This is a genomic window from Nonomuraea roseoviolacea subsp. carminata, from assembly GCF_024172185.1.
Taxonomy (GTDB): domain Bacteria; phylum Actinomycetota; class Actinomycetes; order Streptosporangiales; family Streptosporangiaceae; genus Nonomuraea; species Nonomuraea roseoviolacea.
Window position 1 is genome coordinate 5,668,596 of sequence record NZ_JAMZEC010000001.1, and the last position, 57,671, is coordinate 5,726,266.

The window sequence follows — 57,671 nt, forward strand, 5'->3', positions numbered from 1 at the left end:
CGGCGTTCCCGGCGCTCCCCGAAACCGCCAAGCCTTGGCAAGAACATCGCCGCGGGCGGGCTTTCCGGCATCGGGGAGGCCGGGACGTCGCCAGGCTTTCCGGCATGGCCGAAGCTCCACCGTTCCCGCGTACCGCACCCCTCGCCGCCGAGCCCCTAACGGAGGGCTCCGCCGCCCCGCCCCCGCTGCGGCCCGCCGGCTGGTTGCCGGCGCTGGCCGTGACCGGATGCGTCGGGGCGGTCCTCGGTTATCACGGCGTCGCCTTCGCCGACCTGGCCGTCTTCACCGTCTACGCCGGTCTCGGCCTCACCCTGCCCGGCGTGCTCTGGGTGCGCGTCCTCTACCGCCGCCCGCACACCCTGCCCGAGGAGCTGGCCCTGGGCCTGGCCCTCGGCTACGCGGCGGAGATCCTCTGCTACCTGCCCGCGCGCGCGACGGGGATGCCGCTGCTCGTGGCCGCCTGGCCGATGGGCACGTACGCGATCTTCGCCGCCGTGCCGCGGCTGCGCGCCCACTGCCGGCGGACGCGCCGGGCCCGCGCCCCGCTGTGGTGGTCATGGTGCCTCGCGCTTGGCGTGATCTGCCTGACCCTGTGGATCGGGACCGGCTACTTCGCCGACCACCCGGTCGCCCTGCCGCCGGCCGCCGCCCTGCCCCACCTCGACATGGTGGCCCGGCTCATGAGCCACGGGCCGGACGGCGGGCCCTTCGGCCACGACTGGTTCGTCCACGCCCACCTGGCCGCCGCGAGCTGGATCACCGGCGTCGCGCCGTCCGTGCTGCTCCTCCGGCTGGCCGCGCCGCCCATGCTGGCCGCCCTGGTCGTGCTGCTCGCCATGGCGGGCCGCCGCTTCACCGGCTCCCGCCGCCAGGCGCTGGCCGCGCTGGCCGCCGCGGTGTTCGTGGCGGCGCCCGTCCTGTACACGGGGGACGCCGCGGGCGTCCTCGCCTGGACCCCGCCGCAGGAGTGGGCCACGCCCGCGCAGACCTTCGGCGCGCTGCTGTTCGCGCCGCTCGTGGTGCTGCTGCTCGACCTGTTCGGCGACCGGCCGCCGGGGCGCGGCGCGTGGCTGGTCTTCGCCGTGCTGCTCGCCGCGCTGGCCGGCGCCAAGGCCGTGTACGTGCCGCTGCTGGCCGCCGGGCTGCTGGCCGTCGTGGTGGTCGAGACGGTCAAGTGGCTGGCGCCGCCCCGCCGCGCCGTCGCCGCGCTCGGGCTGACGGCGTGCGCGCTCGCGGCGCAGGCGGCGCTCCTCGGCGACGCCTGGCAGGGGACGGCCGTCCGGCCGCTGGAGTTCGCGCGGGCGTCCTGGGCCGGGCTGACCGGCGCCGCGGACACGGCCGAGGCGCCGACGGCGTCGCTGGCCGGCGTCGCCGCGCTGGGCCTGCTGTGCGGGGCGATCACCTGGAGCGGCGTGCTCGGGCTGGTCCGGCGGCCCCGGCTGCTGGGGCGCCCGCCGGTCGTGCTGGCGCTCGGCATGGGCGCGGCCGGGCTCGGCGCGGTGCTGCTGCTCGGCGACCCGCACCTCGCCCAGGGCGACTACCTCCAGGCCGCCTGCCCGTACCTCGCGATGGCCGCCGTCCACGGGCTCGGCTGCGTGGCGCGCAGGGCGCACGTCACGTTCCCGGCCGGGCTGTGCGCGGTGCTGGCCGGGGTGGCGGCGGCCTGCGCCGTCCGCTGGGTCTTCGCCGTGCACGTGCCGCTGCGGCCGGGGGCCGGGGAGCTCGCCCTGTACCTGCCGTACCTCACGCTGGCCGGCGTGGTGCTCGCGGCGGGGGCGCTGCTGGCGGCGACCGGCCAGCCACGGGCCCGCGTCCTCGCGCTGACGCTCCTCCTCGTGACGGCGGCGGGCACGCCGGCCGCCTGGCTCGGCCGGGCGCTGCCGGTCGCGTCCCCCGCCGTGACCGCCCCGGCGCAGCCGGCCGGTCCCGGGGAGGTGAGCGGTCCCGCCGCGGGGACGTGAGACCCCGGACATGGCGAAGGCCCTCCGGCCACCGGCCGGAGGGCCTTCGCGCGCGTCAGGTCACAGCACCTCGACGTTGGGGCCGCGGCAGCGGTTGCGGGTGTCGAAGACGTACGGGCTGACCTCCTGCACCAGCTCGAAGTCGAACTGGTCGTGGTCGGTGAGCACCAGGACCGCGTCGGCCTCGGCCAGCTCCCGGCGCGTCGCCTCGACGATCTCGATGCCCGCGGGCAACCGGCAGTCGGTCACGTGCGGGTCGGCGGCCCGCACGCGGGCGCCCAGCTTGTGCAGCGACTTGACCACGTCGATGGCCGGGGACTCGCGGCAGTCGCCGGCGTTCTTCTTGTACGCGAGCCCGAGCACGACCACCCGGCTGCCGTTGAGCGCCTTGCCGCGCTGGTTGAGCGCCAGCATGAGCCGGTGGACGACCCGGTCCGGCATGTGGTCGTTGATGTCGTTGGCCAGCTCCACGAACCGGAAGTTGTGCCCGAGGCTGCGCTTGACCTTCCACGACAGGTACGACGGGTCGATCGGCAGGCAGTGGCCGCCGACGCCCGGGCCCGGCGTGAAGCGCATGAAGCCGAACGGCTTGGTCGAGGCGGCGTCGATGGCCTCCCAGACGTCGATGCCGAGCTGCTCGGCGAAGATCGCCAGCTCGTTGACCAGTGCGATGTTGACGTGCCGGAACGTGTTCTCCAGCAGCTTGCACAGCTCGGCGACCTGGAGCGAGGACACCGGCACGACCCGGTCCACGACCCGCTGGTAGAAGCCCTGGATCCGCTTCAGCGAGGCCGCGTCGATGCCCGAGACGACCTTCGGCGTGTTCTCCAGCCGCCACACGGCGTTGCCCGGGTCGATCCGCTCGGGGCTGTAGCCCAGCAGGAAGTCCTCCGGGGCGCGCAGGCCGGAGCCCTCCTCCAGGATCGGCAGGAGGTACTCCTCCGTGGTGCCGGGATAGGTGGTCGACTCCAGGACCACCGTGGCGCCCGGCCGTACCAGCGGGGCGATGGAGCGGCCGGCCGACGCGATGTGGCAGAGGTCGGGGGCGCCCTCCGACAGCGGGGTCGGGACCGTGATCACGCACACGTCGAAGCCCTCGGCGGCGGCGTAGTCCGTGCCGGCCAGGTAGCGGCCGCAGCGCAGCGCGGCCGCCACCTGCTCGTCGCTGATGTCCTCGACGAACGACTCGCCGGCGTTGAGCCGCTTGACGCGCCACTCGTCGACGTCGATCCCCACGACGTCGAAGCCGGCCTCGACCGCCCGCATCGCCAGCGGCAGGCCGACGTATCCCTGGCCGACGACTACGAGTTTCTCTCCCATGTCTGGACCCCCGTCACTTCGAGATGAGATATCACCTGACTGTAGGAGTCAGGTGATCTCGCACCGCCGATTCGGCGCGAGGCCCGGCGTGTCGCCGGCGCGCCGGCCAGGGGGCGGACGGCGAAGGTCGCACCACAGGCAAGGACTGGCAAGGACATGGCCCAGGCGGGATGTACGCGCCGGTCGTCGATGATCTCCTCGCCACACTTGCGGGCATGGCCAATCTTTCGCCGCGTTCATGGCTGTCCGTCGGGTTGACCGGCGTGCTGGCCATGGGCCTGCTCACCGCCTCCACCTGGAGCGCGGATGCCCGCCAGGAGCCGATCGACCTCGGCGAGGGGCTGGGCGTCGCGGTGATGGCGGGCCTCGCCGTCAACAACGAGGAGCTGACGCGCATCACCGGTGACGTCGCGGTCAGCCCCGGCGGCGTCGTGACCGGCTTCCCGCCGGGTGTGGTGCTGGGCCGGATCTACCGCGGCAACGGGCAGGCGGCCCGGATCCGCGGCGACGTGGAATCCGCCTACCACGAGGCGCAGGGGCGGGCCGCCAACGGCGTCATCCCGGCGCAGCTCGGCGGCCGGACCCTCGGGCCCGGCGTGTACGAGAGCAGGAGCGGCGCCTTCGTGCTCGACGGGACCCTCAAGCTGGACGCCAAGGGCGACCCCGACGCGGTCTTCATCTTCAAGGCCGACACGACGCTGAACACCGCCGAGGTCAGCAACATCGACGTCCTCAACGGCGCCCAGGAGGAGAACATCTTCTGGGCAGTCGCCAACACCGCCAGCCTGGGCACGCTGTCCACATTCCGCGGCAACATCCTCGCCCGGAACGGGGTCGTCGTGGACGAGGGCGTCCAGATGGTCGGGCGGGCGGTGTCGCTCGACACGTCCGTCAGCATCGCGGGCACCGGGGCCACTCCCAGGACGCTCATCTCGGTGCCGGACCGCCCGCCGACGTCCACCACCCTCACCTCCGCCCCGAACCCCTCCCGCCTGCGCGAGCCGGTCACCTTCACGGCCGTGGTCGACGGGGAGGTCAACGGCGTCCACGCCGGCGGCGAGGTGATCTTCAAGGACGGGGGCACGGTGATCGGCTCGGCCCTGCTGGACGACCACGGCGTCGCCCGGTTCACCACCGACGAGCTGACCAGGGGCGTGCACCAGATGAGCGCCGTCTACCTGGACGAGGGCAGCGCCGTCAACGAGGCCTGGGTCTACTTCCAGCCCAGCCAATCCCCCGCCATCGAGCACCAGGTGCTCAACCGCCGATAGGACCTGACCGACACAGGGGGACCGTGCAGTGTTTCGCAGGATGAGAACGCCGGCGCTGATGAGAACGCCGGCGCTGGTGCTGACGATGGCCTGCGCCGCCTGGGGACTGGCCGGCGTCGGCCCGGCCCCGGCGGGCGCGCAGGCCGCCACCGGCCCGTCCGCGGCTGGGACGAACGCCGCGAGGAGGGCGGGGGCCCTGGCCGGCGCGGCGGTCACGCTCACCGGATCGGCGTTCAGGGCGGGCCGCTCCGCCGCGCACGGGCGCTGCCGCAGGCACCACTGCGGGTGCCGGCGCGGGTGGTGCGGGCGCGCGTGGCCGGGCCCGCCCGGACCGCCGGGACCGCGCGGGCACCGCGGCGCCCGCGGCCCGCAGGGCGTGGCGGGGCACGAGGGCGCGCCCGGCGAGGACGGCGCGACCGGGCCGCAGGGGCCGCGCGGTCCCCAGGGGCCCACGGGCCCGCGAGGCCCGGTGGGGCCCGCGGGCGGCGACGGCCCGGGCATCGACACGACGCTCGTCTCGCTCACGTTCCCGCCGTTCGACACCAACTTCGCGGGGTACGCCCGGGGCGGCGACACCTGGATCCGCGACCCTCGCAGCGCCGCGCCGTGGCACAGCCTGAGCCAGGTGGACAACTATCCGGACGGCGTGGTCGGCGTCTCGGTGACCGAGGCGGTGCCGCTCGACGCCCTGCTGGTCACCGTGGTCACCGCGGACGGCCGGGTGGCCGAGACGACCTGCCGGTTCACCGAGGGCACGCCGCCACCCGCCGGTCCGGCCTGGGGCACCACCTTCTGCGACGACTTCCGAGCGATCACCCCGCCCGCCTGACCCGAGCGTTCGCCCGACCGTGCCGTGGTCCGAACCGCGGCCGGTCGGGCGCGGGTAAGGCTTGCGCAACGGGTGCGTCACGCGCGGTGGCGCGCCGCCTGCCCGGGGACGGCGCCGGGTTTCACTGCGGCTGTGAGCACCACCGCGGTGAGAACCGTTCCCTTCAACCGGCCGTACGTCAGCGAGCGCGAGCTCGACTACGTCGCGCAGGCCGTCCGCAACGGGCGGACCTGCGGCGACGGGCCGTTCACCCGCCGGGCGAGCGCGCTGCTGCGCGAGCTGACCGGCGCCCGCCACGCGCTGCTGACCACCTCCTGCACCCACGCCCTGGAGATGTCGGCGCTGCTGCTCGACCTGCGGCCCGGGGACGAGGTGATCGTGCCGTCGTTCACCTTCATGTCCACGGCCAACGCCTACGCGCTGCGCGGCGCCGTCCCGGTCTTCGCCGACTGCCGGCCCGACACGCTGAACCTCGAGGAACGCCTCGTCGAGGAGGCCGTCACCGAGCGGACCCGGGCCATCGCCGTCGTCCACTACGCGGGCGTCGCCTGCGCGATGGAGGAGCTCGGCAAGATCGCCGACCGCTACGGCCTCGCGCTCGTCGAGGACAACGCGCACGGCCTGGGCGGCTCCTACCAGGGCCGGCCGCTCGGGTCGTTCGGCGACATGGCCGCGCAGAGCTTCCACGAGACCAAGAACGTCCAGTGCGGCGAGGGCGGGGCGCTGCTCGTCAACGACGACGAGCTGGCCGCGCGGGCCGAGATCGTCCGCGAGAAGGGCACCGACCGGGGCCGGTTCTTCCGCGGCCAGGTCGACAAGTACCGCTGGGTCGACATCGGCTCCAGCTACCTGCCGTCCGACGTGCTCGCCGCCCAGCTCACCGGGCAGTTCGAGGCGTTCGGCGACATCCAGCGCCGGCGCCTGGAGGTGTGGCGGGCCTACCACGAGGGCCTGGCCGGCTGGGCGGCGGCCAACGGGGTCGGCCGGCCGACCGTGCCGGACGGCTGCGAGCACCCGGCCCACCTGTACTACCTGATGCTCCCCGGCCTGGACAGCCGCCAGGCGTTCATCGCCCACCTCGCCGCGCGGGGCGTGCAGGCGCCGTTCCACTACCAGCCGCTGCACGACGCGCCCGCCGGCATCCGGTACGGGCGGCCGGCGCCGGGCGGCTGCCCCGTCACCGAGCAGGTCGCCGACCGGCTCGTGCGGCTGCCGCTCCACGCCGGCCTCGGCGAGGAGGACGTGGCGTACGTCATCGACGCCGTCCGGGAGTTCACCGTCCGGGAAGACGCCGTCCGGAAAGGCGAGGCGCGCTGATGGCCTGGCAGGACGTGATCGAGGCGCGGGCCGTCCGGGCGGTGCCCTCACCGCTGGAGTCGGCCCGCTTCGGCCGCCCGGTGGAGCGCCTGACCGTCGGCGCCGGGTCAGCAGCCGGGTCAGGGGCGGCGCCGGCCCAGGGGGAGGCGCCGGACCCGGACGACACTCTCGACGCGGTCCGCGAGGCCGTTCTGGAGTCGGCGGCCGACGTGATCGTGCTGCGCTACCCGGCCGAGCGCGTCGGCTGGTTCGCCGCGCTGACCGGTCTCGGCCGGACCGCGATCTACGCCGACTGCCTGATGTACTGGCGCCTGAGCGCCGGCCGGGGCCGCCCGCCGGAGCCGTCGCCCGGCCTGCGGACCGGCCCGCTGCACGACCCGGACGCCGTCGGCGCGCTGGTCGCCGACATCTTCGCCGCGTACGGCAACCACTACCTGGCCGACCCGCTCCTCGACCCGGCCGCCGCGCTGGCGGGCTACCAGGAGTGGGCGGCGTGCTCCGCCGCCGAGGGGAGCTGCGTGGCGCTCGACGACGGCGCGCGGGTGCTGGGGATCGCCACGCTGGAGGACGGCGGGCCCCGCACCGAGATCCTGCTCGCCGGGGTGGTCTCCGCCGCCCAGGGGCGCGGCCTGTACGGCCACCTGCTCAAGGCCGTCGAGGACCACGCCCTGGCCCGCGGCGGCGGCGAGGTCGTCATCTCCACCCAGAGTCACAACACGCGGGTGCAGCGGGCCTGGGCGCGGTACGGGTTCGTCCCGGTGCAGGCGCACGTCACCGTCCACCTGGTGCGGACGGCACTCCTGCCGTCAGCGGGCGGGACGGCACCGCCGCGCTCAGCGGGCGCGGCATCATTCCCGCGCCCAGCGGGCGGGGCGGCATCCCCGCGCTCAGCGGGCGGGACGACGCTGCCGCGCCCGGTGGACGCGTGAACGCCCTGACCCGGCCGCCGGCCGTCCGCCCGGCCGCCCGGCCGGGGATGGCGCACCGGCTCGCCTACCTGGCCGGGGGCGGCGTGACCGCCGTCATCTACTACGGCATCCTCGCCGCGGCCCTGGCCGCCACGGGGGGACGGGTGCCGTACCTGCTGCTGGTGGTGGCCAGCCACCTCGTCACCGTGGTGATCGTGTACCCGTGGTACCGGCTGGTCGTCTTCCCCGGCGCGGGACACGGCTGGCTGGCCGGCTACCTGCGCTTCTACGCTGCCGGGCTGAGCATCCTGTCGGCCTCCCTCGTGGGGCTGCCGATCCTGGTCGAGCTGGCCGGGCTGCCGGTGCTGGCCGCCCAGGCGCTGATCATCACCCTGACGTTCTCGTGCAGCTACGCGCTGCACCGCGCCTGGACGTTCCGCCGGCGCGGATCCTCGCGGCGGGGCCGGGAAAGGTCCGGCAACCCGGCGCACAACCTTCGGCCAAAGCGCAGCGCGGCGAGGACCCGGTGATCCCGGCCGTTCGTAGCTTCGGGACCGACATGGTCGATCACCACGGGCCACGCGCTCGTCGCGAAAGGACTCCACGGCGATGAAGGCGCTCGTGCTGGCAGGGGGCAAGGGGACGCGGCTGCGCCCGCTCACCCACACGTCGGCGAAGCAGTTGGTGCCGGTCGCCAACAAACCGGTCCTGTTCTACGGCCTGGAGGCCATCCGGGCGGCCGGGATCACCGAGGTCGGCATCGTCGTCGGCGACACGGGGGCGGAGGTGCGCGAGGCCGTCGGCGACGGCTCCCGGTTCGGGCTGGAGGTGACCTACATCCCCCAGGACGCGCCGCTCGGGCTGGCCCACTGCGTGCTCATCGCCCGCGACTTCCTCGGCGACGAGCCGTTCGTGATGTACCTGGGCGACAACTTCCTCATCGGCGGCATCGCCGACCTGGTGGACGCCTTCGGCGCGGCCGGCCACGACGCCCAGATCCTGCTCACCAAGGTCGCCGAGCCGCAGTTCTACGGCGTCGCCGAGCTCGGCCCCGACGGGCAGATCCTGCGGCTGGAGGAGAAGCCCGCGTACCCGCGCAGCGACCTCGCGATCGTCGGCGTCTACACCTTCTCCCCGGCCATCCACGAGGCGGTCCGCTCGATCGAGCCGTCCGCGCGGGGCGAGCTGGAGATCACCGACGCCATCAAGTGGCTCATCGACCACGGCTACAGCGTCCACTCGCACTTCGTCAGCGGCTACTGGAAGGACACCGGGCGGCTGCAGGACATGCTGGAGTGCAACCGGATCGTCCTGGAGGCGATCGGCCCCGACATCCGGGGGAGCGTGGACGGCGCCTCGGAGATCAGCGGGAACGTCGTCGTCGAGCCCGGCGCGTCGGTGGAGGGCTCGGTGATCCGCGGGCCCGCCGTCATCGGCGCCAACACGGTGATCCGCGACTCCTACGTCGGGCCGTACACCTCGATCGGCGAGAGCTGCCTGATCCGCGACAGCGAGGTGGAGTACGCGATCGTGCTGCGGGACTCCTCCATCACGGGGATCTCCCGGCTCACGTACTCGCTCATCGGGCGCAACGTCGAGGTGACCAGGGCACAGGGCATGCCCAACGCCTGCCAGCTCATGGTGGGCGACCACAGCAAGGTCCAGGTGCGGGCCTGACGGCACGGCCACCGTACCGCGTGGCCCGATCGAGGAGAGGTCATGGAGGCTACGGAGATCCGCCGCACGGTCGAGCTGGAGGACCACCATTGGTGGTACCGCGAGCGGCGCGCCATCCTCGCCCGCGAGCTGCGCAGGCTGCGCCGGTACGGGCCGCCCGGCCGGGCGCTGGACATCGGCGCGGCCGGCGGCGGCAACACGCGGGTGCTCGTGCGGCACGGCTGGGACGCGCTGGTCGCGGACTACTCCGAGCTCGCCGTGGAGCTGGCCCGCGAGCGCGGCCTGAAGGCCATCCACGCCGACGCGCGGGAGCTGCCGCTGCCCGACGACGCCTTCGACCTGGTGTGCGCCTTCGACGTGCTGGAGCACATCGAGGAGGACGGCCGCGCCGCCGCCGAGATCGTCCGGGTGCTCCGTCCGGGCGGCACGGCGCTGATCACCGTGCCGTGCGACATGGCGCTGTGGTCGGCGCACGACGTCGCCTCCGGCCACGTCCGCAGGTACACCCGGCCGACCCTGCGCGCGCTGCTCGCCGGCCAGGGGCTCGTCCTGGACCGGATGTGGAGCTGGAACGTGCTGCTGCGGCCCGTGGTCGCCCGCCATCGCAAGAGCAGCTCGGGCTCGGACGTCATGGAGCTGCCGTACCTGGTGAACCTGGGGCTCCGAGGCGTGATCACGGCCGAGCGCTACCTGCCGGTGCGCTCGCTCCCCGGGGTGTCGCTGATCGTGCGGGCGCACCGCCCGGCCCACGGTTAGCATGACGTTCCATAGCCGCTCAGTTACTCAGAGCAGTATTTGCAGTACAACAGGGGTGTGATTCACCCGGAGGGGCGCACCCCCGCGACACCCGCCCCGTCGCACCGCACTCCAGGGCCGATCGGCTCGCCGTCACCGGCGCCGCTCGCCCGTCCCCGCTCCCGCCGCGCGCCGTCGGCGCGCCGGCCGGGCACCCGCCGCACCGCGCTGGCGGCGATCCTCTCGACCATCCTCGCGACGGGTCTCCTCGCGGTGATGCCTGACAGGGCCGTCGCCGCGCCGCTGATCCCGCTCGGGAGCTCGGCGGGCTTCGCGGTCCTGGCGGGCGGCGCGGTGGCCAACACCGACAACACCACCGTCACAGGCGACCTGGGCACCAGCCCGGGCACCGTGGTGTCGGGGTTCCCGCCCGGCCAGGTGATCGGCACGATCCACGCCGGCGACGCCACCGCCGCCTCGGCCAAGACCGACGCGGTCGCCGCCTACAACAACGCGGCGGGGCGCGGGGTGACCGACAACGTGCCCGCGCAGCTCGGCGGCACCACCAAGGGGCCGGGCGTCTTCGTCCCGCAGTCCGGCACCACCTTCCAGATCAACGGCACCCTCACCCTGGACGCGCAGACCGACCCGAACGCGATCTTCATCTTCCGGGCGGCCACGCTGACCACCGCCACGGTGAGCAACATCAACCTGGTCAACGGCGCCCGGACGGACAACGTCTTCTTCCAGATCACCGGCACGGCGACCCTGGGCATGAACTCGACGTTCCGCGGCAACGTGCTGGCCAACAACGCGGCCACGGTCAGCTCCGGCGCGGCGGTCACCGGCCGGGTCTTCGCCCTGACCAACAACGTCACGCTCCAGGGCACCACGTCCGGGCCCCGCACCCGCGTCTCCCTGCCGGAGGAACTGCCGACACAGACGTCGCTGACCGTGTCGCCCACCGGCTCCGCGGCCGAGGGGCAGCAGGTCACCCTCTCCGCCGAGGTCACTCCGCAGTCCAGCCCGGTGGCCCCACAGGGGAAGGTGGCCTTCAAGGACGGGAGCACGCTGCTCGGTACGGACACCCTCGACGTGAACGGCGACGCCCAGATCCAGACCTCGACGCTGCCCGGCGGCAACCACCGGATCACGGCCGTCTTCCTGGGCGGAGAGACCTTCGACGGCGAGGAGCTCGTCTACCTCGCCCCGAGCACCTCAGCCGGCGTGAACCTCACGGTGACCGAGTCCCTGTGGCCGAGCTCGGCGACTCCAGCCGTGGCCAACCACCCCGACACCGACCCGGTCACGCTGGGGGTCAGGTTCGCCTCCTCCACGTCCGGGCTCGTCCAGGGCATCCGCTTCTACAAGGGGTCGCAGAACACCGGCACCCACATCGGCAGCCTGTGGACCTCCGGCGGCACGCAGCTGGCCACCGTGACCTTCACCGGCGAGACCGCCTCGGGATGGCAGCAGGCGAACTTCTCCACCCCGGTCCCGATCAACGCCGGCGTCGTCTACATCGCCTCCTACTTCACCTCCGCGGGACACTTCTCGTACACGCAGAACTACTTCAACAGCGATCGCAACAGCCCGCCACTGACCGCCCCGGCCAGCGCGCCGGGGGCCCGCAACGGCATCTACACCTACGGCGCGGCGAACGCGTTCCCGACGAGCACCTTCCAGGCCAGCAACTACTGGGTCGATCCGGTGTTCGTGCGCTCGGACACCGTCTGGACGGACACGGCGACCCCCGCCGTGTTCAACGAGCCCGGCACCAACCCGGTGACGCTGGGCGTCAAGTTCCGCGCCGACACGGCGGGGGTCGTGCGGGGCATCCGCTTCTTCAAGGGGTCGCAGAACACCGGCACCCACATCGGCACCCTGTGGACCTCCGGCGGCACGCAGCTCGCCAGCGTGACGTTCTCGGGTGAGAGCGCGAGCGGCTGGCAGCAGGCGTATTTCTCGTCGCCGGTCAGCATCTCCGCCGACACCACCTATGTGGCCTCTTATTACACTTCATCGGGACATTTCTCATACACGGTGGAGGACTTCTTCGACGCGGAACGCAATTACCCGCTGACCGCGCTCGAGGACGGCGGCGTCTCCGGAGCCAACGGCGTGTACGCATACGCGGCGACGAACACGTTCCCCACCAACTCCTATCAGGCCACGAATTACTGGGTTGACGTATTGTTTGACATCAGTTAATCGGCCGCCCCCGCACGGCGGTCCCCGATATCGCCGAGCCGCTGGTTAGAGTTCCGGAAGGCTCAGCAGAAGGGGGACCGCCGTGCAGGTGGACGCCGAGGCTCTGGACATCGGAAAAGTACGCCATTCCACGCTGGTCGATTCCTCGGGAAAGCGTTACGTGGATTTCCGGCGTTCCCTCACGCCGCGCTGGAGCGTGGTCTGGGCGACGCTGCTCGGCGGGCATCTCGCGCTCGCCCTGTCCGCGGGGCTGGTCGCCGCCGTGGGAAGCGCCGTCGACGCGGGGTGGGCCGCCTCGGCCGGGCTCGCCGTCGCAGGGGGCGCGCTGATCGGCTTCTGGCTGCACTACCTCATGACGTACCTGCACGAGGGCGCGCACTACAACCTGGCGCCCGACCGCGAGACCAGCGACCGGCTGACGAACACGTTCGTCGGGCTGTTCGTCGGCATGAACGTCAAGGCGTACCGCAAGGTCCACTTCGAGCACCACCGCTACCTCGGCACCACCCGTGACCCCGAGCGCAGCTACTTCGCGCCCCTCAACCTGCGCTTCCTGGTCGAGGGGTTCACCGGGGTCCGGCTCGTGCGGGCGCTGAAGGGCTACCGCGAGGTGGTGCGCGGCAAGGCCCGGCCGCAGGACGGGGAGGCCGGGAGCGGCTCCGTCGACGGCGTGTTCGTCGTCGCCGCGCTCTTCAACGGCGCGATCGTCGTCTGCTCGCTGTGGGCCGGCGCCGTCGTCCTCGCCCTCGCCTGGGCGACGGGGCAACTGCTGTTCCTGCCGCTGCTCAACACCGTCCGGCAGGTGCTGGAGCACCGCAGCGAGTTCGCCGACGACCTCACCGACTACAGCGTCGTCCCGCACGGGCCGGTCAACCGGCTGTTCGGCGACGGGCTGTTCGCGGCCGTGTTCGGCGCGGCGGGCTTCAACCGGCACCTGCTGCACCACTGGGACCCGAGCGTGTCCTTCACCCGGCTGAAGGACGTGGAGCGCTTCCTCATGGACACCGACGTCGCGCCGCTGCTCCAGCGGCGGCAGACCACCTATTTCCGCACGTGGCGGCAGTTGGACAGGATATGAACGCACACACCGACATGGTCCCCGGCCGGGTGCCGGACGCCGCGGACACCGGCACCCGTACGAGGTGCCCCGCGTGCCAGGAGACGGGCGCCGCCCCCTGGGCGTCGGCCCGCGACGTCGAGTACCGCAGCAGCGACGAGGAGTTCGCGTTCTACCGCTGCGCGCGGTGCGGGGTCCTCTTCCTCGACCCCATGCCGGTCGACCGGCTCGCCGAGATCTATCCGCCCAACTACTACGCCTACGCCTCCGACGAGCAGTCGTTCGCCCACCGCGTGAAGGACCGGCTGGACGCGCTGCGCCTGCGGCGCATCCTGTCGGGGCTGACCGGCGGCGAGCTGAAGGTGCTCGACGTCGGCGGGGGCGACGGCTGGCAGCTCGACGTGATCCGCGGCCTCGACGCCCGCGTGTCGTTCACCCAGGTCGTCGACCTGGACCCGGCCGCCCAGGAACGGGCCGTGGCGCGGGGACACCGCTTCTTCTGCGGCCGGGTCGAGGACTTCTCGACCGAGGAGCGCTTCGACCTCATCCTGCTGATCAACCTGATCGAGCACGTGAGCGACCCCGGCGAGGTGCTGCGGACGCTGGGCCGCCACCTCACGCCGCAGGGCGTGATCCTGATCAAGACGCCCAACACCGACAGCATGGACGCCCGCCTGTTCCGGCACCGCGACTGGGGCGGCTACCACTGCCCGCGGCACTGGGTGCTGTTCGACCGGCGCAACTTCACCAGGCTCGCCCACGCGTGCGGTTTCCGGGTGAGCCGCTTCTCCTACACCCAGGGCGCCCCGTTCTGGGGCACCAGCATCCTGGCCGCGCTGGCCCGCCGCGGGTGGGTGACGGTCACGGCCGAGCGCCCGATGACCCGGCACCCGCTCTTCCCGATCCTCGCCGCCGGCTTCGCCGCCTTCGACCTGGCCAGGAAGCAGCTCGGGGGACGGCCCTCCCAGATGTTCGTCGAGCTGGTCCCGGCGCGGGGGAGCGCCCGCCGCTGAAGCCGCTGACAGACGAACGCGGGGACGGCGCCTTCCGGTGCCGTCCCCGCCTTCGTCTGCGCCTCAGGACTGGCCGCTGTCCTCCTGCGCCAGCCACCACGGGTTCGCCCGGGCCCACGCGATGGTCCGCGACAGCCCCTCACGCAGGTCGGTCGTGGCCCGCCAGCCGAGCACCTCGTACGCCTTGCGGGTGTCCGGGATCCTGCGGCGCAGGTCCTGGTAGCGCGCGCCGAGCCGGGCGCCGGTGTCGAGCGGCACGGCCGCCGGCCCGCCCCCGGTGAGCTCGCAGATGAGCTCCACCACCTCGCCGACCGTGGTCTCCTCCGAGCTGCCGATGTTGAAGCACTCGCCGTCGGCCTTGTCGGCGGCGCCCGCCGTCAGCGTGGCGTCGATGGCGTCGTCCACGAACGTGAAGCACCGGGTCTGGCCCCCGTCGTCGTAGACGATCGGCGGCAGGCCGCGCAGCGCCCGGTGGACCGTCCGGCTGACGACGAACGCCGGCCGCTGGCGCGGGCCGTAGACGTTGAAGTAGCGCACGATCGTCGCGCGCAGGCCGCGCTGCCGGACGAAGGCGAACGTCAGGTGCTCGGCCAGCGCCTTGCTGGAGGAGTAGCTCCACCGGTCGACCGACGTGCTGCCGAGCACCCGGTCGTCGTCCTCCGCCCAGGGCACCGCCGGGTTCTTGCCGAAGACCTCGCTCGTGCTGGCCAGCACGACCTTGGCGCCGGCCCGCTCGGCCAGGTCGAGGACGTTGCGGGTGCCCCCGAGGTTGATGTCGACGACGTCCAGCGGCTCGTCGAGGTAGCGGTCGACGCCCACCACCGCGGCGAGGTGGTAGACGACGTCGACGCCGGGCTCGACGACGGCGGACACCTGGGCGCGGTCGCGGATGTCGCCGCTGACGTACCGGGGCGCGTCCGGGCCGGAGACCAGGCCGGGCGGCGGCGCGCCGTGGTCGAAGACCGTGGTCTCGTGGCCCTCGGCGACGAGCCGCTCGACCAGATGACTTCCGACGAATCCGCTGCCGCCCGTGACGACCACTCGTGCCATGGCGTCTACCGTCCGATCCCGCGGTAGGCGAAGCCCAGCTCGCGCAGGCGGGCGATGGTCTCGCGCGGGTAGTAGGCGCGCCCGTCGATCACCGCGCACGACGGGGCCACCTGCCGGCGCAGCCACGTGAGGTCCAGGTCGCGGAACGGCCGGTGCCAGGCCAGCACGGCCAGGCAGTCGGCGTCGCGCACGGCCTCCTCGACGGAGGCGCACGGCCGCAGCCCGAAGGTCTTCTCGGCCTCGTCCTCGTCCACCAGCGGGTCGTGCAGCGTGACCTCGGCGCCGGCCTCGCGCAGCGCCGCGATGACCGGCTGGGTGGGCGTGGCCCGCAGGTCGCCGGTGTCGTTCTTGAACGCCAGGCCCAGCACCGCGACCTTCGCCTGCTCCGGCGCGCGGCCGAGCTTGGCCAGCTCCTCCACGATGAGGCCGAAGGTGTAGCGCGGCATGCCGTCGTTGACCTCCCGCGCCGCGGGGATCGTGCGCAGCGCCAGGCCGCGCTCGCCGGCCGAGCGCCACACCATCCACGGGTCCTTGGTGAGGCACGAGCCGCCGACGCCGACGCTCGGCAGCAGGATGTTGACGCTGCCGCTGCCCTTCTTGATCGAGTTGGCCGCGGCGATCACGTCGAGCACGTCCACGCCGACCGTGGCGCACACCATGGCGAGCTCGTTGGCCATCGCGATGTTGTGGTCGATCCACCAGTTGTCGGCCAGCTTGACCATCTCGGCCGTCTCCAGCGACGCGCAGCGGATGATCTCGACGCCCAGGGCGCGCCGCCAGAACTCGGCGGCGGCGTCGGCGCTCTCGTCGCACCAGCCGCCCACCACGATGGGGAAGCTGCGCAGCTCCCGCAGCGCGTTGCCCTCCGAGAGCCGCTCGGGGCAGAAGGCCAGGCCGAAGTCGGTCCCGCAGGTCAGGCCGGAGCGCTCCAGCAGGGGCAGGACGAGCTCGCGGGTCATCCCGGCGGGGACGGTGCTCTTGAAGATCAGGAGCTGGCCGGGGCGCAGGTGCCTGCTCAGCTCCTCGCAGGCGCCGCGGAGCTGGAGGTCCATCAGCACGCCCTGGTCGCGGATGGGCGTGCCGACCGTGACGATGACCACGTCGGCCGCGGCGAGCGCCGCGTACTCCGTGGTGGCCTGGAAGGCCGCCGTGCCGGCCAGGCGGGAGACCAGCTCGGGCAGCCCCGCCTCGCTGAAGCGGCAGTGTCCGCCGGCCAGCTCCTCGACGAGCGTGGCGTCGGTATCCACCCCGATCACGCCGACGCCGTTGTCGGCGAGGGTCGCGGCTATACACGATCCGACATATCCCAGGCCGACTATTCCGGCCGTGATGTGTTCCTGAGCGGGCAAGAAACGCACACTCACTCCATTCGACGAGTGTTTCACCGAGCCGGTGGCATTTCGGGGCCGATCGTTGTGACAATCGGCTCGTGAATGCGAAATGACGTCGGCCGATTTCCTGTTTCCGTTTCTAACCCGTGCCTGTTCGGGCGGGCCGCGGCGGCGCGCGCCGGGCGCGTTCGCGGGCGATAGCTTGGCCGGTTGGTGGAGAGCCGATGACTTGGTCACGGATTGCGCGCGCCGAGCCCCGCGGCGTCGCTGCGGCGGGGCGGCGCGAGAGGGGCGCCCGAGCCGATCCGCTCCCGGACCACATAGGTCGGGTGGCCCATTCCGCTGCCGTGAATACGGCCGACGTATTCGCCGAGGACGCCGATGGCGATGAGCTGCGCCGCCGAGAACAGCGCGACCATCGAGGCGATCGTGGTGAACCCGGCCACCGTCGTGCCGCCGGTCGCGAAGTGCCACAGGACCGCCCCGCCCAGCAGCAGGCCGAACACGCCGGCGGCGAAGCCGAGGTAGCTGGCCAGGCGCAGCGGCGCCGCGCTGTATCCGAGCACCATGTTCGCCGTGTGCCGCACCAGCAGGGGCAGCGAGTAGTTGGACCGGCCGTGCTCGCGGTGCCTCATCTGGACCGACACGGAGCCGATCCGGGTTGTGGCCCACGACAGGGCCACGTCGATGGACGCGTGCGGGCCCGAGAGCTGGGCGAACCCGTCGCGCAGGTGGGTGCGGAAGGCGCGGAACGCGCTGATCTTGCGGGCGCCGCGGAAGCCCAGCGTGGCGGACATGCACGCCTTGACCGTGCGCGAGGCGAGGCTGCGCAGGTAGCCGTGCTCCTCCACGTGCGGCACGCCGTAGACCAGGTCGAGGCGGTCGCCCTCCAGGGCCGCCAGCAGGTTCGGGATCTGCTCGGGCAGGTGCTGCAGGTCGTCGTCCATCGTGACGACCACCTGCGACCCGGCCTCCCTGATGCCCGCGACCAGGGCGTTGTGCTGGCCGTAGTTGCGGGACAGGTGGATCGCGCGCACGCCCTCCACGTGCCGGGCCAGCTCGGCGGCGGCGGCCCAGGTGTCGTCCGGGCTGCCGTCGACGACGAGGATCACCTCGTAGCGCACGCCCAGCTCGCACAGCACGGAGACGACCCGGGGCACCAGCAGCGGGAGTGTGCGCGCCGACCGGTAGCACGGGATGACCACCGACACTGACTCCGACATGGATCCTCCGATATCGCGGCGAAGGCGCGCGGTGGGCGCGCCTTCGCGGAACGGTCCTCTGTGCCAGGGGGCTCCTGGCGGTCATCGCATCACACGGCCGGTACGGCCGCCATCACGGGACGTGGCCCCTTGCGTTCTTCTTGGTGCGGTATTACCCGGTCCCGGCTCAGTCGGCGTCGAAGACCACGTCGACCCAGTAGTTGCTGTCCTTGTAGAACGAGGTCGGGAAGGTGTTCGACGTGGTGTACCGGTAGACGCCGTTGCCGCTGGCCGCGGTGCTCACCGGAGCGATGAGCGGCGGGTTGTTGAACTGCGTGGTGAAGAAATTCTGGTTGTAAGAGAAATGCCCGGTTTGTGTGTTGTATGAGGCTACGTAATTGGTGTTGGCGTTGATGTGGACCGGCGTGCTGAACAAGACCTGTTGCCACCCGGACGCCGTCTCGTTGGTGAAGGTGGCGGTGGCGAGCTGCTGGCCGCTGTTGGACCAGAGGGTGCCGATGTGCGTGCCCGTGTTCTGCGGGCCCTTGTAGAAGCGGATGCCCCGGATGTTGCCCGGTACCAGTGCCTGGAAGCGCACGCCCAGCACCACCGGCCGGTCGTCGGTGGCCGTCACCACGGCGGGCACCGAGGTGCTGGAGAACAGGCTCGTCGGCGAGAACACCACGTCGACCCAGTAGTTGTTCATCCGGAACGTGTTCGTGGGGAAGGCGCTGGTCGAGGTGTAGAGATAGACGCCGTTGCCGCTGTTCGCGGTGCTCGCGGGAGCCGTCAGCGGGCCGTTCACCCGGGCCGAGGAGAAGTAGTCGAGGTTGAGCGCGTAGCGCCCGTTGGGCGCCAGGTAGGAGGCGACGTAGGTGGTGCCCGGCGTCACCTGCACGGGCGTGGCGAACCTCACCTCCTGCCAGCCGCTGTCGGTCTCGTTGACGAACGTCGCCCGCGCCAGGAGCTGGCCGGTGCTGCTCCACAGGTTGCCGATGTGGGTCCCGGTGTTCTGCGAGCCCTTGTAGAACCGGACGCCCGAGACGGCGCCCTCCTGCGAGACCTGGAACTTCACGCCGAGCTCGACGGAGCGCGCGTCGGAGTAGGAGACGGTCGCGGGCACGGTCGTCGAGGGCCACAGGCTGCACGGGCAGCTCCCGACGACCGTGACGGGCCGCGAGACCGTCGTCGTCTGCAGATTGCCGATGTCGTCGACGGCCCGCACGAGGATCGTGGTGTTCCCGGCCGTCTGCGGCACCCAGGTGTACTGCCAGGGACCGAAACCGGTGGCCGCCTGCCAGGTGCTGCCGTTGTCGGTCGACACCTCGACCCCCGCGACGACGCCGCCCCCGGTGTCGGAGGCCGTGCCGCTGATCGTGACGGTCTTTCCGGTGATCAGCGTCGCGCCGCTCGCCGGCGTGCTCAGCGTGGACGTCGGCGGCGACGTGTCGGTGGACGGGACCGCCGGGACCAGGCCCGGCTGGAGCGTCACCGGCTGGGCGCCGAAGTCCGCGAAGAGGTTGACCGTCGCCTGCTGGATGCGGACGTCGGTCGGGCTGCCGCCCCGGTCGTGCACGGAGTCGAGCCCCCAGGTCCACTGGATGGTGCCCGCGCCGAAGATCATGCCGCCGCCTCCGGACTGCCGGTAGAGGGTCAGGTGGTGCGTGGCGGTGCCGGCGCCGTAGGTGCTGCCGTAGTCGAGCAGGAACTTGTTGGTGTAGCTGAGCGTGGTGCTGGAGAAGCGCGCCAGACCGGGCGGCTGGAAGTTGTTGTCGGGCTGGTTGTCCCACTCGAAGCCGAGCGTGCCCGCGGAGAGCGTCGCGACCTGACCCGGCTGCAGGCTCGCGATCGAGGTGTTGCGCCACAGCCGCATGGGCGCGTACTCCGAGGGCACCTGGATCGCGTCGTTGACGATGCCGTTGATGACGAACAGGGTGCCGGTCAGCTGGTTCTCCGGCAGCCCGCCGTCGGAGGGCGGCGAGAAGCGCGGGTCGCGCCAGGTCCCCGTCCACTGCGGGCTGGGGTCGATCTTGGCGTTGGCGAGCGTCTCCTTGTAGCAGGTCATCGTGCGGAACGGGGTGTCCGACCCGTCGATGCTGTTCTGCCATCGGGTCTTCCAGAACACCTCGTTGGCGGAGAAGAAGGCGATGTTAACGCCGCCGTTGCGGGCCGCGGTGACATTGTCGCGCATGTCCTTGGACCAGTACTCGTCGTGTCCGACGGACAGCAGCGCCTTGTGGTTGAGCAGGCTGGCGGGCCTGGTCGCGGTGTCGATGCTGGAGATGTAGCCCACGTCGTAGGCGTTGGCCTCCAGCCAGCGGACCATGGGGTACTCGGAGTTGAAGAAGTAGTTGGCGTTCCCGTTGGTGATGCCGCGGGTGATGATCGGGCGGTTGTAGCTGACCTTGTAGGCCCTGTTGGCGGGCTGGCCGAAGTACAGGCTGTTGCCGCCGTACTGGTTGTACGCCTGCCAGGTCGTGTCGGACGTCTTGAACAGCAGCTCCGACTGGCGCGCGTCGTCGCGGACGACGAAGAGGATCTGGCTCTCGCCCTCCGTGCCGTCCTCGCGGACCAGTTTGGCCTCGTAGACGCCGGTGACGGCGCTGGCCGGCACCGTCCAGGAGGCCGAGACCGCCCAGGTGCCGCAGTCGACGAGCCCGGTCGTGGCGTCGCTCGCGCAGTCCGGCTGGTTCTGCGGCAGCGCGGCGGACGGCTGGATCGTGGTGATGAGCCGGGCGCCCATGCCGCTGTAGTAGCCGAAGCGGTAGATGTCGAGGCGGTAGTCCGTCGCCGGGGTGTTCACCTTGAAGTCGATGGTCTCCCCGTGGTTGACGCTGATCGTCGTGGGATAGCCCTGGATGGTGGAGCTGCCCGAGCCGACCACGTCCCACTCGCTGGGCGGGTTGCCCGGGAGCTGGTTCTCGATGCAGATGATCGAGGTGGGCGGGCAGTCGGCGCGGGCGCGCCGGGCTCTCTGGCGCGGATCGGCCCCTGCCGGCGCGGCGGTCGCGGGGCGCAGGGCCGGCGTCGAGGTGGCCGCCCCGCGCGCCGGCGCGGCGGCCGGGACGACCCGGGGACGGACGCCTTCGGCGCGTGGGGAGACGGCCGGGGCGGCGGACGTCGTGGAGGGGAACCGCTGCACGCCGGCCTGGGCCGGGGTGAGCGCTCCTGTGCGGCGCATGTCGTCGATCACCGCGCGCCAGCGGGCGCGGGGGTTCGCGACCGGCGCGGGTTCGGCGTCACCGGCCGGGTCCGCGCGCCGGATCATGGCGGCCAGGTAGGCGCCCTCGGACACGCTGAGGTCCTGGACGTCCTTGCCGAAGAACGTCCGGGCCCCGGCTCGCAGCCCTCGGGCGTCGCCGCCGAGGTCGAGGACGTTGAGGTACCTCTCCAGCACCCATTCCGGCGAGCGCGACAGGCCGGCCTTGACGGCCACCGCGAGATCGCCGAGCCGGCGGGGGAACGAGTGGTCCTCGGGGTGCTGGCCGGCCGCCATCCGCTGGCTCATCGCGAAGTCGCCGGTGCTCCGCCCGGTGAGGGCGAACCACAGGCCGCGCGCCAGCCCCTCCATGGTCACGCCCGGCTCCGGGGCGGGGGCCGCGGCCCCGGCGGCGAGGACGGCCCGTACCACGTGGTCCGGTACCTGGTTGAGCTGGACGGTGGAGCCGGGGGTCCGCACGGTGGTGCGCGACTCCACCGACACGGGGGCGGTCAGCGGGTCGAGCGGCCCCGTGTCGCCGGGCAGGGGCGTCAGCGCCCAGGCGGTCCAGAGCAGGGCGGCCAGGACGGCCACACCCCCGAGGACGATCAGCGCCATGCGAGGCGGACGCCGCCTCAAGCTGATCTTCTCCTTGCCGTCCGGCATGCGGAACTCCCAAGAACCCGTTTGCTAGCTAAAACAGGAGCAAAGGCGATGTGTATGCACCTCGAAGCAGAGTAGGGATGAAATCGGGCAGTGATCGCGCGACGCGGACAATGACAGCACTCGATAGGGGATGGGCGTGTCGGGAAACAAACATCGGTTGCGGTAATGCGTCCGTTTTTGCGGTAAAGCTTTCCGGTCAGGCCGGGAAAGCGGTGCCCGAGGTGGCGCCGGTGCCGGGGTCGCGGCAAAACAGTCGCAAGGAGACGGTCCCGTCCGGGGCATTCGCCCGCCGGGTGGACGGAGCGGTTGGCCAGGCTGGAGCGCATGGCCGCCGCCCCGCCCCGCCCGCGCGTCCCGCGACCGCCACAGACCGAGCCCCGCGAGGGCGAGCCGCCGCCGGAGCCGCGCCGGGGCGAGACACCGCCGGAGCCGCGCCCGGCAGAGAGACCACCAGGGGTCCCGAGCCCGCTGACGTGGATGTCACGGTGGTCGCCCGCGGCGGCCGTCCTCGCCTGCGCCGTGGTCGCGTTGCGGCTGCACGGCGTCGGCGCCCGGGACACGGCCGCGTTCGCCCTGTACGTCGCGCTGGCTCTGGCGCTGCCCGGCCTGCTGTGGGCGCGGGCCCTGTACCGCCGCGCGCACGCGCTGCCCGAGCAGGTGGCGCTCGGCCTGACCCTCGGCTACGCGATCGAGGTGCTCACCTACCTGCCGGCCCGCGCCCTCGGGCTGCCCCTGCTGGTCCTGGCGTGGCCGCTGGGCACGTACGCGCTGTTCCTGGCCGTCCCCCGGCTGCGCCGGCACTGGCGGCGCGGACCCGGCGCGCGCCCCGTCCCGCTGTGGTGGTCGTGGGCCCTCGCGCTCGTCACGATCGCGGTCGTCGCCCTGGTCGCCGCCGGGTTCTACGCCCGCCAGCCGCTCACCTGGCCGGCGCTCCTGTCGTCGTCCGTGGACATGCCCTTCCACCTGGCGCTCACCGGCGAGCTGCGCAACCACGTGCCGCCCACGATGCCGTCGGTCGCCGGTGAGCCGCTCGCCTACCACTGGTTCGTCTACGCGCACCTCGCCGCCGCCAGCCGGATCACCGGGATCGAGCCCGCCGTGGTGCTCTTCCGGCTGGCCGTGCTGCCCATGCTGGCGGCGTTCGTCGTGCTGCTCGGGATGGTCGGGCGCCGCCTGACCGGCTCGCGGAGGGTGGCGGCCGGCGCGGTGGCGGCGACGGTGTTCGTGGCCGCGCCGGGCCTGTACACCGGGTCGGTCGCCGGGCTGCTGACCTGGACGCCGCCGTACTCGTGGGCCAGCCCGACCCAGACGTTCGGCGCCCTGCTGTTCGTCCCCGTGATGCTCCTGCTCCTCGACCTGTCCGGGGCGGCGCGGCGCGGCCGGGGCTGGTGGGCCCTCCTGACGGTGCTGCTGGTGGCGCTGGCGGGGGCCAAGGCCACCTACCTGCCGCTCCTCGCCGCCGGCCTGCTGGTGGTCGCCGTCGCCGAGGCGGTCACCCGGTTCCGGGCGCCCCGGCGGGCGGCGGCCGTGCTCGGGCTGACGGCGGCGTGCCTGGCGTTCGCGCACGTGGTGCTGTACGGCGGCGCCCGGCAGGGCCTCGTCCTCGATCCGCTGTCGATGGTCGAGGTGACCTGGCGCAACCTGACCGGCGCGGACGTCGCGGAGCCCGTCGCGTGGCCGGCGGCGCTCGGGGCGACGCTCCTGTGCCTGCTCGCCGCGGCCGTCGCCTGGTGCGGGGTGCTGGGGCTGCTGTGCCGGCCGCGGCTGCTCGTTCGTCCGCCCGTGGTGCTGGCGCTCGGGATGAGCGCGGCCGGGCTGGGCGCCGCGCTCCTGCTCGGCCATCCCTCGCTGTCGCAGGGGTACTTCCTGCAGGCCGTCTTCCCGTACCTGGCGATGGTCGCCTGCCACGGTCTGGCCGTCGCGGCCCGGCGGGCGGGGCTGCGGCCGGCCATGGCGGTGGGCGCCGCCTGCGCCGGGGTGGCCGCCGTCGTGGCGATCCGCGTGCTGCTCGGCGTCCGGGTGCCGCTCGGGCCCGGCGTGGACGCCGCCGTGCTCTACCTGCCGTACGCGGCGCTGCTCGGCCTGGTGGTGACGGCGGCTCTGGCGCTGCGCGCGCTGCGGCAGAGCCGGCCCGCGACCTTCGCGCTGCTGCTCTGCCTGGTCACCGCGGCGGGGACGCCGGCGGCATGGACGGCGCAGCTCGCGCTGGGCGCCGCCAAGGGCCCGCTCCCGGCCACGGCGCACCGCCGGGTGGGCCCGGACGCGCCCCGGGGGGCGGTCGCGGCCGGGCGATGGCTGCGCGCGCACTCGTCGCCCGACGACCTGGTCGCCACCAACGCGCACTGCCGGTGGGGCTTCGAGTCGCCGTGCGACAGCCGCGCCTTCTGGGCCAGTGCGTTGAGCGAGCGGCGGGTGCTGGTCGAGGGATGGGCGTACACGGCGACCTCGCTGGCCGGGGCCCGCCCCGAGGAGGAGGCGGAGCACCGCCCGTTCTGGGACCAGGAGCGGCTGCGCGCCAACGACGCCGTCTTCCTGCGGCCGTCGCCCGAGGCGGCCCGTGTCCTGCGCGAGCGGTACGGCGTGCGGTGGCTGTTCGTGGACGAGACCCGGCTGCCGGCGGGCGTCCGCCTGGACGCCGCGGCCATGCCGCGCTTCCGCTCCGGCGACCACGCCGTCTACGAGCTGACCGCGGACGCCGAGCCGACCGCTCGCTGAACCGCCGCCGGGGCCGCCCCTGGCCCCGGTATGGCCGTGGTCACAAGGGCGCAATGTTTCCCGCCGCCGGAGCGCCGTCGTCGTCGCGGGCCGGGCGATGGCGATGATGACGCTGATGAGAGACATGACCCATGTGTGCGAAGTGATCAAGGTGCTGCACGTCGGCGGGGCGGAGACGTTGCTCGTCGAGCGCCTGCTCGCGGCGCCTCAGAAGAACATCCGTTACACAGTGATGTGCCTGTGGACGACGGACGAGACCGTGCGGCGGCTCGGCGCCGCGGGGATCGACGTCGTGCAGTTCACCTCCGGCCCGCGCCCGTTCCGCCTGCTGTCCATGGCGACGGCGGTCCGGCGGCTGCGGCCCGACGTCGTCCACCTGCACTCACCGCTGCCGGCGGCGCTGCTGCGGGTCACGACCCGGTTGACCCGGCACCGCCCCGCGCTGATCTCGACCGTGCACAACGTCCGCTACCGGCTCCCGACGATGCTGGTCGACCGCGCCACGGGCTGGCTGGACGCCCACACGGTGGCCGTCTCCGCCCAGGTGGCCCGGGCGGTCGTCAGCCGGGGTGCGCGACGCCTGACCACCAGGATCCACGGCGTCAGCGTTACCGAGCAGCGTCGCCGGGCCGAGGAGACCGCGCGGATCCGGCAGGAGTGGAACGTTCCCGCGACGGCCTTCCTGATCGCGCACGTGGCGAACTTCCGCCCGCAGAAACAGCATGACCTGCTCCTCCAGGCGGCGGCCCAGGTCGTCCGGCGCGACTCCCGCGCGGTGTTCGCGCTGGCCGGCCAGGGGCCGCTGGAGCAGCAGATCGCGCGCGGTGTGGCCGAGCTGGGCTCCGACCAGGTCCGGTTCCTCGGCTGCGTACCCGACGCGGCCCGGCTGATCGCCGCCTCCGACCTCCTGGTCCTCAGCTCCGCGTACGAGGGGCTGCCCGTCGTGGTCATGGAGGCGCTGGCCGCCGGCGTCCCGGTGGTGTCCACGAAGGTCGGCGGAGTGCCCGAACTGGTGGAGGACGGCAAGAACGGCTACCTGACCGGCCCTGGGGACCCGGACGCGTTGGCCGGGGCGATCCTGCGGGCGATGCGTCCCGACGTCCACGCGCGGCTGTGCCAGGGCGCGCGCGACAGCGCCGACCTGGTGGACATCGGCCGGACCGCGGAGTGGTTCGAGGGACTCTACGACGAGGTCCGTACCTCATGACGGGGACGAGCGCACTCCGCCCGCGACGCGTCGCCTTCCTCATCGGAGACCTGAACCCCGGCGGCACCCAGAAGCAGCTCATCCTGCTCACGCGGGAGCTGCGTCAGGCGGGCGTCGAGGTGCACGTCCTGTTGTTGACCAGGGGCGGACCGTTCGAGCCCGCGCTCCGCGAGGCGGGGGCGAACGTGCACCTCCTCGGGTTCGGCCGCGGTACCGGGGCCGGGAACCTGCGCGCCCTCGCCCGCCTGGTCAGGCTCCTGAGGATCCTGCGGCCCGAGGTCCTGCACGCCTTCCTCCACCACTGCTGCGTCATCGGGGTTCCGGCGGCCCGGCTCGCCCGGGTGCCGGTCGTGGTGGCCGGCCGGCGCAACGAGGTCCGGCTGGACCTCACGCACCCGTGGAGCCTGCCGCTGGAGAAGGTGACGGCGCGGATGACCCATCACGTGGTCGTCAACGCGAAGGTGCTGGCCCGCGACACGGAGGGGATCGGCGTGCCGCCGGGGAGGATCTCGGTGATCTACAACGGCCTGTCCGCCGACGCGTTCGCACCGGCGGAGCCCGCGCCCGTCGACACCGCCCTGCCCGTGCTGCTCTGCGTGGCCAGGCTCAGCGCGGAGAAGGGGCACCGCTCCCTGCTGGAAGCGCAGGCGCTGCTCGCCCGGCGCGGCAGGCCGTGCACGCTCCTCCTCGCCGGCGATGGCCCCGAGCGCGAGCGACTGGAGAAGCAGGCGGCCATGCTCGGCGTGGACGTGCGCTTCCTCGGGTTCCGCATGGACGGCGCGGGACTGCTCGCCCGCGCGGACGTGGTCGTGCTGCCCTCGACGACCGAGGGGCTCAGCAACGCGGTCATGGAGGCGATGGCGGCCGGCCGGCCGGTGGTGGCCACCGCGGTCGGCGGCAACCCGGAGCTCCTCGAGGGCCGGGGCGTCCTGGTCCCCCCGGCCGACCCGGCGGCCCTCGCCGACGGCGTCGCCCGGCTGCTGGACGATCCCGAGCTGGCTCGGCGGACGGCGGCCGAGGCGCGGCTCTGGGCACGCGAGCACCTCGACCCGCGCGTGCTGCGTGACGAGCACCTGACGCTGTACCACCGGCTGCTGAAGGCGCGCGATGGCCGTTAGGACCCTGGTGCGGGGCGCCTCCTCGGCCGCGGTCGCCTTCCGCACGCTGGCCACCCGCGCGGTCCGGCTCGCCATGGAGACGGTGACCGGCGTGATCATCGCGCGGGTCCTCCAGCCGGAGGGCAGAGGCGTCTACGCGGTGGTCATCACGGTGGCGTCCGCCGCGATCGTCGTGGGCCACATGTCGCTGGAGAAGTCGCAGATCACCTTCTGGTCGGACCGCTCGCGTCAGCGGCCGCTGGCCACGAACGGCCTGATCCTCGGCCTCGGCCTGGGGGCGCTGGCGGCGCTGGGCGCGCTGGCGTGCGTCATGGTGGGCGGTGCGCCCGGGGGATGGGCGCTGTGGGCCCTGGCCCTGTCCGCGATCCCGTTCGGCGCGGCGGCGGTCAACCTGAACGGGATCCTCACGCTGCGGGCGCGGATGGACGCGGTGAACCGCGCTTCGCTCCTGGCGGCGGCGGTCTGGTGCCTGGCGGTCCTGGCGCTCGCGGTCACGGGCCGGCTGACCGTCGGCAGCGTGCTCGCCTGCTGGGCGGTCTCGATCGCGCTGCCCTGTGCGGTCCTCGTGCCCGCCGGGGTGCGGCCGTTCACCCTCCGGCCGGACAGCTCGCTCGCCCGGCGCCAGCTCCGTCTGTCCTCGCGCTACCACCTGGGGTGGGTGGCCTTCAACCTGCTCATCACCGTCGACGTGCCGCTGCTGGGGGCGTTGGACGCACCCGCCGCGGCCGGCGTCTACACCGTCGCGGTCACCATCCTCGGGCTCACGCGGATCCCGTGCGAGACCATCACCCAGGTGGTGCTGCCCCAGCAGGCGGCCTGCGGCGTGGAGGACGCGAAGCACGTCACGGCCCGCGCGCTGAGGCTCATCCTGCTCGTCTCGTTCGCCTGCGTCGCCGGGCTCGCGCTGGTCGCGCCCGTGCTGATCCCTCTGGTCTACGGCGAGTCCTTCGCCGGCAGTGTGGCCCCGCTGCTGGTGCTGGCGCCGGGAACGGCAGCTCTCATGATGGTCCGGCCGCTGGAGCAGCACCTCGTCCGGGTGGCGCACCCGCTGGCGATGACGGTCGTCTCGGCCGGGGCCCTGACGGCGAACGTCCTGCTCAATCTCGTGACCATTCCCCGATGGGGCGCGGTGGGCGCGGCGATGGCGTCCACGCTCACCTACACGGCCCTCGCCGCCGTCCAGGCGCTTCGCTTCAGCCGCGCGACGGGAATGCCACTGAGCGCGTTCGTGCCACGCGTGGCCGACGTGCGGGCGATGGTCGCATGCCTGCCGCTGAAGAAAGTGGCGGTGTCTTGACCAAAACCTCCGCCAAATGCGCCTGTCGCTCATTTGGCGGCTAAAAGGCGCTTGCTAATCTCGGCCGCATGCCGGGAATATGCATTCTGTCCATTGACACCGAGCTGGCGTGGGGAACGGACGACGTCGACCTGCCGAAATACGCGAAAGCCCTGGACGAGGAGCCGAGCACGACGAAACGGCTGCTCGCCCTGCTGGACGAATATCAGGTCCCGGCGACATGGGCCATCGTGGGGCGGTTGCTCGCGCCTTCGGAGAACGGCGAGATCCGCACTCCCGAGAAATGGTATTACGCGCCCTATCTGCTCGACTGGATCACGGGTGCCTGCGTCGACCACGAGATCGGGACGCACACCTTCTCCCACGTGTACACCCAGGACCCCGCCACCACCCGCGAGGTGTGGGTGCGCGAGCTGGAGGCCGCCGCCCGGCTCGGCGAGCGGCTCGGCGTCCCCGTGCGCTCCATCGTCCACCCGCGCAACCAGGTGGCCTATGTCGACACGCTTCCCGAGGCGGGGATCATCGCCTACCGAGGCGTGGAACGGAACTGGTACGGCAACCGGCTGGGCCCGCTGCACCTCCTCGACCGCGCCCTGGGCACCCCCGCCACGACCTACGACCCCAGGACGCTGCGGGTGGGGGAGCGGCTGGTGAACCTGCCCGCCTCGCAGTTCCTCGTCGGGAGCAACGGGCTGCGCCGGCTCATCCCGGCCGCCTCACGGATCAGGCAGGCCCGCCTGGGGCTCGACCGGGCCGCCCGCCGCGGCGAGGTCTACCACCTGTGGTTCCATCCCTTCAACCTCGACGGTGAGCTGATGTTCGGAGCGATGGAGGGGATCCTGGGGGAGATCGCCGCCCGCCGTGACCGGGGCGAGATCCAGGTCATGACCATGGTCCAGGCCGCCGAGCTGATCCTGCGCACGGCACAGGTCTCAGGCCGGGAGACGGCGGTGCGGCCATGAGCCCGATCGTCGTCATGGCCACCCGCGGCCAACCGTCGTACCTGCTGATCAACCATCTGGCCGAGCGCTTCGACATCGCACAGGTGATCTTCGAGGCGCCGCGTCAGGGCAAGATGCTCCGGTACCGCCTGCGCCGGCTGGGTCCGGTCGCCGTCGCCGGGCAGATGGCCTTTCTCGGCTACGACCGCCTGGTGATCAGACCGAGGTCGCGCGCCCGGATCGCGGCCCTGCTCGACGGGCACGACGTCCGCCCCCCGGACGGGCGGCTCGACGTGCTGGACGTCGACTCGGTGAACACCGACCAGGTCGCGGACCTGCTCGACGACCTGCGGCCGGGTGCCGTCGTGGTGTCGGGCACGGGCATCATCGCCCGGCGGATCCTGGAGCGGGCGCCGGCCTTCGTCAACATCCACGTGGGGATCACGCCCCGCTACCGGGGCGTCCACGGTGGATTCTGGGCGGTGTACGAGGGGCGGCCCGACCTCGTGGGCACGACGATCCACCTGCTCGATCCCGGCGTGGACACCGGCGAGATCATCGAGCAGCGGCGCGTCGACGTGGACCCGTTCACCGACACCTACCGGACACTTCCCGTCAAACAGTATCTCGGCGCTCTCGAGGCGATGGCCGACGCGGTGCGGGCGGTGCTGGACGGCCGCGCCCGGCCCTACCGGCGCACCGACCTGGAAAGCAGGCAATGGTATTCCCCGACCCCGCTGGAATACCGGTACTTCCAGCGGGAGATGCGCCGGCTACGGCGCGCGGGCAGGCAGCCGGCGGCCCGGTGAGCCGGACGCGACCGGCCGGTCGGCCGGCTCATGGCCCCATCAGGGAAAAGCAAGGACTCTGCCCAGCGCCGAGCGGCTGACCTCGATGTGATCGTCGCCGTGGCCACACTCCCCTCATGGCCACAACTCGTCAAGAACACGCGCCCGGAGCGCCGGGAGACCGGCGACTCGTCCCGCCCGGAGACCGTGGCGGACCACCGGCCCCGAGAAGCCGGACAAGGCGGCTCTCCGCCTGGGCGCCCGCGGTGCTCACGACCGCGTTCACCGTGCTGGTGCTCCACCACTACGGCGTCTCCTTCAGGGACATCGGCGTCTACGGCGCGTACGTCGTGGCTTGTGTGGCCGTCCCCGGTGTGCTGCTCCTGCGCGCCCTCTACGACGACAGCCGCACCCTGGCCGAGGAGGTCGCGCTCGGCACGGCGCTGGGCCTCGCCGTGGAGGTCGGCGCCTACGTCGCGGCCCGGGCGGCGGGCGTGCCGCTGCTCGTCCTGGCATGGCCGGCGGCCACCTATGTCCTCTTCCTCGCGGTGCCCGCGCTCCGTCGGCACTGGAGGAGCCGGGGCGCCCGCCCGGCGGCGCCGGCATGGTGGCCGTGGGCGCCGGCGCTCGTCATCTGCTACCTGGTGGCCAGGACCGCCCAGAGCCTCTACGCCGTCAGCCCCCTCACGTGGCCCGACCTCGTGCGGCACTCGGACGACGCGGCATTCCACCTCGGCCTGATCGGCGAGCTGAAGCACCACATGCCGCCGACGAGCCCGATCGTCGCCGGCGAGCCGCTGTTCTACCACTGGTTCGTGTACGCGGACTGGGCGGCGGCGAGCTGGATCACCGGGGTGGAGCCGCTGGTGCTGCTCCTCCGGCTGGGCATGCTGCCCGTGCTGGCGGCCTTCGTCGTCCTGGTCGCGTCGCTGGCGCGCCGGGTGACGGGCTCGTGGAAGGGCGCCGCGGTGGCCGTCGGGGCCTCGCTCCTCATCGGCCCTCCTCGCCTCTATCTGGGTTCTCTCGGCTCGTTCACCTGGGGCGGTGTCCACGACGCCGCGTGGGGGAGTCCCACGTTCGGCTTCGCGGCCCTGCTGTTCCTGCCCGTGGTCCTCCTCGTGACCGATCTCCTCCAGCGGCGCCGGTACGACGCGCGCGCCTGGCTCCTGCTCGGCGTCTTCCTCCTCGCGGTCATGGGTGCCAAGGCGACCTTCCTGCCGATGCTCCTCGTCGGGCTGGCGGCGGTGGCGGCGGTCGAGGTGGCGCGGCGACGGCGGCCGTCCTGGCCCGTGGTCACGGCGCTGCTGATGACGGCGGCATGCCTGGGCTTCGCGCAGATCGTGCTGTTCGGGGCGCGGCGCCAGGGGTTGCTGGTCGCGCCGTTCTCCTCCATGCGCACCATGTGGCAGGACCTGACCGGTGCGCCGGTGGACGCCGTGCCCTCGGCCGCGTCGTGGGCCGGCGTCGCGGCGGTGTACCTGCTGGCCTGGGCCGTCACATGGAGCCCGGTCCTCGGGCTGTTCCGTCGGCCCGCGCTGTTCCTGCGTCCCGACGTGGTCCTCATGCTGGCCATCGGCGCGGCCGGCCTGGGGGCGATGATCGTCTTCGACCATCCCGGGAGGAGCCAGGTCTACTTCCTGTGGGGGTCGTACCCGTTCCCGGCGATCATCGCGGTCTTCGGGGCGCTGGTGGCCCTGCGGCGCGCACGAGTGTCGCGCGCGATGGCGCTGGGCGCGATCGGAGCCGGACTGGCCTGCGCGTACGGGATCCCGTTCCTGTGCCGCGTCCGGGCGCCCCTGGAACCGGGCCGGCCCGGCACCGACCTGTACCTGCCGTACCTCGCGCTGCTGGTCGTCGCCGCGCTCGGCGCGCTCGCGGTCGTCGTCACACGGGCGGGGCGGCGTGGCTGGGCCCTCATGATCGTGGCGCTGGCCGCCGTCGGGCTGCCGGCCGCGCACCACGCGCGCGTCGTCTCGTTCCTGTCCGGCCACGGCGCGTCGCCGGCCGCCGCGGCGGAACCGGCGCCGACCGCCCCGCCCGGCGCTCTGACCGCCGCCCGCTGGCTGCGCGACCACTCGGCCCCTGACGACGTGGTGGCCACGAACGTGCACTGCCGCTGGGGGTTCGAGCATCCCTGCGACTCCCGCCAGTTCTGGCTGTCGGGGCTGACCGAACGGCACATGCTGGTGGAAGGCTGGGCGTTCACGGTGCGCAACGCCGACAGTTGGCAGCCCGGCCGCCTGGAAGAGCACCAGCCGTTCTGGGACCGGGACCGGTTCGCCGCCAACCAGGCGGTCTTCCGTGCGCCGTCCGAGGGCGCGATGCGGCGGCTACGCGACGCCTACGGCGTGCGCTGGCTCCTGGTGGACGAACGGCTTCCCGGCGTGAGCTCCGGCCTCGGTGACGTCGCGCGGCTGCGCTTCCGCAGCGGGGACTTCGCCGTCTACGAACCGGGGACGTCCGGGGGCTGAGCGCTCGCGGCGCGGGCGCCCGCCGGTCCAGGACGGGCGCCCGCGGGAAGAAGGCCGGGGCGTCCGTGTCTGGGCCGTGGGCGCGTCGGCTCCTCGCGGCCGGTCCGCGTCCAGGCGACCGCGGCCAGCAGGCTGGTGACCATGACGATGGGCATGCGCTGGCGGAAGATCAGCCCGACGTTGGCCATGGTCGTCGCGTACGCGACCGTGCTCGGCACGATGAAGAGCAGGAAGACGAGCAGCGTCCTGCGGTCCTCGCGCCACATCCGGCATCCGCCCCGCACGGCCGCGCCGAGCATGACGTACCAGATGAGCACGTCGATCTTCCCCAGCTGCATGCTGAGACTGCCGGCGGCCCACGGGAAGGGCGACAGGACCGTGTAGACGATCTTGGTTCCGAGGTCGTCCCACCGGTTGCCGCCGTCGTCGAAGACCACGCCCGAGCCGCTCTCGGCGTTGGCGCGGATGACGGCCTCCGACTGACCCCGGTCGAGTTGCCGCTCGGCCACCTCCAGCGGCGTGTCGTCGTACACGCCGCCCGCGAACAGGATGCCGACGACCAGCAGCCCGCTGAAGGCGACCAGCTTGTTCACGGAGAACCTCGACCGCGACGCGATCACACCGCAGACGAGCGGGACCACGGAGACGAAGACCATGTACGGGCGGACATGCCACAGGCACCACAGCAGCGGCACCGCCTGCAGCAGCACCGCCACGCGGAACCGGCGCGCGACGGACACCGCGATGCCGACGCAGGCGACCACGAGGAACGCGTTGAACCCGTCCTTGAAGGTGTCGGAGGTGTGCAGCACGAACGCCGGCATGAACGCGGTCACCACCAGCAGCCGGAACGCCGCCCGCTCGTCGGCGCCGACGAGCCTGGCGATCCGGTAGACCACGACGCACAGCGCGCATGCCAGCAGTGCCACGACGGCCGTGCAGGCCAGCGGCGCGGGGCCGCCGCACAGGTACATGACCAGGGCGAAGACGTTGCACGGCACGGCGGCGGAGCCGAGGTACGGCCGGTCGTCGGCCGTCACGAACGCGAAACCGTCCAGCTTCCACAGCTCGACGATCTGCGCCGCGCGCGCCTCGTAGGCCAGGTTGTCGCCCCCGTAGTCAAGGACACCGCTGCGCATCACCGCCACGTGGACGACGAGCCGAGCCGCGAACGCGACGAGGACGACGGGCAGCACGCGCCGGGCCGTCGGGGCGTCCACCTGCGTATTGACCAGCACGATGACCGCCACGGCCGCGGCGGCGATGATGACGTATTCCATGGAGAGCGACTTTCCGTCCACCTGGGCGCCGCGCTTCGGTGCCCAGCCGCCGATCCGAACCGCCGGCGGGCGGGCCGGCGACGACGACGCTAGCGCCGGCGGCCTCGCTGTATCTCTCCGCTGAGGGGGCAATGGCAGGCTGATTACCCGGCTTTGCAGACTTCTTTCGGTAAGGCCGATTTCCTGCCGCTCCTCTTGTCCGGGTAATCGCCGAAAATCCTCGGAACGGTAAGCCTCCCCACCCGCACGATCATGCTCGGGTAGGGAGCGAGAAAACATTTCGCCACTGACCGCGACGCCATAAACCGAACTGACCGATACCGCAGCTAGCTTCGCGGGGTGAACCAGGCACGTGACCTAGGAGCCGCATGAAGCCGGACAATCGGATTCGCGTCATGGAGATCATCGCCCGGATGAACGTGGGCGGCCCGGCCACACTGGTGTGCGGAGTCTCCGAACGGCTGGACCCGGAGCACTTCGTCCACCGCCTGTACACCGGGCATGTCGACGGGGGCGAGGGCGACCATCTCGCGTTGAGATCCCCGGGCATGCGGGTGCACCGCATCAGGGGTCTCGGGCGTTCCATCAAGCCTGCCGACGACGTCCGCGCCCTGTTCGCGCTCGTCTCCGCCATGCGGGACTTCCGGCCGCACGTCGTGCACACCCAGACGGCCAAGGCCGGCGCGCTGGGCCGGGTGGCCGCCAAGCTCGCCGGAGTCGGCGCCGCCACAGTCCACGGTTTCCACGGGCATCTGCTGCACGGCTACTTCTCCGGTCAGAAACGAGCGCTCTACGTTCTTTCGGAGCGGATGCTCGCGTCCATCTCCGATCGTCTGGTCACTGTCGGAGCGCGCGTGCGGGACGACCTCCTCCAGGCCGGCGTCGGCCGCCCGGAGCAGTACACCGTCATCCTGCCGGGCGTCCGTCCGCGGCCTGTGCCCGACCGTGACGCCGCCCGCCAGGAGCTCGGCCTCCCGTCACGGGCTCCCGTGGTCGCGTTCGTCGGCCGGCTCACCCGGATCAAACGGCCCGACCGGTTCGCCGAGGCGGCACGAGAGGTGCTGCGCCGGACACCCGGCTGTCACTTCGTCGTCTGCGGCGGCGGTGAGCTGCTGGAGCAGTTCGAGGCGAGCATCGCGCCGATCCGTGACGCCTTCCATCTGCTGGGCTGGCGCGAGGACGTCGAGACCGTCTACGCCGCCGCGGACGTGGTCATGCTCACCTCCGACAACGAGGGGACGCCGCTCACGCTCATCGAGGCGCAGATGGCCGGCACCCCCGTCGTCTCCACGCGGGTCGGCAGCGTCGCCGAGGTCGTCCGCGACGGGGAGACCGGGTTCCTCGCCCCCACGGATCCCGAGGCGCTGGCCGCGCACACCGTGCGCCTGCTGTCCGACCCCGTGCTGGCCTGCCGGATGGGCGAGGCCGCCCGCCGCTGGACGAGCGCCACGTTCGACGTGGACCGCCTGGTGGCCGACACCGAGGCCCTCTACCGATCGCTGGGCGAGTCCCGCCGGGACCGCTGTGTCACCACAGGAAGGGGGAACACATGAAAGTCCTGGTGACCGGCGGCGCCGGCTTCATCGGCGCCAACCTGTGCCGGGCGCTCGCCGCCCGGCCGGAGATCGAGACCGTCACGGTACTGGACGATCTGAGCAGCGGTGACCTCGCCAACCTCGACGGCGTCGAGGCGCGGTTCGTGCCCGGCAGCATCCTGGACACGGACCTGGTGGCCGCCCTGGTCCGGGAGGTCACGACGGTCGTCCACCTGGCGGCACGCCCGTCCGTGCCCCGTTCGCTGGCCGACCCCCTCGCCACGCATGAGGTCAACGCGACGGGGACGCTCCGGGTGCTGGAGGCGTGCCGGGCCACGCGGCCGCACGTGATCCTCGCCTCGTCGTCCTCCGTGTACGGCGACTCCCCGGAGCCGTCCAAGCACGAGGACCTGCCGACCAGGCCGCTCAGCCCGTACGGGGTGAGCAAGCTGGCGACCGAGGCGTACGCGCTGGCCTACGCCTCCAGCTTCGGCCTGCCGGTGCTGCCGTTCCGCTTCTTCAACGTCTACGGCCCGCTGCAGGCCGCCGACCACGCCTACGCGGCAGTCGTCCCGACGTTCGTCTCGAAGGCCCTGAACGGCGAGCCGGTGCCGATCCACGGCGACGGGCGCCAGGCCCGTGACTTCACCTACGTCGGGTCGGTGACCGAGGTGCTGTGCGAGGCGGTCGCGCGCCGGCTGACCAGCACCCGACCGGTCAACCTGGCCTTCGGCACGCGCGTCCCGCTGCTGACGCTGAAGGATCTGCTCGCCTCGGTCCTGGACCGGCCCGTCGAGGCGGTGTTCCTGCCGCCGCGAACGGGCGACATCTTCACCTCGCAGGCTTCCCCGCACCTGCTCGGTGAGCTCATCCCCGGGGTGCGCCCCGTGGCGCTCAAGGACGGGCTACGCATGACGGTCGCCTGGTTCCAGAGCGAGCTCACCCGGAACCCCGGCGTTCCCGCGTGAACCGCCACCCTCTCCAGCCAGTGAACTCGTCTCTAGGGGAACCCATGACCAACGCAAGCTCCCGCACGTACCTGATAACGGGTGGCAGCGGATTCGTCGGATCGCACCTGACCGACGCGCTGCTCGCCCGCGGCGACCAGGTCCTGGTCCTCGACAACCTGTCGACCGGCCGGGCGGCCAACCTGCGTCCGCACCCGAACCTGCGGTTCGTGCAGGGCTCCATCCTCGACGAACTGGTCGTGGACGAACTGGTACGCCGATGCGACGTGGTGGTCCATCTGGCCGCGGCGGTCGGCGTCAGGCTGATCGTCGAGGAGCCGCTGCGGTCGCTGACGACCAACATCCGCGGATCGGAGATCGTCATCCAGGCCGCGCACCGGTACCGGAAGAAGATCCTCGTGGCGAGCACCAGCGAGATCTACGGCAAGAACTCCTCCGGGCCGCTGCGCGAGGACGCGGATCGCATCCTCGGCAACACCGGGATCGTGCGCTGGGCCTACAGCACCGCGAAGGCCGTGGACGAGATCGTCGCCAACGCCTACCACCACGAGCGTGGCCTGGAGACCATCGTCGTGCGGCTGTTCAACACCGTGGGCCCACGGCAGAGCCCGGCCTACGGCATGGTCATCCCGCGCTTCGTCCAGCAGGCACTCGCCGGCCTGCCGCTCACCGTCCACGGTGACGGCACCCAGACCCGGTGCTTCGCGCACGTGGCCGACGTCGTGGACGCGCTGCTTCGGCTGCTCGGCTCGCCGGAAGCGGTCGGGCAGACCTTCAACATCGGATCGGCGCAGGAGGTCAGCATCCTGGAGCTGGCCAAGCTCGTCATCGAGCACACCGGTTCCACGTCCGGGGTCGACCTCGTGCCGTACGACGAGGCCTACCGCAAGGGCTTCGAGGACATGACCCGCCGGGTGCCCGACACCACCAAGATCCGCGAACTGACCGGGTGGGTCCCGCGTCGCACGCTCGACGAGATCCTCACCGAGGTCGTCAAGCAAGCCCGCGAGGAGCTCGCGGCGGCGTTGCAGTGAACGGGTCGCTGACGCCGGTCGCGTGTGCGGCCGCCTTCCTGGTGAGCGCGGCCACGGCCGTGCCGTTGAAGCGCCTCGCGCTGCGCTGGGGGCTGACCGACCGTCCGGGCGGGCACAAGGCGCACGTCCGGCCCACCCCGTACCTGGGCGGCATGCCCATCGCGCTGGCCACGGTGACGGTCACCGTGGCCGCCGGCGGGCTCGCCGACCTGCGGATCACCGCGATCCTGCTGGCGGCCGCCGCGGTGGCCGTGCTCGGCTTCATCGACGACATCGCCGCGTTGCCGGCCCTGACCCGGCTGGTCGTGGAGACGGTGGCGGCCGTCGGGGTGGTCCTCGCCGGGGTGCAGCTCACCGTGACCGGGGGATGGGCCGACGCGCCCCTGACCGTGGTGTGGCTCGTCGTGATGACGAACTCCTGCAACCTGCTCGACAACATGGACGGCGCGCTGGGCGCGGTGAGCGCGGTGAGCGCCGCGTTCCTTGCCGTGGTGGCATTCCTCCAGGGGCAGACGCACGTCGGCGTGTTCCTCCTGGCGCTGGCCGGCGCCGCACTGGGATTTCTGACGCAGAACTGGCCGCCCGCGAAGATGTTCATGGGCGACACCGGATCTCTGTTCATCGGCTTCGGCCTGACCTGCTCGGCGATCGTCCTGGCCGGTGGCCGCGGCCCCGACACGGCCGCCGCGGGACTGCTCCTGCCGGCCTTCGTCGCGGTCGTGGACACCGGAGTGGTGGTCCTGTCACGGCTCCGGGCGGGACGCTCGCCCATGGCGGGCGGCACCGACCATGTCTCGCACCGGCTCCGCCTGCTCGGTCTCAACACCCGCGGGGTCGCCATGACACTGGCGCTGGCCGCCGGGCTCGCCGGCGCGCTGTGGACTGCCGCGACCGTCGGCATGGTGCCGGCTCTCGCCGCGGCACTCCTGGCGGCCGGCACGGCGGCCCTGGCCATCGCCCTGTTCCAGAGGGTGCCGGTGTACGTGCCACGCCGTTCCCTTGAGAACCCTCCACGAATCCGCGAAAGGCGGCGATGATCCGTTGGATCTGCTCTACTTCCTCCGGCTCGCCCGGAAGAACTGGCTGCTTCTCGTCCTGTCGCTGATCTTGTCGGTGGGCGTGGCGCTGGTCGTGACCGCGAACACGCCGCCCAAGTACGCCGCGACGATCACCATGCTGTTCTCCAGCCATGACAAGAAGGGCGCGTTCTCGCCCGCATACCAGGTGAGCAGCCTCGCGCAGGGCGCGCAGTCGTACGCCAACCTGCTGACCAGCCGGCGCACGCTGAGCCAGGTGACCAAGCCCGAGGACGTGGAGCGCCTGCGGGACAGTATCACCGCCGAGATCGTGCCGGGCACCGTCATCCTGCGCGCGATGGTGACCGACAGCGACCCGGCCCGGGCCGCCGCGCTGGCGAACGCGCTGGGCACCCGGTTCGCGCGGATGATCGAGCAGATCGAACGCCCGACCCCGACGAGCAGGCCGACCGTCAAGGTCACCATCGTGGACGCGGCAGAGGTGCCCAAGGCACCGGTCAGCCCCGTGCCGCTGCTCAACGTCCTGGTAGGCATGCTGATCGGGCTGGTCGTGGCCGTCAGCTCGCTGATCCTGCGCGATCGTCTCGACACTACGGTCAAGACCTCTGCCGCGCTGCAGGAGGCGTCCGGCAGTTCCACCCTCGGCATCATCGGCTACGAGCGCGACGCGCGCCATCCGCTCATCGGCGCAAAAAACAAAAAAAATAAACAACAACAAAAAACAACACCACCAACAAAAAAAACCCCAAAACCACAAACTACCCAAACTAAACCAAAACACCACCTATACCCTCTAATTTTCTCCCCACTACAAATAACAATCCAACACCCTTCCCCTTCTAACACTTTCATTTCCAATTCTACTAATCACTATCACACCTCCCATAAACACATCCTCTCCATATCCCATAACCCCCCTACTTTCCCCCCTATACCTCTAATCTCTTCCCCCCCTTATCCATACTTCCCTTCCTTCCCCTCTCTACTTACTCTTCCACTATATATTCCCTACTTACCCCTTCCCCTCTTTACTACCTTCCCCCCTTATCACCCAACTATACCTTCCCCTTCCCCTCCCTCAACTCCTTACATTCACCTTACTTTCACCTTTCCTCCTTTATTCCTATTAACCTCCCTTATTTATATATATCATCCTCCCCTTCCTCCCACCCTCCTCCACTTCTCACCTCCGGAACCATCCTGGTCGCCAGGTACGGCCGGACCCGGCACGAGCACGTCGTCCGCGGCATCGAGCTGCTGGCGTCGGTCAGCGCCCGCGTCGTCGGCACGGTGCTCAACTTCGTGCCGGCCAAGGCCAGCCGCTACGACGGCTATGGCTACGGCTATGGCTACGGGCCCGCGGCGCAGGCCGAGGTCAAGACACCGGTGGGTGTGTGAGCAGCCGCAACGGCACCGCCAGCGCCTCGGCGATCCGCCGCCCGGCCGCGCGGTAGGCCCACCGGGACCGGCCGTACGGGTCGGCGATGTCAGGAACGTCCACACGGACCAGGCCGCGCAGCGCCGCGGCCTGGTCCACGAGCGTACGAGCACGGCACACCGGGTCGGGGTCGCCGCCCAGGGCGTCACCGTCCGCCTCGGCCGCCAGCACGCCGAACTCGGCGATGGTGAACGCCCGCGTGGCCGCCGGAAGGTGCAGGGCCACCACCTCGGCCCTGTGGAGGACGGTCGCGGCCAGGACCAGGTCGGCCTCGGCCACCAGCGCGGCCGTCAGCGGCCGGGAGGCGAAGCCGGACGGGTCGCCGCCGAGCCGCAGCAACGTCCGCCGGGCGTGCTCGGGCATCGGCAGGCCGGGCACCGCGCGGGTACCCGCGCTCTCCACGACGAAGCCGGGGCCGAGCGTGGCGCGGGCGAGCCGCTCGGCCAGGGGCGAGCGGCACAGGTTGCCCGTGCACACGAACAGGACGCGGAAGGTGCCCGTCATGGCGCCGCCCGTCATCAGCTCTCCGGAGGGGCCGCGGCGCATCCCGCCGGATCCTGGAGGATCGTCGTGCGCTGCGGCCGGACGAGCGGCTGCACCGGCACCGCCGGTATCGCCGCCGAGGCCGGCTCCAGCAGCGTGAAGTCGAGGGTGCGCGCCTCGCCGGGGGCGAACTCCAGCACCGTGGAGTAGACGGGATGCGATCGCTCCACCTCCCGGATGGGCTCGATCCGCTCGCCGTCCACCCGGGCCTCGGCCAGCCGGGCGCCGACGCTCGCGTACATCGACACCCACAGCAGCGTGGAGCCCTCGGCGTGCCTCCGTTCCGGAGAGTCGAGGCGGGTCGTCACGTAGGCCGGCAGCCTGCGGCGCGGTACGTCGTTGTCCAGCCGCACGCGTACGCGAGAGGCACGCCATCCGCCGCCGCACCGCCCGAGCCGATACTCCAGCGAGCGGCCGAGATAGTAGTCCAGCTTGTTGCCGGCGGAGTTGTTGACGACCAGCTCGGCGAACGGCCCGGGCGCGCTCGGCAGCACCCCGCCGAGCGGGGTGGCGGCCAGGCGGCGCTCCTCGGCCTCGTGGCGGCTCCAGACCTGGATCCGCCGCTCCTCCACCACGTGCGACAGGACGGACATCGCCTCCAGCGGGTCGGGCCGCGCCTGGAACAGGCCATCCACGACCGCGCCGGCGATCTTGATCAGGTAGCGCTTGCGGCGCACCGGGTCGTCGAAGCGGGCGTACGCCTCCCGCTCGGTGAGGTCCACGACGTTGCCGGCGGTCACCATCTCGCCGCTGGGCAGCCGGACGGGACCGATGAGCTTCAGCAGGCGGGACAGACCGATGGGATCGGTGGCGATGGCCCCGTCCAGGCGCTGGCCGCTGTAGCGCCGCCACAGACCGGCCCACGTGGCCGCCGCGTAGGGGAAGTGCGGCGAGAGGTTGGAGACGGACAGGAGCCGGGTCGCGCCGGGCCCGTAACGGGCGCGGTAGGCGCGGCCGTGGTCGGCGACCGCCGAGGAGCTCTTCGGAAGGGCGTCGTTGGCGGCGAGCCTGGTGATGCCGATCCCGTCGCGGCCGGCGTTCAGGATGCCGAAGGCGCCCACGAGCCCGCCGGTGCCGCGGGCCTCGGCGTTGGTCTGGAAGGCCAGGAAGTAGTGGCGCGGGCCGTCGTGGCCCAGCATCGGGGGGAGCAGCGCCGCGGCGTCCGCCCCGGCGCGCAGGTAGCCGAGCAGCCGGTCGGTCTCGCGCAGGGCGCTCGCGCGCGCCGTGTCCAGCTCGGAAAGGCCGGTGGCCGCCGGGGTGGCGGCCAGCGACTGCCTGGCCCGGTCGATCCGGGCGGCGGCGGCCTCCAGCTTCGGCGCGGCCACGGCGAGGTCGCCGAGCAGGCGGGGGACCTCGCGCATGGACAAGCCGCCGGGCCGCACCAGCCCGTCGCCCGCCTGGTGGACGGTGGCGAGGACGTCGGTGAGCTCGGCGGCGGTGCCCGCCAGGCCGCGGACGGCCGTCGCGCCGTCCCCCAGGAAGGGGGTGTGGGTGAGCAACGACCAGTCCGGGCCGGCGGTGAGCCGGTGCGCCTCGGCGGCGTGCCGGCGGGCGTCCGCGAGCGCCTCGCCCATGAGGTGCGGGGCGCTCGCGGGGAGCCGTTCCAGCGCGTCCCTGGCGGCCTGCAGGTGCTCGCGCACGTCCAGGCCGCGACGCGCCTCCCAGGCGCCGGCCAGCGTGAGACACGCGGCCGGGCCCAGCAGTCCGGCGACGAGAAGCCGGCGCCGGTTGCTGCTTGACTGACGGAGGTTCTTACTTGGCATCGGAGGAGCGGCGACGCCTCACGGCGATGACGGTCCCGGCGATGCCGACGAGCAGCAGGCCCGTGCCCGCGGCCACCATCGGCCGGACGTCGGCGCCGGTCATCGGCAGCTCGGGAGCGGCCTCCTTCTTCCAGCACTCCACCTCGAAGCAGCCGCCGTCGGGGCCGCCGTGGGGGCCGCCCCACGGGCCGTCGTCCCACGGGCCGAGGTCGACGGTGAAGTGCTTGTCGATGTCCTGCGGCGTGGGCGTCGGGGTGACGTCGTCGTCGTCATCGTCGACGTGGTCGGTGTCGTCCGCGCCCGCCTCGTCGTCCAGCGGGTTCTCGGTCAGGCCCGCGTCGGCGAGGTCGCCGGTGATGTCGTTCTCACCGGTGACGCCGATCCCGGCCGGGTCGTTGGCCGGTCCGTCCTCGTCCTCGCCGGTGCTGATGCCGCCGGCCTCCGTCTCACCGTTGTGGGACGAGGTCGACGACGTGCAGGACTCCTCGTCGCAGCCGGGCGTCACGAGGTTCGTGAGCGGCTGGGGCGCGGACGAGTTCGACAGGACGTCGAGCTGGCTGAAGTCACCGAGGTCCGCGTCGTCGGACTGCTGTCCGTTCGTCGTGGACGCGTTGGTCTGCTCCTCTTCGTTCTCGCCCACGTCGACCGCGACGGCGTCGGCGGCCGCGGCGTTGTCGTTGTCGGCGTGGTTGTTGTTGTCGAGGCAGGCGGTGAGGTTGACGTCACCGCCGTCCGAGCGGGGGCACGGCGGGTACTGCGGGTCGAGCAGCGGCCCGCGCGTGACCGTGGTCGCCTGCACGGCGGCGGCCGTGTGCACGACGGCCGTGGCCAGCCCCGCGGTACCGAAGGCGATCCCACCTCCCACCGCCACGGCCGCGAATATCGTTTTCCTGACTTTTTCTGCCATTTCGGACTCCCCGAGACGGTAGTGCGGGCCATAGAACATTTCGCCCGGAATATTCAGCGACATGTTCACTACGGAACCCGTTATATGCGCCGGGTCTCGCGACGCTCCGCGCGGCACACGAGCCTTACCGAAGGATCAGGCATCGTTCGCCGGGCGTTGACGCTGTCGTCTGCGGGGTTTTCGGGGATGGTGCGCTGCGTCCGTTTTCTCGCGGACGGTGCCGCGTTCGCGGCTGCTCCGTATGGTAGGAGCGGCTATGTGCGGTAGCTTTACCTTTCGTCCGGTTAGCCGGATCGCTTGCGACAATTCCTTGAAAGCCGGGGAAAAGCGGGCATTTCATGACACGCTCGCTGCGCGAGCTGTCACACCTCCGCTATTTCAGCACGCGATCGCGGCGTGCGGCGCGCGCCACGCGAGGGCGGGCCGTCACCTGCCGGCGCTCGCGCCTTCCGACGCCGTGTCGATCACTTCGTCCAGGACGTCGCGGGAGCGGATCAGCTCCGTGATCATGCGGTCGATGCGGTCGCGCTCCGCGGTGAGCTCGCCCACCAGCTTCGGGGTGGCGACCTCGTTCGGGCGGCCGTCCTCGTCGCGCATGCAGGGCAGCAGTTGCGCGATCTTCTCGCTGTTCAGGCCGGCGGCGTAGAGGGTCTGGATGCGGACGACGCGGTCGACCGCCCACTCGCCGTAGTCCCGGTGGCCGCCGGGCGTGCGCTGCGCGCGCAGCAGGCCCTGGGCCTCGTAGTAGCGCAGGGAGCGCTCACTCACCCCGGTACGCCGGGCCAGCTCACCGATCCGCATGCCCTCACCCCGCCTGACGACGACTTGAATCTGACATTGATGTCAACTTCTACCATGCCGGCACGACGACCACACCCTCCATGGAGGAAGCACGATGAGTGACCTGACCGGCAAGGTGGCGCTGGTGACCGGGGGCAGCCGCGGGATCGGCGCGGCGATATCACGACGGCTGGCCGGCGAGGGGGCGGCGGTCGCGCTGACCTACGTCCAGGCGGAGGACCAGGCGCGCGAGGTCGCCAAGGAGATCGAGGCCGGCGGCGGCCGGGCCGCGGTCATCCAGGCCGACCTGACCGGTCCGCACGCCGCGGCGGAGGCGGTGGAGCGGACGGTGCGCGAGCTGGGCCGCCTCGACATCCTGGTGAACAACGCGGGCTTCCTCGCCTACGGCCCGCTCGCGGAGGTGTCCGCCGAGGACCTGGACCGGGCGCTCGCCGTGGACGTCCGGTCGGTGTTCCTCGCCGCCCAGGCCGCCGCCCGCCACATGGGCGACGGCGGGCGGATCATCAGCATCGGGTCGTGCTTCAACGGGCGCGTCCCCGGGGCGAACTTCGTCGTGCAGGCGATGGCCAAGAGCGCGCTCGTGGGGCTGACCAAGGGGCTGGCCCGGGAGCTGGGGCCGCTCGGGATCACCGCCACCGTCGTGGACCCGGGGCCCATCGACACCGACATGAACCCGGCCGACGGCGAGACCGCCGCCTTCCAGCGCTCCCTCACCGCCCTGGGCCGGTACGGCGAGGCCGAGGACATCGCCGCCGCGGTGGCCTTCCTGGCGGGCCCGGGCGGCCGCTACGTCACCGGCACCGCCCTCGCCGTGGACGGCGGCTACACCGTCTGACCAGGGCCGCACCGACCAATGGGGGCCGCACCGTCCCGCGGGGCCGCGCCGTTCCCGCGGGCCGCAGCGTCCTGCGGGGAGCGCGCCGTCCTGCGGGGCCGCGCCGCCGTGTGGGGCCGCACCGTTCCGGCGGGCCGCACCGTCCCACGGGGGCTGGACGGTCCGGATGCGCGGCCCGACGGGGGCTGCGCCGTGCTGACGAGGGCTGCGCCGTGCGACGGTCTGACGAGGGCTGGGCCGTCCGACGGCGCTCGACCGCGGGACCACCGCCCACGCGGCAGGCGCGGCGAACGCCGTCCAGGACGGGCATGATGGCCGGTGGCCAGGCGCGCGCCTCAGGGCGCCTCCGCCGGCTGGTCGACACCGAAGTTCCCCGCTCCCCTCGTCCGAGGTCGGGACGAGGGGAGTCGGCGTACCCGGGTTCAGCCGTCGCGGGACAGCCAGAGGCCGATGGCGGTGACGCGTGAGTCCACGCCGAGCTTGGCGTAGATGCGGTTGACGTGGTTCTTGACCGTCTTCTCGCTGAGGAAGAGACGCCGCGCGATCTGGCCGTTGGAGTGACCCGTGGCGATGAGGTCCATGACCTCGGCCTCGCGCTTGCTCAGGGACGTGAACACGCTTTCGAACGCTGCGTCGTCGACTCTCATCCGGCCTCCGGGGGCGCGCAGACGGTCAGAATCGCCGATGCCCCCGTGCTTCCGGCGTTAGCGGTAGACAGTGAGCATAACTCGCATTGTCATGTTTTGGGGACGATAGGGGAAAAACGGCAACGGCCGGTCCCTGGGGACCGGCCGTGCGCTCGGGGTGAGTGAAGGGACTTGAACCCTCGACATCCAGGACCACAACCTGGCGCTCTGCCAACTGAGCTACACCCACCATGGCCGCCCCGTGAGGCGGCACAGGAAAATTGTAGCGGTGTTCGGGAGTCTTTTCGCCATCGGCGACGCACCGACACGTGTTCACCGGCTCACACGCGATCCCCGGCGCGCCAGGACAGGTCTGACGCGCGCGGGTCCCGGCCGAGCCGGAGGGGATCAGCCGCTGACGCGCTCCGCCAGCGTGCGGGCCGTCGCCGAGTCGGGCCCCGGCTGGGCCACGAACACCGACGCGCGGTAGTAGCGCAACTCCCTGATGCTCTCCGTGATGTCGGCCAGCGCCCGGTGCCCGCCCTGCTTCTCCGGCGCCGCGAAGTACACCCGGGGGTACCAGCGTCGCACCAGCTCCTTGATGGACGACACGTCGACCATCCGGTAGTGCAGGTAGGAGTCGACCGCGGGCATGTCACGCGAGATGAACGTGCGGTCCGTGCCGATGGAGTTGCCGCACAGCGGCGCCTTCTTCGGCTCGGGGACGTGGCGGCGGATGTAGTCGAGGACGAGCGACTCGGCCTCGGCCAGCGTCACCCCGCCCGCGAGCTCGGGCAGCAGCCCGGAGGCGGTGTGCATCTCGCGGACCACCTGCGACATCTGCTCCAGCGACTCGGGCGGCGGCTTGATGACCACGTCGACGCCCTCGTCGAGCTGGTTGAGCTCGCTGTCGGTGATGACGCACGCCACCTCGACGAGCGCGTCGCGGCCAAGGTCCAGCCCGGTCATCTCACAGTCGATCCAGACCAGCACGTCACTCATTCGTTCTCCTCGCCCAAGCGGCTCGGAGCGCCCGCCCGCTTGCTCTCAGGACCAGCCTAGTGCCAAGCGTCAGGCAGGCTTGAGTGAGCTCAGAACCTTGCCGACCACGTCCGTGCCGAGATTGTCGGGAACCGACACGTAAAAGATGGCCGGACGCTCGCCCTCACCGCGGTCCATGAGCACGATCGCGCCGTTCTCCTTGTTCCACTTGTAGCCCTTCTGCTTCGAGATCTTGCTGAAGTCGTGCTGGAACTGGAGCACCCAGGCGTCCTTGCCGCCGACCTTGATGGCCTTGTCCTGCAAGATCTTGGTCGTGTGCTGGATCTGGTAGTACTTCGCGAAGTCGATGAACACCGTCTTGACCGTCACCCCGAGCCCGCTCTTGCCCTCGTAGGGGTAGACCTCGTTCAGCGTGCCGGTGTAGATGTTGCCGATCCAGTCGTGGCCGTCCTCGTAATCCTGCTGCGCGACCTTCGTGACGCCGCTCGACCACCTCTGCTGGGCGGGGTCGGAGGTGGGGTCGGTGCCGTTGATGTCGGCGTAGCCGGGCACCGTCCAGCCGTCGGGCACCGCGTACGAGAGGCCGGCCTGCGGATCTGAGACGCGGCCGTCCTGCGCCTGCGGCAGCTCGGTCGTGGCCGGTGTGGGCTGCGTGCTGGGCGGCTCCGACTCCGACGGCGACTCCGACTCGGTCGGCGTGGACGACGGCGGCAGGGCGACCGTCGGCTTGTCGCGGTTGATGACGAAGATGCCCGCGACCACGAGGAGCGCCACCACGACCAGCGCGGCCAGGCCACCGAAGATCCACGGCATGGGGTTGCGCTGCTTCGCCGGCGGGGGGTAGCCCGGGCCGGGCAGTTGCGCGCCGCCCCACTGGCCGGGCTGGCCCTGCGCGTAGGGGCCCGGCTCGCCGTACGGACCCTGGCCCCCGTACGTGGGGAGCACCTGGGTGGGCTGCGGCGAGCCGAAGGAGGGCTGACCGGGACCGCCGGGCTGACCGGGAGCGCCGGGCTGGCCGGGGGCCTGCGGCTGGCCGAGGCCGCTCTGCTGGGACGCGCCGTACACCTGGGTCGGCCCGCTCTGCTGCCCGGGCCCGTACGCCTGTCCGGGCCCGCTGGGCTGTCCGGGGCCGTACGCCTGTCCGGGGTCGCCCTGTTGCCCGGGCCCGCCGGGCTGTTCCGGGCCGTACGGCTGGGCCGGTCCGCCGGGCTGGCCGTACTGGAGCGTCGGGTTGGCGGGGGTGGCCGACCAGTCGTGGCCGGGCTGCGACCCCGAGGGCGGCTGCTGCTGTGGCGCCGCCCCGGGCTCCTGCGGATGCGTGGCGTCGGTCCACTGGGCGCCGTCCCACCAACGGAGTTGGGGCGATCCGTAGGGGTCCGGGTACCAGCCCGCGGGGGTCTGCGTGGTCATGCTGGCCAGATTAGTAAGAACCGCATTGATATGCATTGTCGGCGGCCCTCCGGCGCGGGCCGCGCGTCAGCACTTGTACGTGAAGCTCGCCTTGTCGCTGCGCACCGGCCCCGGGGACAGGATCCGGAGCGTGGCCGTCGCCTTGACCGTGGACTTCCCCTTGAGCGTCCACCGCAGCGGCACCTGGTACGAGGTCCGGTCGGAGGTGGTGCGCAGGGTCTGCTTGACCACCTCCTTGTCGAGGTTCTTACGCCATTCGTACTGGATCTCACCCGCGCCGCCGTTCGTCACGATGGTGCCGGTGACCACGACGGCGCTGTCGCAGCCCTGCGTCTTCTTCGGGGCGGCGACGTCCACCGACGCGACGGCCAGGTCCGGCCCGCCGCCGCCCAGCCTCAGCCAGGCGAGGATCGCGCCCGCGATGATCACCGCGAACAGCGCGGCGGCCAGGACCGTGCGGCGGCGCCGGGCCCGCGAGGCGCGGACGGCGCGGGCGCCGTGGACGGTCGGCTCCTCCCTGCCCTCGCGCCAGATCCGCTCGGCGGGGGTCTCGGTGCGTTGCTGGTGGGTGTCCACGTCCACGCCGGGGCCGAACCGCATCGGCGCCGCCCCCTGGGCCGGCCCTCCGTGGGGCGCGGGGGAGCGGCCGGGCACGTGCAGGAGCGTGACGATGTCGCCCTCGTCCACGGGCTCCGGCGGGTACGGCAGGGCTCGCGGCGGGGCCTGGGCGAACGCCGAACGTCCGCGGGCCGCCTGCGCCAGCCGCTCACGGCTGATCGTCCCGCCCGGCAGCGCGCCCCGGCCCGCGAGCAGCGCGTCACGCGCGGCCGCCAGCCCGTGGGTGGTCGCCGTGGCCGCCGCGCGTTCGAAGAGCTGGGCCGCCGCCGGCGCGTCACGCGTCGAGGCCGCCAGCCCGCGCGCCAGCGCGGCCCACGACTCGGCGTCGCGCGCGGGGGGCGAGACCTGGCCGCGGATCGCGTCGCTGAGCCCGCGCTCCGACAGCAGGGCGCCGCCGTCGGCGGCGATGACCACGGTGCCCGGGTGCAGCGAGCCGTGCGTCACCCCGGAGGCGTGCAGCGCCAGCAAGGTCTGCGCCGTCTCCAGCAGCACCGACGCGGCGCCCCCCGGATCGACGGAGCCCGTCCCATACGGTGTCCACGCGGGGCCGCCCGGGGCCGCACCATGCGCCGCCGTCCCGCCGGTCGGGTCGGCGGACGCCGACCCCAGCAGGTCGGCCAGCGTGGGGCTGACCGCCTGCGCGGTGAGCAGCCACACCTGCTCGCCGGCGGCCACCACGTCGGCCACCGGGATCAGGCCGCCCAGCCCGCCCAGCACCAGCCGCTGGTCGGTCATGACCGCGGCCACGACCCGGTCGCGAACCCCGGGCAGCCCGACCACCCTCGGGTCGAAGAGCAGCGCCCCCGCCCGGCGGCCGTCCGGTGAGATCGCGTCGATCCAGTTGCCGACCTCGGTGATCCAGGTGTGTTCGGTGAGCCGGAAGCCGGCGATGCCGTCCCTGGCGTTCTCCATCCCCGTTGCCCCCCGACCCGTCAGCGCTTCCTCCGGTGCCGCCCCGTCATGCGGCGCCGCACCGCAAGTGTGACCGGAACGGCCCCCCACGTCACCAGCCCGGCCGCGAGCAGCGCCCCCGTCGCGCCGTCCCGCTCCTGCGGAAGCGCGAGCGGCGTCTCGCCGTCGCCTGCGGTCGGCTCACCCCGGGTGGGCCCGCCGATCGTGGGCTCGCCCTCGCCGTCGCCGCCCCCACCGCTGGGGGAGGGCTCGATCGTCGGGGACGGCGGTGTGCGGGTCGGTACGGAGACGGTCGGCTGCGGGCTCGTGGCCGGGGGCGAGGACGGCCGCGGCGCGGTCGTGACGCCGTCCTGATCGTCGGCGGTGGCGAGCACCTGCGGCTCGTCCGAGGCGGTCGGGGTGGGCGTCCTGGTCGGCCGCGTCCGCGTCGGGGTGGGCGTCGCCTTCGGCGTGCGGCGCGGGCTCGGGGTGGGCGTCAGGGTCCTCGTCCGGGCCGGGGCGGCGGTCGCCGTCGGCTCGGTGGTCGGCGTCTCCTCGGCCGTGGGCGTCGGGTCCTTCGTGGGTTCCTCCGTCGGCTCCTCGGACGGCTCGTCCGTCGGCTCGTCGGAGGGCTCGTCGAGGCCCGGGTCCCCCGCGGCGGGGGAGGCCGTGGTGGGCGTCACCGTCGTGATCTGCGCCCGCAGGGTCGTGTCGCCGTCGAACGCGTTGACCGCCACCAGGGCCACGCCGACCAGCACGCCGACGCACGCCGTACCGATGACGATCTTCGACGACAGCTTGGCCAGCAGCCGCGACGGCTCGGGGAAGCGGGTCTCGGCCAGCGAGGTCTGCGCCTCCGCCGGGGTCTCCGGCGGGTTCGGGAACAGCGCCAGCAGCAGCGCCGCCAGGCTCGACAGGCGGCGGCGCCCGCGCTCCTCCCAGCCGGCCCCGTACGCCTCGGCCGCCACGGCCTCCAGCTCCGTCAGGAACGCCTCGGCGGACGGCGGCCGCTCGGTGGCCTCCTTGGCCAGGCCCCGCCGGACCAGCTCCTGCAGCGGCGCGGGAACCTCCTCGATCGGCGGCTGGGCGCTCTGGTGCTGCCGGGCGAGCGCGGCCATGTTGGTGGCGCGGAACGGCCGGGTGCCGGTCAGGCACTCGAAGAAGACGACGGTGGCGGCGTACACGTCGGTGGACGGCGCGGCCGGCGCGCCCGACCACTGCTCGGGCGCCATGTACGGCGGGGTGCCGGCGGCGCCGGCCGCGTCGCCGGCCCGCGCCGCGATGCCGAAGTCGACGAGCTTGCTCGCGCCGTCGCCCTGGACCATGACGTTCTCGGGCTTGAAGTCGCGGTGGACCACGCCGATGGCGTGCGCGGCGGCCAGGCCCTTCAGCGAGCCCTTGAGCACGGTCAGCGCGGCCTCGGGGCCGGTCGGGCCCTCGGAGGTGAGGAGCCGGCGCAGGGACACGCCGTTGACCAGCTCCATGACGATCGCCGCGCCGGCGCCGGTCTCGACGTAGTCGATCAGGCGGGCGTTGTACGGGCTGCGCAGCGTCCCGAGCAGCCGGGCCTCGTGCCGGAAGCGCGCGACGAACCCGACGTCGGACCTGAGCTCGTCGGAGAGGTACTTCACGGCGACCTCGGCGCCGTCGTGGTCACGCCGCGCCAGCATCACCCGGCCGGCGGCTCCGCTGCCCAGCTCTCGTACGGTGCGGTACCCGGGGACCTCCCACAGCGCACCACCGTTCATAACGGTCTCCTCTGCACACTTCGGGGCCCCCACCCTGAACAAACGCACCGTAGCTTAACCAGCGGCAAACGCTTTCTGGGCCTGGTTATCCCGATAAGTCGGAAATCGCAATCTTGCCCTGCGCGCACCCGGCACTGTTCGCCGACCGTCCGGCCCGTCCACACCGCTCCTTCGCGCCTTCCCGCTCCCGCCCGCCGGGCGCCGCGGCCCCGCCGAGCGCGGCGTCGGCGACCGGCCGTGCCCGGGAGGGGCGACCGGCCGGGTGCGGGAGGCAGGTGATCAGCCCGGCTCGCCCGGGGCGGGCTGGTCGCCGCTGGGCTCCTCCCGGGGCGACGGCGTCGCGGACGGGGTGGACCTGGGCGGCGGGTCGGCGGACGGCTCATCGCTCGGCTCCTCCGGCTCGCACGCCGGCGTGACGCCGCTCGCCTGGTCGCCGCCCCCGGCCCCGCGCGGCTGGGTCGTCGCCCGTACGACCCAGCGGGCCCCGCACGGCACCTCGCCGAACGCGTGGCTCAGCGTACGGGTGTACGCCGTGTCGCCCGACAGCGTGACCTGCTCGGTGTGCTGCCTCCCCCCGGCCGAGAACGTGACCGACAGCCGCACCGGGCGGTCGTTCAGGGTCGAGACCGTGATCACGGCCACGGCGCCGCCCCGGCCGTCCACGGCGGCCCGCGCGATCGACACCCGGCGGACACCCGCCGGGCAGGTCACCCGGGTCCGCGCGCTCGCCTGCTCGTCGCCCGCCGTCACCGCCACGGACACCGTCGCGTCGCACGGCCGCGTCCTGAAGCCCTGGTCGAACGAGCGGGCGTAGGAGGTGCGCCCGGTGAGCGTGGCGGTCCTCGTGCCGACGGTCTCGCCGTTCAGCGCGAATCTGACCCGCACGGGCACGTCACCCGTGCCGCTCGCCGTCACCCGCACCCGCGCGGTGGCCTCGTCGCCCGGCGAGGGCGCCATGTCCAGCGACACCCGCAGCCCCGTCACGGTCGTGGGGCACGGCGGCACGCTGAGGGTGGCCGTCCTGGGGCCTCCTGGGGCGGCGGGCGTGGTGGCGACGGTCAGCGTGACGGTTCTGCCGCAGGGGCGCTCGGCCAGCGTGTGGCTGAGGGCGCGGGTGTACGACAGGGCCCCGCCGAGCCGGAGCCGTTCCGTGTGGACGGGGTCGCCCGCGACCGCCCAGGTGGCGGTGAGGCCGATGGGCGCCGTGCCGCCCGCGCGGACCGTGACCGTGGCGCCGGCGGTGGCGTCCTCACTCACCGTGAGGTCGCCGAGGGCCAGCGCCGCCACCGTGACCGGCGGCACCGGCGTGGGCGTCAGCGTGACCGGCGGCCGGGTGGTGGGCGGGAAGGGCGTCGGTGTGATCGTCACCGGCGGCCGGGTGGTGGGCGGGAAGGGCGTGGGCGTGATCGTCACCGGCGGCCGGGTGGTCGGTGGGAACGGCGTCGGTGTGATCGTCACAGGGGGTCGCGTGGTGGGCGGGAAGGGCGTCGGTGTGATCGTCACCGGGGGCCGCGTCGTGGGCGGCTGCGTGATCGGCGGCTGGGTGGTGGGCGGCGGCGTCGCCCGCTGCGTGGTGCGGGTGGGCCGCGGCGTCGGTGTCCGGCCGCGGGTGGGCGGCGTCGTGGGGGTGTCGCCGGTCGGCGGGACGATCGCGGGCCTGGTCGCGCTCGGCGGGGGCGGCGGGCTCGGGGTCGCGCTCTCCGTGGCGCCCACCGGCGTGGCGGGCGGCGAGACCAGCTCGGCCGGCCCCGGGGAGTCCGACGGCGCGGCGGCGGCCACGTCGAAGGGCTTGGGCAGCCGGTCCCGGCTCGCCAGCACGAACACCGCCGAGACCGCCACCACGACCGCCAGGCCGGCGCCCGCGGCCATCCGCACCGCGTTGTGCCGCGCGGCCCGCGCCACGGTGCGGCCCAGTCCGTGCCCGTTCCGGAACACGGTCCGCGCCAGGGACGTGCCCGCCTGCGCGGGCGGCGTCTCCGGCACGGGCAGCAGCAGCGCGAGGAGCGCGACCAGCCCGGCCAGGCGCCGCCTGCCGCGCTCCTCCCAGTCCTCGCCGTACGCGGCCCGCGCGGTCTCCTCCAGCTCCGCCACGAACGTCTCGGCGCTGCGCGGCCGGTCGGCGGGGTCCTTGGCCAGGCCGCGCATGATCAGCTCGCGCACCGGCTCGGGCGCGTCCTGGACCGGGATGGGCGCGTACACGTGCTGGTAGCCCAGCACGCTCGGCTCGGTCGAGCGGTAGGGCCGGTGGCCGGTCAGGCACTCGAAGAAGACGGCCGTGGCCGCGTACACGTCGGTCGCGGGCGAGGCGGGGGCGCCGGCCCACAGCTCCGGCGCCATGTACGGGGGCGTCCCCTCGGGACGCGAGGCGGAGCCCTCCCGTACGGCGATGCCGAAGTCGACGAGCTTGCTCACCCCGTCGTCGCGGACGATGACGTTCTCCGGCTTGTAGTCCTTGTGGACCAGCCGCAGCCGGTGCGCCCGCGCGAGGCCGAGCAGCGACCCCTTCAGCACGGTCAGCGCCGCCTCCGGCCCCGTCGTGCCGTTCTCGCGCAGCAGCGCCCGCAGCGACACGCCGTTGACCAGCTCCATCACGATGGCGGCGCCGTCATGGTCCTGCACGTACTCCCACATCGTGGCGATGTGCGGATCGCGCAGGGTGACGAGCAGGCGCGCCTCCGACTGGAAGCGCGCGAGGGACTCGGGGTCGCGCCGTAACTCCTCGGAGAGGTACTTGATGGCGACCTTGACGCCCGTCTCGTCGTGGACGGCCAGCACGACTCTGCCGCTGCCGCCCGACCCGAGCTGCTTGACCTGCGTGTAACCGGGAGCGCTCCACTCCATTTTGCCTCTCCCATCAGGAGCCGGCCCACCTGATGAGACGCGTGATCTAGGAGGATGGTTTGCCAGGTGGTTCCTGATTCATGGAACTACCGACGGCCGCCGATGTGAACAGGCACATCGATACCTTCTCGGAGCGCCTCGTCGGGCACCGGGGCTCCCCACCGCGTGACCAGCGGCAGCACGCCGGCCCAGACGGGCAGCTCGTAGTCCTCGTCGTCGTCCACCGGGCCACCGCGGCGGATCTTGACCGACGCCTCGTCCAGCGACAGGGCCAGCACGGCCGTCTTGGCGAGTTCCTTGCGGTTGGGGCGCCGGGCGTAGTCCCACTGGCCGGGGGCGAGCTGTTCGGTCAGCACGCGCAGGCCGGCCAGGCGCTCCTCCTCGTCGGTCACCAGCCGCGCCCGGCCGTAGATCATGGCCGAGCGGTAGTTGACGGAGTGGTGGAACGTCGAGCGGGCCAGCACGATGCCGTCCACGTGCGTCACGGTGACGCACACGTCGGTCTCCTGGGCGGTCCGCAGCGAGCGGGCTCCGGTGGAGCCGTGCAGGTAGAGGGTGTCGCCGTCGCGTCCGTAGCCGGTCGGCACCACCATCGGGCCGCTGTCGGTCACGACGCCGAGGTGGCAGATCAGTCCGGTGTCCAGCACCTCGTACAGGTCGTCGCGGTCGTCGCTGGCGCGCTCCTTCGAGCGGCCGAGCCGGGTTCGGGGCGTGGGGGAGAGCGGCGTGCCGGTGGGCGGCGTGGTGAAGGCCATGAGGCGACGGTAGTTTGCGAGTGGACCTATCCTGTAGGGCCACTATCCGTGCCTTTCTGGAGACCACTTTCGTGCGCAGCCTGCTCGACCTGCCCGTTTCGCTGGAGCGGCACTCGCCCGTGCCGCTCTCGGCACAGCTCGCCGGCTGGCTGCGCCAGGCCATGCTGGCGGGCACGCTGGCGCCGGGGGAGCGGCTGCCGTCCTCGCGCGGGCTGGCCGGGCAGCTCGGGGTGAGTCGCACGGTGATCACGGAGGCGTACCAGCAGTTGTACGCGGAGGGGTGGCTGGAGGGCCGGCACGGGTCGGGCACGTTCGTGGCCGATCTGGAGGGGGCCCCTCCTGGCGCCGGGCCCGATCAGATCCCGCGCCCCGTCGCCGCTCCGGCCCCCGGCTCCTGGACGGCCGCGCCCACCGCGTCCGTCGCACCCACCGCACCCACCGCGTCCACCGCGTCCACCGCGTCCGTCGCACCCACACCCGCCCCCGCGCTCACGCCCGCCCGCGGGACGGGACGATCCGCCGGGACCGCGCCGACGTCCGCTCTCGGGACAGGGCGATCCGCCGCGCCCACGTCCGCCCGCGGGAAGGGGGGACCCGGCGGCACCGGGGCGGGCCCCGCTGCGAGGGCGGCGATCGACCTGCGGCCCGGCAAGCCCTGGGTGCGCGACTACGACGCCGCCGCCTGGAAGCGGGCCTGGCGCCGGGCCGCCGACCTGCCGCCCGGCGACTCGCCCGACCCGTACGGCCTGCCGCGCCTGCGTGAGCTGCTGGCCGGGCACCTGAGGCGGGCCAGGGGCGTGGCCGTCGGCCCGGAGAACATCATGGTCACCCGCGGCACCGGCAACGGCCTCGACCTGTGCGCGCTCGCCCTGCTCGGCCCCGGCACCCGCGCGGGCGTCGAGGACCCGGGCTACCACGTGGCCCGCACCGTGTTCGCCGCCCGGGGCGCCGAGGTCGTGCCGTGCCCGGTGGACGAGGACGGCGTGATCTCCGACGGCCTGCCCGGCGACCTGCGCCTGCTGTACACGACGCCCGCCCACCAGTACCCCCTGGGCGGCCGGCTGCCCATTCCGCGCCGCGAACGGCTGCTGGCCTGGGCCCGGCGCACCGGCGCCATGATCATCGAGGACGACTACGACGCGGAGTTCCGTTACGACGTCGCCCCGCTGCCCGCCCTGTACGGGCTCGACCCCTCCCGGGTGGTGCTCCTCGGCACGCTGTCGAAGACGCTGGCGCCGGACGTCGGCGTGGGCTGGCTGGTCGGGCCGCCGGAGCTGGTGGACCGCATCGCCGAGCTGCGCCGCGCGGTGGCCGACCGCACGAGCGGGCCGGTGCAGCAGGCCGTCGCCACCCTGATCGAACGCGGCGACCTCGACCGCCACCTGCGCCGGATGCGCCTGGAGTACGCCCGGCGCCGGGCGGCCGTGGTCGAGATCTTGGGCCCGGTCTGCCGGCTGCGCGGCGACACGGCGGGCCTGCACGTGCTCGCCGAGCTGCCGCCGGGCACGATCGGCCGCGTGGTGGAACGGGCCGCCGAGCGGGGCGTGCTGCTGGACGAGCCCGAGCGCCACCGGCACCGGCCGGGCGCGCCGTTCGGCCTGGTGATCGGGTACGGCTCGGCGTCGCTGCCGGACGTGCGCCGCGCCTGCCGCGTCGTCGCGGACCTGATCACCCAGCCGACCCGATCGCCCGGCCGCCACTGATCGCCCAGCCGCCACTGATCACCCGGCCGCTACTGATCGCCCAGCCGCCACTCATCGCCCAGCCGCCGCGGAGCACCCGGCCGCCGCTGATCGCCCAGCCGAACCGATCACCCAGGGGGAACGGTCAGACCGGTGGCGGCGGGGCCGGCGGCAGGTGGCGCACGACCGGCAGGGCCCGGGTCGCGTAGACCGGGTCGACCGGCAGCACGTGCCGCGCCCACCAGCGGGCGACCTCCGGGTACGGCGACGGCTCGGTGAACCCGGGCGCGTAGTCGTCGTACGGCGGGTCGTACAGGTAGCCCACCGCCACCCCGTGCCGCTCCAGCGCGGCGATGGCCGCGTCGCGGTCGCGCACCAGCAGCGGCACCCGGAACAGCGGCTGGTCGAGCTGGTCGCGCACGCCCTCGGCGACCGTGGGCAGCTCGGCCAGCAGCCGCACCCCGGCGAGCCGCCGCCTGCGCTCCGCGACGACCCCGGCCAGGCGGGCCTCCTGGTAGCGCCGGGCGATCCGCCCCTTGCGCACCCGGTAGTCGTGCAGGTCGGCCCGCACCCACGGGTCGAACGGCGCCAGCTCGGGCACGTGCTTCATGGTGCGGCGCAGCTCGTCGCCGCGCAGCTCGATGCGGTAGCCGAGGCGCTCCTCCTGGAGGCCGAGCGCGCGGGCCAGCCGCAGCGCCGGGCGGACCAGGTCGAGCCGGAGCGCGGCGCGCCGCGCCGCGGACGTGGCGACGGCGATCAGCTCCTGCCGCCACGACCCGGGCTCCAGCACCTGGTCGCGGGCGTGTTCGAGGGCCAGCAGGTCCTCCTCGCGCTCCACGGCCAGCACGCCGCCGGACCCGGCGCCGCAGTGCTTGGACAGGCTGTAGACGCCGGCCTGGCCGAAGGTGCCGAGCGGGCGCCCGTCCACGGACGTCTCCAGGGCGTGGGCGACGTCCTCGATGAGGATCTTCCCGGTGAAGGCCCCGACCCGGTCGGGCAGGCCGTACATGTTGGTGGTGAGGACCGCGTCCACGGTGGACAGGTCGACGCGCGCGACGTCGATGTTGCCGTCACGCGGCGACAGCGGCGCCATGACCGGCCGCAGGCCGGCGGCGATCACCAGGAACAGGATCTCGTCGGCGGAGACCGGCGACATGAGCAGCCGCTGCCCGGGCACGCACCAGTGGCGCAGCGCGAGGTAGAGGCCGAGGCGGTTGGAGGGGAGCACCAGGCAGTGGCGCCCGGTCCGCTCCGCTAACCCCGTCATGACTGCAGGGCCGTGCGCAGACGGCCGAACGTCTTGAGCACCCGGTCGGCCGTGCGGTGCAGGACGGGGTTGGCCAGGACCGTGGCCCGCGTCTTGCGCACCGGCACGCGCATCAGCCAGTGGACGCCCGCGGCGGGCCGCACCGTGGCGACGCGGCCCTCGGCGACCTCGTACTCGCCGTTCTTCAGCTTGTCCTTGTACTCCTTCTGGCCCCGCCCCATGTCGATGACCTGGATGCCGGACTCGGCGGCCCGCTCGGCCATGGCCAGGTGGTGGATGAGGCCGGGGGAGTACTTGGCGTAGGCGGTGTCGTAGGCCGGGAACCAGCCGACGAGCGTGGTGCGGGTGCGCAGGCCGAAGTGGCCGGCGATGGGCACGTCGCCCGCGTAGACCATGTCGAGCACCC

The 57,671-nt window shown here is 72.8% G+C and carries 44 protein-coding genes, 1 tRNA gene and 1 pseudogene (1 of these 46 only partly in view); 25 read left to right on the plus strand and 21 right to left on the minus strand.

Going from position 1 to position 57,671, the window contains the following annotated elements:
• Positions 1-104: 104 nt before the first annotated feature.
• Positions 105-1,961, plus strand: a complete 1,857-nt coding sequence (locus HD595_RS26305; RefSeq protein ID WP_253773460.1) for a hypothetical protein — start codon at positions 105-107, stop codon at positions 1,959-1,961.
• A gap of 60 nt (positions 1,962-2,021) precedes the next feature.
• Here the strand turns inward: HD595_RS26305 and HD595_RS26310 are convergent, their stop codons facing one another.
• Positions 2,022-3,281, minus strand: coding sequence for a nucleotide sugar dehydrogenase (locus HD595_RS26310; RefSeq protein ID WP_253773462.1), 1,260 nt, complete (start codon positions 3,279-3,281; stop codon positions 2,022-2,024).
• A gap of 215 nt (positions 3,282-3,496) precedes the next feature.
• Between HD595_RS26310 and HD595_RS26315 the strand changes: the two genes are divergently transcribed.
• The 7 genes from HD595_RS26315 (at position 3,497) to HD595_RS26345 (ending at position 10,039) form a co-directional block, all read left to right on the plus strand.
• Positions 3,497-4,552, plus strand: coding sequence for an ice-binding family protein (locus HD595_RS26315; protein ID WP_253773464.1), 1,056 nt, complete (start codon positions 3,497-3,499; stop codon positions 4,550-4,552).
• A gap of 58 nt (positions 4,553-4,610) precedes the next feature.
• Entirely contained in the window at positions 4,611-5,381 is a 771-nt protein-coding gene (locus HD595_RS46085; protein WP_301309602.1) for a hypothetical protein, read from the plus strand.
• A gap of 147 nt (positions 5,382-5,528) precedes the next feature.
• Positions 5,529-6,698, plus strand: coding sequence for a dTDP-4-amino-4,6-dideoxygalactose transaminase (gene rffA / locus HD595_RS26325; RefSeq protein WP_253773466.1), 1,170 nt, complete (start codon positions 5,529-5,531; stop codon positions 6,696-6,698).
• On the plus strand, positions 6,698-7,627 hold the full coding sequence (locus tag HD595_RS26330) for a GNAT family N-acetyltransferase (protein WP_253773468.1): 930 nt from the start codon (positions 6,698-6,700) through the stop codon (positions 7,625-7,627). Before rffA ends, HD595_RS26330 begins: the two co-directional genes overlap by 1 nt.
• Positions 7,624-8,136 (plus strand): GtrA family protein, encoded by a 513-nt coding sequence (locus HD595_RS26335; RefSeq protein WP_253773470.1) that lies wholly within the window; start codon positions 7,624-7,626, stop codon positions 8,134-8,136. Before HD595_RS26330 ends, HD595_RS26335 begins: the two co-directional genes overlap by 4 nt.
• A gap of 79 nt (positions 8,137-8,215) precedes the next feature.
• Positions 8,216-9,283: a glucose-1-phosphate thymidylyltransferase gene (locus tag HD595_RS26340; RefSeq protein WP_253773472.1), complete on the plus strand. Its 1,068-nt coding sequence runs from the start codon at positions 8,216-8,218 to the stop codon at positions 9,281-9,283.
• 42 nt (positions 9,284-9,325) lie between these two features.
• On the plus strand, positions 9,326-10,039 hold the full coding sequence (locus HD595_RS26345; protein WP_253773474.1) for a class I SAM-dependent methyltransferase: 714 nt from the start codon (positions 9,326-9,328) through the stop codon (positions 10,037-10,039).
• Positions 10,040-10,101: 62 nt separating this feature from the next.
• Here HD595_RS26345 and HD595_RS26350 read toward each other — a convergent pair whose 3' ends face one another.
• Positions 10,102-10,269, minus strand: coding sequence for a hypothetical protein (locus HD595_RS26350; RefSeq protein WP_253773476.1), 168 nt, complete (start codon positions 10,267-10,269; stop codon positions 10,102-10,104).
• A 25-nt stretch (positions 10,270-10,294) separates the two neighbouring features.
• On the opposite strand from HD595_RS26350, the gene HD595_RS26355 reads away from it, so the two are divergent.
• The 3 genes from HD595_RS26355 to HD595_RS26365 all read left to right on the plus strand — a co-directional run bounded on the left by HD595_RS26355 (position 10,295) and on the right by HD595_RS26365 (position 14,299).
• On the plus strand, positions 10,295-12,229 hold the full coding sequence (locus tag HD595_RS26355; protein WP_253773478.1) for a DUF4082 domain-containing protein: 1,935 nt from the start codon (positions 10,295-10,297) through the stop codon (positions 12,227-12,229).
• Between the two features lie 82 nt (positions 12,230-12,311).
• Positions 12,312-13,307, plus strand: coding sequence for a fatty acid desaturase family protein (locus tag HD595_RS26360; RefSeq protein WP_253773480.1), 996 nt, complete (start codon positions 12,312-12,314; stop codon positions 13,305-13,307).
• Positions 13,304-14,299 carry a methyltransferase domain-containing protein gene (locus HD595_RS26365; protein ID WP_253773482.1) on the plus strand — a complete coding sequence of 332 codons (996 nt, stop codon included), beginning with the start codon at positions 13,304-13,306 and terminating at the stop codon, positions 14,297-14,299. Before HD595_RS26360 ends, HD595_RS26365 begins: the two co-directional genes overlap by 4 nt.
• A gap of 63 nt (positions 14,300-14,362) precedes the next feature.
• Here HD595_RS26365 and HD595_RS26370 read toward each other — a convergent pair whose 3' ends face one another.
• From HD595_RS26370 to HD595_RS26385, 4 genes are all read right to left on the minus strand, one after another.
• Entirely contained in the window at positions 14,363-15,349 is a 987-nt protein-coding gene (locus tag HD595_RS26370) for an NAD-dependent epimerase/dehydratase family protein (protein WP_253773484.1), read from the minus strand.
• A 5-nt stretch (positions 15,350-15,354) separates the two neighbouring features.
• Positions 15,355-16,734, minus strand: coding sequence for a nucleotide sugar dehydrogenase (locus HD595_RS26375; protein ID WP_308211372.1), 1,380 nt, complete (start codon positions 16,732-16,734; stop codon positions 15,355-15,357).
• A 179-nt stretch (positions 16,735-16,913) separates the two neighbouring features.
• Positions 16,914-17,903, minus strand: a complete 990-nt coding sequence (locus HD595_RS26380) for a glycosyltransferase family 2 protein (protein ID WP_253773488.1) — start codon at positions 17,901-17,903, stop codon at positions 16,914-16,916.
• Positions 17,904-18,069: 166 nt separating this feature from the next.
• Entirely contained in the window at positions 18,070-21,747 is a 3,678-nt protein-coding gene (locus HD595_RS26385) for a DUF4082 domain-containing protein (protein WP_253773490.1), read from the minus strand.
• A 477-nt stretch (positions 21,748-22,224) separates the two neighbouring features.
• On the opposite strand from HD595_RS26385, the gene HD595_RS26390 reads away from it, so the two are divergent.
• From HD595_RS26390 to HD595_RS26420, 7 genes are all read left to right on the plus strand, one after another.
• Complete coding sequence (locus tag HD595_RS26390) at positions 22,225-24,462, plus strand: hypothetical protein (protein WP_253773492.1); 2,238 nt, start codon at positions 22,225-22,227, stop codon at positions 24,460-24,462.
• A gap of 115 nt (positions 24,463-24,577) precedes the next feature.
• Positions 24,578-25,669 carry a glycosyltransferase gene (locus tag HD595_RS26395; RefSeq protein ID WP_253773494.1) on the plus strand — a complete coding sequence of 364 codons (1,092 nt, stop codon included), beginning with the start codon at positions 24,578-24,580 and terminating at the stop codon, positions 25,667-25,669.
• Complete coding sequence (locus HD595_RS26400; protein ID WP_253773496.1) at positions 25,666-26,787, plus strand: glycosyltransferase; 1,122 nt, start codon at positions 25,666-25,668, stop codon at positions 26,785-26,787. The genes HD595_RS26395 and HD595_RS26400 overlap by 4 nt, the downstream gene beginning before the upstream one ends.
• Positions 26,777-28,084, plus strand: a complete 1,308-nt coding sequence (locus HD595_RS26405) for a lipopolysaccharide biosynthesis protein (RefSeq protein ID WP_253773498.1) — start codon at positions 26,777-26,779, stop codon at positions 28,082-28,084. The genes HD595_RS26400 and HD595_RS26405 overlap by 11 nt, the downstream gene beginning before the upstream one ends.
• 68 nt (positions 28,085-28,152) lie before the next feature.
• A complete protein-coding gene (locus HD595_RS26410; protein WP_253773500.1) occupies positions 28,153-29,046 on the plus strand; it encodes a polysaccharide deacetylase family protein in 894 nt (297 codons plus the stop codon).
• A complete protein-coding gene (locus HD595_RS26415) occupies positions 29,043-29,834 on the plus strand; it encodes a formyl transferase (protein WP_253773502.1) in 792 nt (263 codons plus the stop codon). Before HD595_RS26410 ends, HD595_RS26415 begins: the two co-directional genes overlap by 4 nt.
• Positions 29,835-30,079: 245 nt before the next feature.
• Entirely contained in the window at positions 30,080-32,284 is a 2,205-nt protein-coding gene (locus HD595_RS26420) for a hypothetical protein (protein ID WP_253773505.1), read from the plus strand.
• Here the strand turns inward: HD595_RS26420 and HD595_RS26425 are convergent.
• Positions 32,257-33,564, minus strand: coding sequence for a hypothetical protein (locus HD595_RS26425; RefSeq protein ID WP_253773507.1), 1,308 nt, complete (start codon positions 33,562-33,564; stop codon positions 32,257-32,259). The two genes, HD595_RS26420 and HD595_RS26425, sit on opposite strands and share 28 nt — an antisense overlap.
• 368 nt (positions 33,565-33,932) lie before the next feature.
• On the opposite strand from HD595_RS26425, the gene HD595_RS26430 reads away from it, so the two are divergent.
• The 5 genes and pseudogenes from HD595_RS26430 to HD595_RS47270 form a co-directional block, all read left to right on the plus strand.
• Positions 33,933-35,117: a glycosyltransferase gene (locus HD595_RS26430; protein ID WP_253773509.1), complete on the plus strand. Its 1,185-nt coding sequence runs from the start codon at positions 33,933-33,935 to the stop codon at positions 35,115-35,117.
• Positions 35,114-36,067 (plus strand): NAD-dependent epimerase/dehydratase family protein, encoded by a 954-nt coding sequence (locus HD595_RS26435; protein ID WP_253773511.1) that lies wholly within the window; start codon positions 35,114-35,116, stop codon positions 36,065-36,067. The genes HD595_RS26430 and HD595_RS26435 overlap by 4 nt, the downstream gene beginning before the upstream one ends.
• Before the next feature lie 44 nt (positions 36,068-36,111).
• A complete protein-coding gene (locus tag HD595_RS26440; protein ID WP_253773513.1) occupies positions 36,112-37,101 on the plus strand; it encodes an NAD-dependent epimerase/dehydratase family protein in 990 nt (329 codons plus the stop codon).
• Complete coding sequence (locus HD595_RS26445; RefSeq protein WP_253773515.1) at positions 37,098-38,138, plus strand: glycosyltransferase family 4 protein; 1,041 nt, start codon at positions 37,098-37,100, stop codon at positions 38,136-38,138. The genes HD595_RS26440 and HD595_RS26445 overlap by 4 nt, the downstream gene beginning before the upstream one ends.
• A gap of 4 nt (positions 38,139-38,142) precedes the next feature.
• Positions 38,143-38,343: pseudogene (locus HD595_RS47270) on the plus strand (hypothetical protein); the annotation flags it as partial.
• A gap of 1,170 nt (positions 38,344-39,513) precedes the next feature.
• Here HD595_RS47270 and HD595_RS26455 read toward each other — a convergent pair.
• The 4 genes from HD595_RS26455 to HD595_RS26470 all read right to left on the minus strand — a co-directional run bounded on the left by HD595_RS26455 (position 39,514) and on the right by HD595_RS26470 (position 43,590).
• Complete coding sequence (locus HD595_RS26455; RefSeq protein WP_301309603.1) at positions 39,514-40,122, minus strand: arsenate reductase/protein-tyrosine-phosphatase family protein; 609 nt, start codon at positions 40,120-40,122, stop codon at positions 39,514-39,516.
• Positions 40,095-41,882 carry a DUF4012 domain-containing protein gene (locus HD595_RS26460; protein ID WP_253773519.1) on the minus strand — a complete coding sequence of 596 codons (1,788 nt, stop codon included), beginning with the start codon at positions 41,880-41,882 and terminating at the stop codon, positions 40,095-40,097. The genes HD595_RS26455 and HD595_RS26460 overlap by 28 nt, the downstream gene beginning before the upstream one ends.
• A complete protein-coding gene (locus HD595_RS26465) occupies positions 41,872-42,753 on the minus strand; it encodes an LPXTG cell wall anchor domain-containing protein (RefSeq protein WP_253773521.1) in 882 nt (293 codons plus the stop codon). The genes HD595_RS26460 and HD595_RS26465 overlap by 11 nt, the downstream gene beginning before the upstream one ends.
• Positions 42,754-43,215: 462 nt before the next feature.
• Positions 43,216-43,590 (minus strand): MerR family transcriptional regulator, encoded by a 375-nt coding sequence (locus HD595_RS26470; RefSeq protein WP_253773523.1) that lies wholly within the window; start codon positions 43,588-43,590, stop codon positions 43,216-43,218.
• 94 nt (positions 43,591-43,684) lie between these two features.
• Between HD595_RS26470 and HD595_RS26475 the strand changes: the two genes are divergently transcribed.
• Positions 43,685-44,425 carry an SDR family NAD(P)-dependent oxidoreductase gene (locus tag HD595_RS26475; protein ID WP_253773525.1) on the plus strand — a complete coding sequence of 247 codons (741 nt, stop codon included), beginning with the start codon at positions 43,685-43,687 and terminating at the stop codon, positions 44,423-44,425.
• 422 nt (positions 44,426-44,847) lie between these two features.
• Here the strand turns inward: HD595_RS26475 and HD595_RS26480 are convergent, their stop codons facing one another.
• The 8 genes from HD595_RS26480 to HD595_RS26515 all read right to left on the minus strand — a co-directional run bounded on the left by HD595_RS26480 (position 44,848) and on the right by HD595_RS26515 (position 54,316).
• On the minus strand, positions 44,848-45,042 hold the full coding sequence (locus HD595_RS26480; protein ID WP_253773527.1) for a helix-turn-helix domain-containing protein: 195 nt from the start codon (positions 45,040-45,042) through the stop codon (positions 44,848-44,850).
• A gap of 186 nt (positions 45,043-45,228) precedes the next feature.
• A tRNA-His gene (locus HD595_RS26485) sits at positions 45,229-45,301 on the minus strand.
• 158 nt (positions 45,302-45,459) lie between these two features.
• Complete coding sequence (gene orn, locus HD595_RS26490) at positions 45,460-46,053, minus strand: oligoribonuclease (protein ID WP_253773529.1); 594 nt, start codon at positions 46,051-46,053, stop codon at positions 45,460-45,462.
• Between the two features lie 69 nt (positions 46,054-46,122).
• Entirely contained in the window at positions 46,123-47,463 is a 1,341-nt protein-coding gene (locus tag HD595_RS26495; RefSeq protein WP_253773531.1) for a DUF2510 domain-containing protein, read from the minus strand.
• 66 nt (positions 47,464-47,529) lie between these two features.
• A complete protein-coding gene (locus HD595_RS26500; RefSeq protein WP_253773533.1) occupies positions 47,530-48,993 on the minus strand; it encodes a protein kinase family protein in 1,464 nt (487 codons plus the stop codon).
• Between the two features lie 20 nt (positions 48,994-49,013).
• Positions 49,014-50,720, minus strand: a complete 1,707-nt coding sequence (locus tag HD595_RS26505; RefSeq protein ID WP_253773535.1) for a serine/threonine-protein kinase — start codon at positions 50,718-50,720, stop codon at positions 49,014-49,016.
• 279 nt (positions 50,721-50,999) lie between these two features.
• The gene (locus tag HD595_RS26510) at positions 51,000-53,561 is read right to left on the minus strand and encodes a serine/threonine-protein kinase (protein WP_253773537.1); all 2,562 of its coding nucleotides are present in this window, start codon (positions 53,559-53,561) and stop codon (positions 51,000-51,002) included.
• An 86-nt stretch (positions 53,562-53,647) separates the two neighbouring features.
• Positions 53,648-54,316: a pyridoxamine 5'-phosphate oxidase family protein gene (locus HD595_RS26515; protein WP_253773539.1), complete on the minus strand. Its 669-nt coding sequence runs from the start codon at positions 54,314-54,316 to the stop codon at positions 53,648-53,650.
• An 80-nt stretch (positions 54,317-54,396) separates the two neighbouring features.
• Here HD595_RS26515 and HD595_RS26520 point away from each other — a divergent pair, with 80 nt between their 5' ends.
• Positions 54,397-56,019 carry an aminotransferase-like domain-containing protein gene (locus HD595_RS26520; protein ID WP_301310742.1) on the plus strand — a complete coding sequence of 541 codons (1,623 nt, stop codon included), beginning with the start codon at positions 54,397-54,399 and terminating at the stop codon, positions 56,017-56,019.
• Positions 56,020-56,143: 124 nt separating this feature from the next.
• Here the strand turns inward: HD595_RS26520 and HD595_RS26525 are convergent, their stop codons facing one another.
• Both HD595_RS26525 and HD595_RS26530 read right to left on the minus strand, forming a co-directional pair.
• A complete protein-coding gene (locus HD595_RS26525) occupies positions 56,144-57,265 on the minus strand; it encodes a DegT/DnrJ/EryC1/StrS family aminotransferase (RefSeq protein ID WP_253773543.1) in 1,122 nt (373 codons plus the stop codon).
• A protein-coding gene (locus tag HD595_RS26530; RefSeq protein WP_253773545.1) for a GNAT family N-acetyltransferase crosses the window boundary here: on the minus strand, positions 57,262-57,671 show its final stretch. 673 nt of this gene lie beyond the right edge of the window; 410 of the gene's 1,083 nt are visible here — the last part of the coding sequence; the start codon falls outside the window, past its right edge; it ends in the stop codon at positions 57,262-57,264. Before HD595_RS26530 ends, HD595_RS26525 begins: the two co-directional genes overlap by 4 nt.

Bases quoted from the DNA above. Each gene is read 5' to 3' on its own strand.
- HD595_RS26390 (WP_253773492.1), top strand. From the start codon at position 22,225: ATGTCACGGTGGTCGCCCGCGGCGGCCGTCCTCGCCTGCGCCGTGGTC.
- HD595_RS26310 (WP_253773462.1), bottom strand. From the start codon at position 3,281: ATGGGAGAGAAACTCGTAGTCGTCGGCCAGGGATACGTCGGCCTGCCG.
- HD595_RS26350 (WP_253773476.1), bottom strand. From the start codon at position 10,269: ATGGTCGAGAGGATCGCCGCCAGCGCGGTGCGGCGGGTGCCCGGCCGG.
- orn (WP_253773529.1), bottom strand. From the start codon at position 46,053: ATGAGTGACGTGCTGGTCTGGATCGACTGTGAGATGACCGGGCTGGAC.
- HD595_RS26510 (WP_253773537.1), bottom strand. From the start codon at position 53,561: ATGGAGTGGAGCGCTCCCGGTTACACGCAGGTCAAGCAGCTCGGGTCG.
- HD595_RS26405 (WP_253773498.1), top strand. From the start codon at position 26,777: ATGGCCGTTAGGACCCTGGTGCGGGGCGCCTCCTCGGCCGCGGTCGCC.
- HD595_RS26370 (WP_253773484.1), bottom strand. From the start codon at position 15,349: ATGGCACGAGTGGTCGTCACGGGCGGCAGCGGATTCGTCGGAAGTCAT.
- HD595_RS26330 (WP_253773468.1), top strand. From the start codon at position 6,698: ATGGCCTGGCAGGACGTGATCGAGGCGCGGGCCGTCCGGGCGGTGCCC.
- HD595_RS26500 (WP_253773533.1), bottom strand. From the start codon at position 48,993: ATGGAGAACGCCAGGGACGGCATCGCCGGCTTCCGGCTCACCGAACAC.
- HD595_RS26365 (WP_253773482.1), top strand. From the start codon at position 13,304: ATGAACGCACACACCGACATGGTCCCCGGCCGGGTGCCGGACGCCGCG.
- HD595_RS26410 (WP_253773500.1), top strand. From the start codon at position 28,153: ATGCCGGGAATATGCATTCTGTCCATTGACACCGAGCTGGCGTGGGGA.
- HD595_RS26470 (WP_253773523.1), bottom strand. From the start codon at position 43,590: ATGCGGATCGGTGAGCTGGCCCGGCGTACCGGGGTGAGTGAGCGCTCC.
- HD595_RS26435 (WP_253773511.1), top strand. From the start codon at position 35,114: ATGAAAGTCCTGGTGACCGGCGGCGCCGGCTTCATCGGCGCCAACCTG.
- HD595_RS26430 (WP_253773509.1), top strand. From the start codon at position 33,933: ATGAAGCCGGACAATCGGATTCGCGTCATGGAGATCATCGCCCGGATG.
- HD595_RS26425 (WP_253773507.1), bottom strand. From the start codon at position 33,564: ATGGAATACGTCATCATCGCCGCCGCGGCCGTGGCGGTCATCGTGCTG.
- HD595_RS26440 (WP_253773513.1), top strand. From the start codon at position 36,112: ATGACCAACGCAAGCTCCCGCACGTACCTGATAACGGGTGGCAGCGGA.
- HD595_RS26475 (WP_253773525.1), top strand. From the start codon at position 43,685: ATGAGTGACCTGACCGGCAAGGTGGCGCTGGTGACCGGGGGCAGCCGC.
- HD595_RS26380 (WP_253773488.1), bottom strand. From the start codon at position 17,903: ATGTCGGAGTCAGTGTCGGTGGTCATCCCGTGCTACCGGTCGGCGCGC.
- HD595_RS26355 (WP_253773478.1), top strand. From the start codon at position 10,295: ATGCCTGACAGGGCCGTCGCCGCGCCGCTGATCCCGCTCGGGAGCTCG.
- HD595_RS46085 (WP_301309602.1), top strand. From the start codon at position 4,611: ATGAGAACGCCGGCGCTGGTGCTGACGATGGCCTGCGCCGCCTGGGGA.
- HD595_RS26340 (WP_253773472.1), top strand. From the start codon at position 8,216: ATGAAGGCGCTCGTGCTGGCAGGGGGCAAGGGGACGCGGCTGCGCCCG.
- HD595_RS26455 (WP_301309603.1), bottom strand. From the start codon at position 40,122: ATGCGCCGCGGCCCCTCCGGAGAGCTGATGACGGGCGGCGCCATGACG.
- HD595_RS26385 (WP_253773490.1), bottom strand. From the start codon at position 21,747: ATGCCGGACGGCAAGGAGAAGATCAGCTTGAGGCGGCGTCCGCCTCGC.
- HD595_RS26505 (WP_253773535.1), bottom strand. From the start codon at position 50,720: ATGAACGGTGGTGCGCTGTGGGAGGTCCCCGGGTACCGCACCGTACGA.
- HD595_RS26400 (WP_253773496.1), top strand. From the start codon at position 25,666: ATGACGGGGACGAGCGCACTCCGCCCGCGACGCGTCGCCTTCCTCATC.
- HD595_RS26525 (WP_253773543.1), bottom strand. From the start codon at position 57,265: ATGACGGGGTTAGCGGAGCGGACCGGGCGCCACTGCCTGGTGCTCCCC.
- HD595_RS26460 (WP_253773519.1), bottom strand. From the start codon at position 41,882: ATGCCAAGTAAGAACCTCCGTCAGTCAAGCAGCAACCGGCGCCGGCTT.
- HD595_RS26515 (WP_253773539.1), bottom strand. From the start codon at position 54,316: ATGGCCTTCACCACGCCGCCCACCGGCACGCCGCTCTCCCCCACGCCC.
- HD595_RS26395 (WP_253773494.1), top strand. From the start codon at position 24,578: ATGAGAGACATGACCCATGTGTGCGAAGTGATCAAGGTGCTGCACGTC.
- HD595_RS26495 (WP_253773531.1), bottom strand. From the start codon at position 47,463: ATGACCACGCAGACCCCCGCGGGCTGGTACCCGGACCCCTACGGATCG.
- HD595_RS26315 (WP_253773464.1), top strand. From the start codon at position 3,497: ATGGCCAATCTTTCGCCGCGTTCATGGCTGTCCGTCGGGTTGACCGGC.
- HD595_RS26305 (WP_253773460.1), top strand. From the start codon at position 105: ATGGCCGAAGCTCCACCGTTCCCGCGTACCGCACCCCTCGCCGCCGAG.
- HD595_RS26345 (WP_253773474.1), top strand. From the start codon at position 9,326: ATGGAGGCTACGGAGATCCGCCGCACGGTCGAGCTGGAGGACCACCAT.
- HD595_RS26415 (WP_253773502.1), top strand. From the start codon at position 29,043: ATGAGCCCGATCGTCGTCATGGCCACCCGCGGCCAACCGTCGTACCTG.